At 36.4% G+C, this 47,595-nt stretch carries 46 protein-coding genes (1 of these 46 cut by a window edge); 23 read left to right on the top strand and 23 right to left on the bottom strand.

The genetic code is table 11. The annotated features are described in order from the left end of the window. Positions 1–1,152 carry the 5' portion of a c-type cytochrome gene (locus tag ATE49_RS17685; RefSeq protein ID WP_065083144.1) on the bottom strand. Its footprint begins 219 nt before the window's first position, so the window shows 1,152 of its 1,371 coding nt (coding positions 1–1,152); the start codon lies at positions 1,150–1,152; the stop codon falls past the left edge of the window. A 179-nt stretch (positions 1,153–1,331) separates the two neighbouring features. Between ATE49_RS17685 and ATE49_RS17690 the strand changes: the two genes are divergently transcribed. Further along, entirely contained in the window at positions 1,332–1,889 is a 558-nt protein-coding gene (locus tag ATE49_RS17690; RefSeq protein WP_059154463.1) for an SPOR domain-containing protein, read from the top strand. A gap of 51 nt (positions 1,890–1,940) precedes the next feature. Here ATE49_RS17690 and ATE49_RS17695 read toward each other — a convergent pair whose 3' ends face one another. Together ATE49_RS17695 and ATE49_RS17700 are read right to left on the bottom strand one after the other, a co-directional pair. Further along, positions 1,941–2,627, bottom strand: coding sequence for a response regulator transcription factor (locus ATE49_RS17695; RefSeq protein ID WP_034869927.1), 687 nt, complete (start codon positions 2,625–2,627; stop codon positions 1,941–1,943). Positions 2,628–2,645: 18 nt separating this feature from the next. Continuing rightward, on the bottom strand, positions 2,646–4,193 hold the full coding sequence (locus ATE49_RS17700; RefSeq protein ID WP_168189517.1) for a sensor histidine kinase: 1,548 nt from the start codon (positions 4,191–4,193) through the stop codon (positions 2,646–2,648). A gap of 218 nt (positions 4,194–4,411) precedes the next feature. On the opposite strand from ATE49_RS17700, the gene ATE49_RS17705 reads away from it, so the two are divergent. Continuing rightward, on the top strand, positions 4,412–4,693 hold the full coding sequence (locus ATE49_RS17705; RefSeq protein ID WP_065083145.1) for a DUF2752 domain-containing protein: 282 nt from the start codon (positions 4,412–4,414) through the stop codon (positions 4,691–4,693). Between the two features lie 33 nt (positions 4,694–4,726). Beyond that, positions 4,727–5,101: a CCC motif membrane protein gene (locus tag ATE49_RS17710; protein ID WP_065083146.1), complete on the top strand. Its 375-nt coding sequence runs from the start codon at positions 4,727–4,729 to the stop codon at positions 5,099–5,101. 48 nt (positions 5,102–5,149) lie between these two features. On the opposite strand, the gene ATE49_RS17715 is transcribed toward ATE49_RS17710, so the two are convergent. From ATE49_RS17715 to ATE49_RS17730, 4 genes are all read right to left on the bottom strand, one after another. Then, positions 5,150–5,494, bottom strand: coding sequence for a hypothetical protein (locus ATE49_RS17715; RefSeq protein ID WP_045182467.1), 345 nt, complete (start codon positions 5,492–5,494; stop codon positions 5,150–5,152). Positions 5,495–5,497: 3 nt separating this feature from the next. After that, positions 5,498–7,561, bottom strand: coding sequence for a S9 family peptidase (locus tag ATE49_RS17720; protein ID WP_065083147.1), 2,064 nt, complete (start codon positions 7,559–7,561; stop codon positions 5,498–5,500). An 85-nt stretch (positions 7,562–7,646) separates the two neighbouring features. Continuing rightward, a complete protein-coding gene (locus ATE49_RS17725; protein ID WP_009086556.1) occupies positions 7,647–8,390 on the bottom strand; it encodes a uroporphyrinogen-III synthase in 744 nt (247 codons plus the stop codon). A gap of 19 nt (positions 8,391–8,409) precedes the next feature. Beyond that, positions 8,410–9,054 carry a DUF4271 domain-containing protein gene (locus ATE49_RS17730; RefSeq protein WP_045185301.1) on the bottom strand — a complete coding sequence of 215 codons (645 nt, stop codon included), beginning with the start codon at positions 9,052–9,054 and terminating at the stop codon, positions 8,410–8,412. A gap of 81 nt (positions 9,055–9,135) precedes the next feature. Here ATE49_RS17730 and ATE49_RS17735 point away from each other — a divergent pair, with 81 nt between their 5' ends. The 4 genes from ATE49_RS17735 to ATE49_RS17750 are packed head-to-tail and all read left to right on the top strand — an operon-like array spanning position 9,136 to position 12,440. After that, entirely contained in the window at positions 9,136–9,852 is a 717-nt protein-coding gene (locus ATE49_RS17735; protein WP_065083148.1) for a polyprenol monophosphomannose synthase, read from the top strand. Further along, a complete protein-coding gene (locus ATE49_RS17740; protein ID WP_065083201.1) occupies positions 9,849–10,202 on the top strand; it encodes a DUF4296 domain-containing protein in 354 nt (117 codons plus the stop codon). Before ATE49_RS17735 ends, ATE49_RS17740 begins: the two co-directional genes overlap by 4 nt. Positions 10,203–10,205: 3 nt before the next feature. Continuing rightward, entirely contained in the window at positions 10,206–11,342 is a 1,137-nt protein-coding gene (gene tgt / locus ATE49_RS17745) for a tRNA guanosine(34) transglycosylase Tgt (protein WP_065083149.1), read from the top strand. Between the two features lie 3 nt (positions 11,343–11,345). Next, entirely contained in the window at positions 11,346–12,440 is a 1,095-nt protein-coding gene (locus ATE49_RS17750; RefSeq protein WP_065083150.1) for an LptF/LptG family permease, read from the top strand. Here ATE49_RS17750 and ATE49_RS17755 read toward each other — a convergent pair. Then, positions 12,434–13,153 (bottom strand): biotin--[acetyl-CoA-carboxylase] ligase, encoded by a 720-nt coding sequence (locus ATE49_RS17755; RefSeq protein WP_065083151.1) that lies wholly within the window; start codon positions 13,151–13,153, stop codon positions 12,434–12,436. The two genes, ATE49_RS17750 and ATE49_RS17755, sit on opposite strands and share 7 nt — an antisense overlap. Positions 13,154–13,221: 68 nt before the next feature. On the opposite strand from ATE49_RS17755, the gene rsfS reads away from it, so the two are divergent. The 6 genes from rsfS (at position 13,222) to ATE49_RS17785 (ending at position 18,225) form a co-directional block, all read left to right on the top strand. Beyond that, positions 13,222–13,584 (top strand): ribosome silencing factor, encoded by a 363-nt coding sequence (gene rsfS / locus ATE49_RS17760; protein WP_009086569.1) that lies wholly within the window; start codon positions 13,222–13,224, stop codon positions 13,582–13,584. 36 nt (positions 13,585–13,620) lie between these two features. Beyond that, positions 13,621–15,594 (top strand): ATP-dependent zinc metalloprotease FtsH, encoded by a 1,974-nt coding sequence (gene ftsH / locus ATE49_RS17765; RefSeq protein ID WP_065083152.1) that lies wholly within the window; start codon positions 13,621–13,623, stop codon positions 15,592–15,594. Positions 15,595–15,640: 46 nt separating this feature from the next. Further along, entirely contained in the window at positions 15,641–16,219 is a 579-nt protein-coding gene (locus ATE49_RS17770; protein WP_024568232.1) for an LUD domain-containing protein, read from the top strand. 11 nt (positions 16,220–16,230) lie between these two features. Then, positions 16,231–17,103, top strand: coding sequence for a phosphatidate cytidylyltransferase (locus ATE49_RS17775; RefSeq protein ID WP_059322747.1), 873 nt, complete (start codon positions 16,231–16,233; stop codon positions 17,101–17,103). Continuing rightward, positions 17,104–17,766, top strand: a complete 663-nt coding sequence (locus ATE49_RS17780) for a phosphatidylserine decarboxylase family protein (RefSeq protein ID WP_065083153.1) — start codon at positions 17,104–17,106, stop codon at positions 17,764–17,766. A 78-nt stretch (positions 17,767–17,844) separates the two neighbouring features. Next, positions 17,845–18,225, top strand: a complete 381-nt coding sequence (locus tag ATE49_RS17785; RefSeq protein ID WP_065083154.1) for an OsmC family protein — start codon at positions 17,845–17,847, stop codon at positions 18,223–18,225. A gap of 88 nt (positions 18,226–18,313) precedes the next feature. Here ATE49_RS17785 and ATE49_RS17790 read toward each other — a convergent pair whose 3' ends face one another. Together ATE49_RS17790 and ATE49_RS17795 are read right to left on the bottom strand one after the other, a co-directional pair. After that, entirely contained in the window at positions 18,314–20,125 is a 1,812-nt protein-coding gene (locus ATE49_RS17790; RefSeq protein WP_065083155.1) for an ABC transporter ATP-binding protein, read from the bottom strand. Between the two features lie 109 nt (positions 20,126–20,234). Then, positions 20,235–20,624 carry a DUF4293 family protein gene (locus ATE49_RS17795; protein ID WP_034869951.1) on the bottom strand — a complete coding sequence of 130 codons (390 nt, stop codon included), beginning with the start codon at positions 20,622–20,624 and terminating at the stop codon, positions 20,235–20,237. 168 nt (positions 20,625–20,792) lie between these two features. Between ATE49_RS17795 and rho the strand changes: the two genes are divergently transcribed. From rho to ATE49_RS17815, 5 genes are all read left to right on the top strand, one after another. Continuing rightward, positions 20,793–22,550, top strand: coding sequence for a transcription termination factor Rho (rho, locus tag ATE49_RS17800; protein WP_065083156.1), 1,758 nt, complete (start codon positions 20,793–20,795; stop codon positions 22,548–22,550). Between the two features lie 2 nt (positions 22,551–22,552). Continuing rightward, on the top strand, positions 22,553–23,035 hold the full coding sequence (locus ATE49_RS17805) for a hypothetical protein (protein ID WP_065083157.1): 483 nt from the start codon (positions 22,553–22,555) through the stop codon (positions 23,033–23,035). A gap of 168 nt (positions 23,036–23,203) precedes the next feature. After that, positions 23,204–23,794 (top strand): RNA polymerase sigma factor, encoded by a 591-nt coding sequence (locus ATE49_RS17810; RefSeq protein WP_065083158.1) that lies wholly within the window; start codon positions 23,204–23,206, stop codon positions 23,792–23,794. Positions 23,795–23,844: 50 nt separating this feature from the next. Then, the gene (locus tag ATE49_RS20630; protein ID WP_255365527.1) at positions 23,845–23,979 is read left to right on the top strand and encodes a hypothetical protein; all 135 of its coding nucleotides are present in this window, start codon (positions 23,845–23,847) and stop codon (positions 23,977–23,979) included. A gap of 39 nt (positions 23,980–24,018) precedes the next feature. Beyond that, the gene (locus tag ATE49_RS17815) at positions 24,019–24,714 is read left to right on the top strand and encodes a YjjG family noncanonical pyrimidine nucleotidase (RefSeq protein ID WP_065083159.1); all 696 of its coding nucleotides are present in this window, start codon (positions 24,019–24,021) and stop codon (positions 24,712–24,714) included. Between the two features lie 154 nt (positions 24,715–24,868). On the opposite strand, the gene ATE49_RS17820 is transcribed toward ATE49_RS17815, so the two are convergent. From ATE49_RS17820 to ATE49_RS17835, 4 genes are all read right to left on the bottom strand, one after another. Next, complete coding sequence (locus tag ATE49_RS17820; protein WP_065083160.1) at positions 24,869–25,792, bottom strand: carbohydrate kinase family protein; 924 nt, start codon at positions 25,790–25,792, stop codon at positions 24,869–24,871. Positions 25,793–25,870: 78 nt separating this feature from the next. Beyond that, positions 25,871–26,584, bottom strand: coding sequence for a hypothetical protein (locus ATE49_RS17825; RefSeq protein WP_260256196.1), 714 nt, complete (start codon positions 26,582–26,584; stop codon positions 25,871–25,873). Between the two features lie 38 nt (positions 26,585–26,622). Further along, positions 26,623–27,942: an MFS transporter gene (locus ATE49_RS17830; RefSeq protein ID WP_065083162.1), complete on the bottom strand. Its 1,320-nt coding sequence runs from the start codon at positions 27,940–27,942 to the stop codon at positions 26,623–26,625. Between the two features lie 4 nt (positions 27,943–27,946). Then, complete coding sequence (locus ATE49_RS17835; protein WP_065083163.1) at positions 27,947–29,401, bottom strand: mannitol dehydrogenase family protein; 1,455 nt, start codon at positions 29,399–29,401, stop codon at positions 27,947–27,949. A gap of 166 nt (positions 29,402–29,567) precedes the next feature. Between ATE49_RS17835 and ATE49_RS17840 the strand changes: the two genes are divergently transcribed. Beyond that, entirely contained in the window at positions 29,568–30,578 is a 1,011-nt protein-coding gene (locus ATE49_RS17840; protein WP_065083164.1) for a LacI family DNA-binding transcriptional regulator, read from the top strand. 52 nt (positions 30,579–30,630) lie between these two features. On the opposite strand, the gene trpS is transcribed toward ATE49_RS17840, so the two are convergent. The 9 genes from trpS to topA form a co-directional block, all read right to left on the bottom strand. Continuing rightward, a complete protein-coding gene (gene trpS, locus ATE49_RS17845) occupies positions 30,631–31,596 on the bottom strand; it encodes a tryptophan--tRNA ligase (protein WP_059154484.1) in 966 nt (321 codons plus the stop codon). 80 nt (positions 31,597–31,676) lie between these two features. Next, positions 31,677–32,354, bottom strand: a complete 678-nt coding sequence (locus ATE49_RS17850; protein WP_065083165.1) for a hypothetical protein — start codon at positions 32,352–32,354, stop codon at positions 31,677–31,679. 2 nt (positions 32,355–32,356) lie between these two features. Then, positions 32,357–33,214 carry a dTDP-4-dehydrorhamnose reductase gene (gene rfbD, locus ATE49_RS17855; protein WP_065083166.1) on the bottom strand — a complete coding sequence of 286 codons (858 nt, stop codon included), beginning with the start codon at positions 33,212–33,214 and terminating at the stop codon, positions 32,357–32,359. After that, positions 33,199–33,690: an acyl-CoA thioesterase gene (locus ATE49_RS17860; protein WP_034869967.1), complete on the bottom strand. Its 492-nt coding sequence runs from the start codon at positions 33,688–33,690 to the stop codon at positions 33,199–33,201. Before ATE49_RS17860 ends, rfbD begins: the two co-directional genes overlap by 16 nt. A gap of 70 nt (positions 33,691–33,760) precedes the next feature. Continuing rightward, positions 33,761–34,249: an OmpH/Skp family outer membrane protein gene (locus ATE49_RS17865; protein WP_065083167.1), complete on the bottom strand. Its 489-nt coding sequence runs from the start codon at positions 34,247–34,249 to the stop codon at positions 33,761–33,763. 72 nt (positions 34,250–34,321) lie between these two features. Next, positions 34,322–36,847 carry a BamA/OMP85 family outer membrane protein gene (locus ATE49_RS17870; RefSeq protein WP_065083168.1) on the bottom strand — a complete coding sequence of 842 codons (2,526 nt, stop codon included), beginning with the start codon at positions 36,845–36,847 and terminating at the stop codon, positions 34,322–34,324. Positions 36,848–36,875: 28 nt separating this feature from the next. After that, on the bottom strand, positions 36,876–37,631 hold the full coding sequence (locus ATE49_RS17875; RefSeq protein WP_065083169.1) for an isoprenyl transferase: 756 nt from the start codon (positions 37,629–37,631) through the stop codon (positions 36,876–36,878). A gap of 336 nt (positions 37,632–37,967) precedes the next feature. Next, entirely contained in the window at positions 37,968–39,047 is a 1,080-nt protein-coding gene (locus ATE49_RS17880) for a formimidoylglutamase (protein ID WP_065083170.1), read from the bottom strand. Between the two features lie 8 nt (positions 39,048–39,055). Further along, positions 39,056–41,596 (bottom strand): type I DNA topoisomerase, encoded by a 2,541-nt coding sequence (gene topA / locus ATE49_RS17885; RefSeq protein WP_065083171.1) that lies wholly within the window; start codon positions 41,594–41,596, stop codon positions 39,056–39,058. A gap of 237 nt (positions 41,597–41,833) precedes the next feature. Between topA and ileS the strand changes: the two genes are divergently transcribed. The 4 genes from ileS to ATE49_RS17905 all read left to right on the top strand — a co-directional run bounded on the left by ileS (position 41,834) and on the right by ATE49_RS17905 (position 47,086). After that, positions 41,834–45,220, top strand: coding sequence for an isoleucine--tRNA ligase (gene ileS, locus ATE49_RS17890; protein WP_065083172.1), 3,387 nt, complete (start codon positions 41,834–41,836; stop codon positions 45,218–45,220). A gap of 83 nt (positions 45,221–45,303) precedes the next feature. Continuing rightward, complete coding sequence (locus ATE49_RS17895; protein WP_034869975.1) at positions 45,304–45,684, top strand: TraR/DksA family transcriptional regulator; 381 nt, start codon at positions 45,304–45,306, stop codon at positions 45,682–45,684. Between the two features lie 97 nt (positions 45,685–45,781). Continuing rightward, positions 45,782–46,414 (top strand): lipoprotein signal peptidase, encoded by a 633-nt coding sequence (locus ATE49_RS17900; RefSeq protein ID WP_059345938.1) that lies wholly within the window; start codon positions 45,782–45,784, stop codon positions 46,412–46,414. A gap of 27 nt (positions 46,415–46,441) precedes the next feature. Next, the gene (locus ATE49_RS17905; protein ID WP_065083173.1) at positions 46,442–47,086 is read left to right on the top strand and encodes a SanA/YdcF family protein; all 645 of its coding nucleotides are present in this window, start codon (positions 46,442–46,444) and stop codon (positions 47,084–47,086) included. Positions 47,087–47,595 lie beyond the last annotated feature (509 nt).

Genomic DNA, 47,595 nt, shown 5'->3' on the forward strand with positions numbered 1-47,595 from the left:
GTGACAAGCTTTACATACTACATCGATTTGCTCGTTAGGATGCTTTTTGTTGAATGAATTGATAATCGCTTGTTCTCCGGCAATAACGTGCTGAGAGTGGTTGAAGTATACAAAATCCGGCATGTTGTGGATTCTTGTCCATTCAACTGGAGTCTCTTTTCCTGTATATGCCATTTTAGCTGGATCCCAACCTGTTGCTGCATAAAGTTTTTTGATCTCCCCGTTGTAGAAGTCTCTGTCGTGACCCGGCTCTAGGTATTCACCTTTGTATTCAGGGATAGCTTTGTGACAGTTCATACACACGTTAAGTGAAGGGATTTCAGATACTTTACCATACTTAGCACCAGAGTGACAAAGCTGACAGTCGATCTTGTTGATTCCTGCGTGAATTTTGTGAGAGAAGTAGATTGGTTGTTCAGGTTTGTAACCTTTGTAAACACCGATCCACATTAACCAGTTCCATACACCATATGCTGCAAAGATTGCTAAAAGAGCAACAACACCTTGTCCTACAATTTTGTATTTTGCATAAAGCTCACTGAAAGACTGAATTCTTGTAGCGTTAAGAGCGGTAATCTCTTCGGATTGGTTAAGTTTTACTAGTTGTCTTATTTTGAATAAGATCCAGATTAATAGACCTGCAATAGCGAAAAGTGAAATCATTACGATTTTAGCATTTCCTTCGCTAGCTTTAGCTGCATTTACAGCGTTTAGGTCTGGGGAATCAGTAGCTTTAGCATCTTTCTTTGCGTCAGCTGCTGGTTCAGCAGGAGGATTGGATGTATAGGCTAAGATATCATCGATATCTTTTTCAGAAAGATTCGGGAATTGCTGCATTTCAACTTTTCCGTTTTCTTCGAAGATTTTGTTTGCGTACTTGTCTCCGGAAGCTCTTAAAGCTTTGTTGTCTTTAATCCACTTTTGGAACCAGTCGCGTCCTAGACCTTCCTCTGCTTTTACCTTTTCTACGATGCCTTTTAATGGTGGCCCAATTAGTTTTGAGTCAAGTTTGTGGCAGGCTGTACAATTTGTTTTAAAGAGCTCTGCCCCTTTTGCAGGGTCGCCTTCCTGTGCGTTATAAAGAGCACTGGTTGATAGCAAAATACCAATTGCAATCAGCCCTTTCTTGTAATGCTTTCTCCAATTAATCATTTAATTAATCTTGATTAGTTAATCTTTGATACTATATCATTCAATTCGGCAAAAATACTATTTTAACACTACATTAACAGGGCTAAAATATGTCTAAATGTCATTTTTCTTTAATTTATATCAATTCTAAATTAGTTTCAGGAATTAGTCTTATTTTTGCATAAATTAACTATTAATAGATGAAAAAGATATTTCAGATAGGAGCTGTTATGATGTTGTTTTGTTTTCAAAATATTTATGCTCAGAAGATTATCAGCAAGAAAGATAGCGTGAGCGGTAATGTTTATACTACACAAATGGATAGCAGGATAGACGAACTGTTGACCAGATCTGAAGAGAGCTGCAATCGTCCTGCAGGCCCTAAAATCGTAAATAACACCACTGGTGGATCGGTAATAAGCGAAGACAGAGTTATTACAAATACGCCTCGTGTTATCAATACAAAAACACTATCTACTGCAGATATCTGCAGAAACAGACCTAAGCTTAGTGGTTATAAGATTCAGATTGCTGTGACAAACAATAGCAATGATGCGAATAAGATAAGATATGAAGTGAGACAGAGTTTTCCGGATCTTAGAACGGAGCTTGACAGCAGTCTTAGACCTAACTATAAAATTCTTGCCGGCAGCTTTTTTAGTAAACAAAGCGGTAGCGAGGATCTGAGAAGAGTGAAAAGAGTATATAGCGGAGCAATACTTATTCCTTACAGAATCTTCTGTGTGGAAGCAAAATAAAAATAAAAAAAGGAAGCCAATCAGCTTCCTTTTTTTTATTGTAATCAGGACTTAGTTTTTTACTAAAAGTCTGAATCCTTCACCGTGTACATTGATGATCTCTAAACCTTCATCTTCTTTCAGGAGTTTACGAAGTTTAGCAATGTAAACGTCCATACTTCTCGCTGTAAAATAGTTCTCTTTCTTCCAGATTTTTCTTAGTGCCAGATCACGAGGCATAAAATCATTTCTATGGATACAAAGAAGTTTTAATAGCTCATTCTCTTTTGGAGAAAGCTTATATTCCTGATCGTTTACACGCAGCTGACGCAACATGGAATCGAAGAAAATATTACTGATTTTAAACTGCTCTTGTTCTTCGTCCTCAATAGAAGAGCTTCTCTGAAGGATTGCCTTGATTTTGTAAAGCAATAATTCAGTATCGAAAGGTTTTGTGATATAATCATCGGCTCCGATTTGGTACCCTTTAAGGATGTCTTCACGCAGATTTTTAGCGGTAAGGAAGATAATCGGAATATTTTTATCAATTTTTTTAATTTCTTCAGCTAAAGAGAATCCATCCTTTTTTGGCATCATGACATCGGTAATGCAAATGTCAAATTCATTTTCGGTAAATTCTTTTAGTCCTTGTTCACCATCGGCAGCCAGAGTTACATCGAAGTTATTAATAGTTAAATAATCCTTCAGTACAGCTCCGAAGCTTTGGTCGTCTTCTACGAGTAAGATTCTGTTGTTCATTTTTTTAATATTTTGTTGTTAGACGATTAACGGAAGTTTTATGGTAAAGGTGCTTCCTTTTTCCTTTTGTGATTCTACAATTATTTGTCCTTTATGGAGTTCTATAATCTTTTTAACATAAGAAAGGCCTAGCCCTTGTCCCTTTACATTGTGAATGTTTCCGGTTTCTTCACGGAAGAATTTCTCAAAAATCCTGCTCTTGTTTTCTGTTTCCATTCCCATTCCTTTATCAGAAATTTCTATGACATACCAGTTGCCTTCATTTCTTGTTTTTATTCTTATATCAGGCTTTTCAGGAGAGTACTTGTTTGCGTTGTCCAGTAGATTTACCAAAGCGTTTGAAATGTGGAACTCATCAATTTTGAAGTTGTATTTCTCTGCCCTGAACTCCTCTGTAAGGGAACCTTCCCTTTGTTCAACGATCAGACGGAATGAACGGGTTATTTCTTTTATAAGCTCTCTTACATTTGTTGTTTTCAGGAAAAGCTTCATTTCATTACGTTCCAGCTTGGACATGTTCAGTACATTTTCTACCTGTTTTTTCATACGCAGGTTTTCCTGCTTGATAAGGCTAGAATAATATTTTACTTTTTCCGGATTGGTTGCTATTTTATCATTGTTCAGAGAGTCTGTAGCAACAGAGATAGTCGCTAGTGGAGTCTTGAATTCATGAGACATATTATTGATAAAATCAGTCTTTACTTCAGAAATTTTCTTCTGCTTGCTCATGTAATTGATGGAGATAATGTATATCCCTAGAATGGTTAGCAGAGACAACATTGTTCCAAGAAGCATCGGTAGATTATTTTCCACAAGTGAATAGTCTTTGCTCGGGAAAATTAATGCTAGAGTATAGAGTGTTTTATACTGATTGTCAGTGAAAAGTTCGAATGTGTAATTTTGTTTATCCGGTTGTGCCAAAAAATTATTATTAGCAACCTTTGTAGGATTGTTATTCTTATCTAAAATAGCAAATCCAATCGGAGTATTAATGCCCTTCATGCTTAGCTCTCGTTTGATAAGGCTGTCAAGCTCTTTTGTATTGATACGCTGCTGTATAGGCATATTGCTGGCATTAATTTTAACCAATTGCTTTAGGGTAAAATTATTGCTGGATAGATCCTGATTCATTTCAGAAGATAGTGGCTTTGGCGCAGCATTTTTTAGTTTTATCAGTCCTTCATCTCCATACAGGTTAGTTAATTCCACATTGTCTCCCGGGGTAGGTAACGGAATGTCCTTCTTTTCAATAATATTTTTAGAGAATGCAATAACTCTTTTGTTATTAGTAGAGTCTGTAGTAGACTGAATGTATTGTTGGGTAGCTTGCCCGCTGGAGTTTTTTATAGCTTCCGAAAAATTGGTTTTGTTGTTGGCGTAATATTTATCCACCTCCATTTCATTTACCTTTTCACGGATGTTTTCCATGGAAGCATATACTTTGTTAGAGAACTCCTGTTCCAGGGCTCTGTAATATTCCTTCAGCCAGTATAGCTGCATAGATACGAAGACGATAAGGGATATCGTCATAAAAACAGATATGATAGGAATGAACTTGTTATTCATTGTTTGCTCAAATATTTGTTAAAATTAAAAATAAATTGAAATAAAAAGAAAATAAATTGAAAAAAAATGTTTCAAATTTCTTAAAACGACCATTTTTAACATAAATTTCGATATCTAGTGTGCTCGGATGCTATATGCGGTTAAGAATTTTGTGAAAATTTTGAAAAAGAATTGAAAATAATTCTTTAAAAGAAATTAAATTTGGAAAAAGTAGTGAAATGCTGTACATTGAAATTCCTAAATTACAGTGTGTTATAAAAGAAAACACCGGAGTAGATTGTCCGGGGTGTGGTCTCCAGAGGAGTGTAGAGTATCTTTTGAATGGTGAAGTGATGAAGTCTCTCCAGATATACCCTGGTCTTATCCCGCTTGTCTGTGTATTTCTGTTTTTAGGTCTTCACTTATGGATAGATAAGGCATGGACGTTGAGGCTGATGAGCTTTACTTTCTGGGTGGCCTCAATTGTAATTCTTGGAAATTATATTTTAAAATTTATTTAAACACCAAATATTAATTTGAAAACTATTTAATTTATGAATGAAAACATCGAAATTTATCCTATGGGAGGCAGTAAGTTGCCAAATGATCAGACAGCTCTGATATTGTCTATCTCTGCAGCTGTTTTATTGCTTACAGGTTGCTGCTGTGGACTTTTTACAACAATACCGGCTTTAATCTGTGCTATCATAGGTTTTGTTCTTGCTAATAAGGCAACAACATTATACAAACTTAATCCAGGTATCTATACTCAGCAGAGTTTTAGTAATGTAAAAACAGCCAAGTTTATAGCGCTTGTAGCTCTTATTCTATCCGCTATATGGGCTGTTTTCAGTATATTGGCTATAGTTGGGGCAGTGACTTCACCGGAATTCCTGAAGGAATATCAAAGTCAGATCAGAAATATGTGATATTGTTATTTCAATAAAAAAACACTGCATTTTGCAGTGTTTTTTTATTTATTCTTCAAAAAGATCTTCGTCGATAAAATACTGAATAATAGATTTCCTCATCAAAACGCTCTGCTCATTGGGTCTTAATTCCGGGACCTCCTGAAGTTGTTCATACTGAGGCCAGCCATCGTCGTAACCATTGAATTTGTAATAGCCATAAGGTTCTAATAGTCTGCAAACAGCAATATGTATAAGATTTAGTTTATCGTCTTTAGAATATTTTTGTTGTCCGCTACCCAGCTCCTGAATGCCAATAAGAAACAAAATAGTTTCTATCGGAGGATTGGGTTCCATATCAAAGTTCTTCTGGAAAAAAGCATCTACTTTCTTCCATAGTTCCTGTTCTGTCATTTTTTAGTTTTTTTGAAGTTCAACTTCGGTTTTATTCTCCAGCTTAAGAAGAAACGCATATTCAAATGCATCATCTTTCAGGGATTCAAAGCGCCCTGAAGCGCCGCCATGACCAGAAGACATATCGGTTTTGAAAAGCAGAAGCTTATCATCAGTCTTCAGTTCACGAAGTCTTGCTGTCCACTTTGCAGGTTCCCAGTATTGTACCTGGGAGTCATGGAAACCAGTGGTGATCAGAATATTTGGATATTCTTTCTCTTCGATATTGTCATATGGAGAGTAAGATTTCATGTAATCGTAATATTCCTTTTCATTAGGATTTCCCCATTCGTCATATTCCCCTGTGGTTAAAGGAATGTCCTCGTCCAGCATTGTCGTCACAACGTCTACAAAAGGTACCTGCGCTACAATTCCGTTAAATAGTTTAGGTTCCATATTGATTATGGCACCCATTAGTAATCCACCGGCGCTTCCACCCATTGCGTACAGGTGTTCTGCGGAAGTATAGTTCTCTTTAATCAGAAATTTGCCAGCATCTATAAAGTCATAGAACGTATTCTTCTTGTGCAGCATTTTTCCGTCTTCATACCATTCTCTGCCCAGATATTCTCCACCGCGTATATGAGCAATTGCATAAATGAATCCTCGATCCAGTAAAGAAAGACGCACATTAGAGAATGCGGCATCTACTGTATAACCATAGCTGCCATATCCGTATAGTAAAAGTGGTGTATTCTCGCTTTTCGAAGTGTCTTTATGGTAAACAAGAGAGATAGGTACTTTCTGTCCGTCTCTTGCTGTTGCCCATATCCTTTCAGAGATATAGTTTTCGGCCTTAAATGTCCCGCCTAAAACCTCCTGTTCCTTAAGGATTTTATTGGTTTTAGTTTTCATATTGTACTCAAACGTAGTTGATGGACGGGTCATGGATGTGTATCCGTATCGCAGAACCTCTGAATTGAATTCAAGATTTATACTGATATAAGCTGTATAGGTAGGGTCATGGAATGGTAAATATTCTGTTTCTCCGGTTTTCCAGTTGCGGATATTAATCTTCAGAAGACCTTTTTCTCTTTCCTCAATTACAAGATAATCGTTAAAAATTTCAAAGCCTTCTAGTAAAATTCCTTCTCTGTGCGGAACGATATCTGTCCAGTGTTGCTTTGCTGTTTTATCAACAGGTGTTTTTACAAGCTTGAAATTGGTTGCGCCATCAACATTTGTTATGATATAAAAATCATTTTCAAAATGCTCTACAGAATACTCCAGGTCTGCTTCACGAGGCTGAATAATTTTCCATTCGGTAAAAATATCATTGGCTGGTACAAAACGCATTTCGTCGGAAATTGTACTTGAGCTGGAAATAACAATATATTCAGATGATTTTGTTTTGAATACATTGACATCGAAAGTATCATCCTTTTCATGATAGATCAGAACGTCTTCTTTGGAATCTGTTCCTATTTTGTGTCGGTGTATCTGATAAGCGCGTAAGCTTTTATCTTTACGGATATAGAAAACATATTGCCCGTCTGCAGACCATACAGCTTTTCCGGTTGTATTTTCTATTTTGTCTTCCAGTATTTCTCCGGTTTCAATATTCTTGAAGTATATGGTATAGATTCTTCTGCTCAGGTTATCATAAGAATAAGCAACTATATTGTTGTCTTCGCTTACACTAAGACTTCCAATTTCAAAGAATTCCAGACCTTCAGCGAGAATATTAGAGTCCAAAAGGATTTCTTCATTAGCCTCCAGGGTAAGATGCTTTCTGCAGAAAATAGGATATTCTCTACCTTCTTCATAGCGTACAATGTACCAGTATTCATTAAAGAAATAGGGGAGTGAAGAATCGTCTTTTTTATAACGGGATTTCATTTCTTCGTAAAGAAAATTCTGGAAATCTTCAGTATCTCTCATTGTTTCAGAGGTGTACTGGTTTTCTTCGTTTAGGTATGCAATAACTTCAGGATTTTCCCTTTCGTTTAGCCAATAGTAAGGATCAATTCGTTGATCGCCATGTTTACTAAGGATTTTATCTATCTTTTTTGCCTTTGGCGCTTTCATTTATAAGTGAATAAAAAATTAAAGTTAAATAAAAAAACCATCACAACCCGAAGGTAATGATGGCTTTTGTATTATTTATAGATTTTTACTTGTTGTTAGCTTTGATAAATTTTTCCAAAGCCATTGTCATAGAAGGAGATTCTTTTGTAGGAGCCATAAGGTCTACACGAAGTTTAAGCTCTTCTGCTGCCTGCTGGGTTGTTAGCCCGAATACTCCGATCTTAGTGTCTTCCTGTTTGAAGTCCGGGAAGTTCTCAAATAGAGAACGTACACCCTGTGGACTAAAGAATATCACAAGATCATACTCTTTTATGTTAACATCCTGCAGGTTACTGCAAACTGTTCTGTACATAATGGCTCTTTTCCATTCTACGCCTGCTTCATTTAGTACATTAGGAATGTCCTCTGTGAAAACGTCAGAAGATGGAAGAAGATATTTTTCAGTATTATGCTTCTTTAATAATGGTAAAAGATCTTTTGCTGTTTTTTCACCAAAGCTGATTTTTCTTTTTCTATAGACAATGTGCTTCTGAAGGTAGTTGGCTACAGCTTCAGACTGGCAAATGTATCGCATAGAATCTGGTACAGCAAAGCGCATCTCTTCTGCTAAGCGGAAGTAATGGTCAATAGCATTTTTACTGGTAAAAATAATACCAGTGTACTGACTAAGATCTATTTTTTGAGAACGAAGTTCTTTCGCATCTGCTCCTTCTACATGTATAAAAGGTCTAAAATCAATCTTCACCTTTTCTTTTTTAGCTATCTCACCATAAGGGGATGTAGCTAAGTTAGGAGCTGGTTGAGAGACTAGAACGGACTTTACTTTCATCAATTTATTTTTATAATGACTAAAAAAATAAAAATTTCCATACTACCAAATGAGGTAAAATTTGGAGTGTGCAAATATACAAAAATTTATAATACCATTCTTTAGGAAGAGTAGGATTCCTGTTAAAAAGTAGAAATGCTATTTTGCCTGCAAAGATAAAAACCAGCATTCCGATGTAATAATTGAACACCCGGAAGTGGTCTATAGGGTAGAAATAATGAACTAATGTAAGAGCACAAAATAGCAAAATAATAATACGGAAGAACTTGTTAATGTTGAAAGTGTATGACTTCCAGCGGTCTGCATTGCCGGAGCTGGCAAAAAAGAGATAAGATAAAACACATTTTATTCCGTATAATAATAAGTAGGTAATAAAGATAAAACCAAACTTATTGAGAGTATAGCCGCCAAGGTTTATATGATCATTAATAAATCTTGGTACTACAGGGATATACTGCGATAAAAAAACAGATAAGATGAAAACATAAATAAAACCGGAAATAAACCAGTTGATAAAGATATTGCTGCTGTCCTCAATAGAAAGCCGCAGATGTTCTACAAAAGAAATATCTTTATTCAGTACCCTGGACGATATAATATATATTATAGCAATACCTAAGATACTGTAGATTACCCAGTCATTGTTTTCTACAATTCTAATCAATGATTTTTTTTGCAAAAGTACACACATTCATCTCCTGTACAAAATTTAGATCAGAATAACTTATCTTTGTGCTCGATTTGTATGAAAAAATTAGTTGTTATCCCAACTTTCAACGAGAAAGAAAACATTGCCGATATTATAAAAGCTGTAATGGATTTGCAGCAGGATTTTCATATTCTGGTGGTAGATGATTCCTCTCCGGATGGGACTGCCGGTATTGTAGAGGATCTTATGCTTATGTATGCAGGGCAGGTTTTTCTTAGTGTAAGACAAGTAAAAGATGGATTAGGCAAGGCTTATATCCATGGGTTTAAATGGGCTTTGGAACATGGTTATGATTATATATTCGAGATGGATGCCGATTTCTCGCACAATCCAAATGATCTGCCTAAGCTATATGAAGCTTGTCAGGATGCTGATATGACTATTGGATCGCGTTATTCCAAAGGAGTGAATGTGGTAAACTGGCCTATGGGCAGAGTTTTGCTTTCTTACTTTGCTTCCAAATATGTACGTTTTATTTTGGGAGTGCCAATTCATGATACAACTGCCGGATTTGTATGTTTTTCCAGAAAAGTACTGGAAGAAATAGGTTTAGACAAAATTAAATTAAGAGGTTACGGGTTTCAAATCGAGATGAAATTCCGAACTTATAAAAAAGGCTTTAAAATTGTTGAAGTTCCTATTATTTTTACGGACAGAACTAAAGGTGAATCAAAAATGAGCGCAAATATTTTTCAGGAAGCTTTGTTTGGAGTGCTCAACCTGAAGTGGAAAAGTATAATAAACAGATTATGAGAAAACTGTTTTTTTTCATATTTATAGTGTTCCTGTCTGCATGCTCGCAGGTAGATAAACCAAAGAAGCTTATTTCTAAAGACGAAATGGCGGATATTTTCGTGGAGATGGCCATTTATGATGGGGCATTGAATATAAATCCGCAAGCTAATATGGAGGGGACAAGCAAATATATTTTGCAGCAGCATAAAATTACAGGAACTGTTTTTATGGATAGTTATAACTATTACTTATCCCAAAAACAAATGGAATCTATTTTTGAATCGGCAGAAAAGAAGCTGATGAAAAAGGATCCAAAACTGGAAACGTATATAAAAAAGAAAAATAAAGGAACTGAAGTTCCGAAATAACATATGGAGAAGTTTTTTGAAGTAGAACAATTTTCAGCAAAAGGTAAAGCCAGAGCTGGTGTTATTACAACAGATCATGGTAAAATACAGACACCTATATTTATGCCGGTGGGTACTGTTGCAACAGTAAAAACTGTTCATCAGAGAGAACTGAGAGATGATATTAAAGCTCAGATTATTCTGGGAAATACCTACCACCTGTACCTGAGACCAGGTATGGACGTTATGCAGAATGCAGGAGGATTACATAAATTTATGAACTGGGAGTTTCCTATTCTTACAGATAGTGGTGGTTTTCAGGTTTTTTCCTTGGCTTCCAGCCGCAAGATGACAGAAGAGGGTGTGAAATTCAAATCTCACATCGACGGAAGTTATCATTTTATCTCACCTGAAGTTTCTATGGAAATTCAGCGTAAAATTGGCGCAGATATCTTTATGGCTTTTGATGAATGTACTCCATATCCATGTGAATACAATCAGGCAAAGCTCTCTATGGAACTTACGCACAGATGGCTGAAGAGATGTATAGAATGGACGGAAAATAATCCTGAATATTATGGACACAAGCAAAGGTTGTTTCCGATTGTTCAGGGATCTGTATATTCGGATCTTAGAAAAGCTTCCGCTGAAGTTATTGCCGAGGCAGGAGCTGAAGGGAATGCTATCGGTGGTCTTTCTGTCGGTGAACCGGAAGAGGAAATGTACAGAATTACAGATGAAGTAACAGATATTCTTCCTAAAGATAAGCCTCGTTATCTGATGGGGGTAGGAACGCCATGGAATATTCTGGAATCTATAGGTAATGGTATCGATATGATGGATTGTGTAATGCCTACCCGTAATGCTAGAAATGGAATGTTGTTCACGTGGGGTGGTGTTATCAATATCAAGAACGAAAAATGGAAGAATGATTTTTCTCCGTTAGATGAATTTGGTACATCGTACGTAGATCAGGAATATACAAAAGCATATGTAAGACACTTATTCTCAGCAAGAGAATACTTAGGAAAACAGATAGCTTCTATTCATAATCTTGCTTTTTATTTAGATTTGGTAAAAGTCGCAAGAGAACATATCTTAGCGGGAGATTTCTATGAATGGAAAGATAGCATTATTCCACAACTAAAAAGCAGAATGTAGTCCTTGAAGATTATAGATAAATATATTATCCGGAAATTCCTGGGAACCCTGGGATTTATGTTGGCATTGCTGTCTATTATTGTATTGGTAATAGACGTTCAGGCAAAGATTCCGCGTATTGAAAGTAATGGTTTTACAACAAGTTACTTTCTGATTCATTTTTACCCGTACTGGTTAATATATCTCGTTATAACCTTTATGTCTATTCTGGTATTTATTTCGGTTATTTTCTTTACATCTAGAATGGCCAATAATACCGAAATTGTGGCTATTATTAGTAGTGGGGCCAGCTTCCACAGATTTGCCAAGCCTTATCTTATTGCTGCTTTATTACTGGCTTTTTCTGCACTGGCAATTAATCACTTTATACTGCCATGGGCGAATATTAAGAAAAACAAGCTAATCATTTATACCTATAGTGCGGCTAACAGAAGTAAATTTACGGATAGTCGTCAGATTTCTACGCAGTTGTCGCCTACAGAGTATGTTTTTATCAATAGTTATAATCCTAAAGAAAAAAGGGGCTTCTCCTATCTTTATCAGAAATTTGATAAAAACCGACGACTTATTTATCAGCTTACTTCAAGCGATATGGTTTGGGAAGAAAAGAAGAAAAGCTTCATGCTGACCAACTATTACGAAAAATGGGTGAATAAAGATGATACGGAGAAACTAGCTAAAGGAGATATAAAGTACCAGAAGCTGGGTGCGTCTCCCGAAGAAATTTTCCCGGATGAGCTTGTCGGTGAAAACAAAACTACGCCCGAGCTTATTAAGTTTATCAATAACGAAAGAAGGAAAGGTAATGCAAATGTCGCTGCCTATCAGAATGAGCTGCATTTGCGTACTGCTATGCCTTTTTCTATTATTATACTATCATTTCTGGCACTCTCACTTTCTTCCCAGAAGAAAAGAGGTGGACTTGGAGCAAACCTGGCAATTGGTATTGCTTTGGCCTTTGTCTTTGTTTTCTCGTTCGAGGTGCTGAAACTGGTTTCTTCTTCACAAACTTTATCGCCTTTGGTGGCTATGTGGCTTCCGAATATTGTATTTGCTCCGATTGCGTTCTATCTATACTGGAAGCGTGCTAATCAGTAAAGCAGAGTGATTTCTTTGTGGAAAAACTTTTTCATTTCATCTTCATTTTCCAGTTCTACATTTAGATAACAACCTTTGTCAACATATCTTATGATGCCATTTTGTCTGATATTGTTAATCTCAAACACGGATATCTGGTCTTTTCGGAACAATGCCTCGTTGTATCGTGCCAGCACTTCCTCATCTGAAGGAAACTGAACAAGATGTTCTGAAAAATGATTGTGCATGTCTTCTGCAAACTGGTGCAGGTCGAAGCTTAAACCGGTTTGTGTCTTTATAGAACCCGCTTTTGTAATCTCTTCAAAATTATCCTGAAGAACATTTACACCGAAACCGGCAATATAATAATCAACATGTTCCACAGTAATTTTCTCTATGAGAATTCCCACAATTTTTTTATTTTGCAGAATTATATCGTTGGGCCACTTTACTTTTGCCTCTTTATCGGTAATTTTGACAATAAAGTCACGAAGTAACAAAGCGGTATAGAAGTTGAATAGATTTGGAGACAATCTCACTAGCTTTGTTGGTAAGATAAAAGAATAAGCCACGTTCTTATCTTTTGGGATTTTCCAGGTGTTGCCATATTGTCCACGTCCTTTGGTCTGGTCGAATGTATATACTGAGGATATTCCTGTAGCGTTTGGATTTGCAAGTTCAGAAACGATATCGTTTGTGGATCCAACACTTGGAAGGTAAAGCAGGCTGTTCATTTTTTAAAGCTAATTAAAGAGGATTTGAGATAAAAAAAAGTAACTTTGCAAATATTACAATTTTTTGAATGAGTAAAAATACAGAAAAACAGCAACTAATAGACAAAATACTAGAAGCGATTCAGGATACTAAAGGTGAGGATATCCAAGTTCTTGATCTCTCGCATATTGAAAATACAGTTGCCGATACATTTATTATATGTAGTGCCAATTCTAATACACAGGTTTCAGCAATCGCAGGAAATGTAGAAAAGAAAGTAAGAAATGAACTACAGGATCGTCCATGGCATGTGGAAGGTGCTGAAAACTCATTGTGGGTATTAGTAGACTATGTATCGGTTGTTGTGCATATCTTCCAAAGACATATTCGTGAATATTACGATATTGAAAGCCTTTGGGGAGATGCCAAAGTCACAAAAATAGAATCTTAACAGAGAGAACGCTCTCCTAATTATTTAAAAGAAGTAATGAAAAGTAAAGGATTTAATTGGTTTTATTTAATCTTTGCAGCAGTATTGCTTATGCTTTTCCTTCCTGGTTTAATGTCTTCATCGGACACCAGAAAACTAGACGAGAAAAGTTTTTATGCATTATTGAGCCAAAATAAAATCAAAAATGTTGTCGTATTAAAGGATACAGACGTTGCTCAGGTTTTTTTAACACCTGAAGCTAAAAATGATCCTGCATTGGCTAAGAAGAAAACGACTCCGTCGCCAATGATGGGATTCATGAAAGAAAACCCGGATTTTACTGTAAATATTGGTGACCTGAAGTATTTTCAGGAACGCTATAACGCTATCACAGATAAAGATTCAAATATCAAATCCAAACTTACGTTCGATACGGAAAGTTCTCCATGGAGCAGTTTCCTTATGAATATTCTGGTGTGGGTAGGTATTATGATTCTGTTCTATTATATCTTCTTCAGAAAGATAGCTGGTGGCTCAGGTGGAGCTGGTGGCCAAATCTTTAACATTGGGAAATCGAGAGCGAAACTTTTTGATGAAAAAGAAAAAGTAAATGTTAGCTTCAAAGATGTTGCTGGCTTAGAAGGTGCCAAGGAAGAAGTGCAGGAAGTTGTAGACTTTCTGAAAAACTCTGATAAATACACTAAGTTAGGTGGTAAGATACCAAAAGGTGTTCTTTTAGTAGGCCCTCCGGGAACAGGTAAAACCTTATTGGCAAAAGCTGTAGCTGGTGAAGCAAAAGTTCCTTTCTTCTCACTTTCAGGTTCCGATTTTGTGGAAATGTTTGTAGGAGTAGGAGCATCCAGAGTACGTGACCTTTTTGCACAGGCAAAAGCGAAATCTCCGGCGATTATATTTATCGATGAGATCGACGCTATTGGTAGAGCCAGAGGTCGTGGAAATATTACAGGTGGTAACGACGAAAGAGAAAATACACTAAACCAGTTGTTGACAGAAATGGATGGTTTCGGAACAGATACCAACGTTATTGTAATGGCCGCAACTAACCGTGCAGATATCCTGGATAAAGCATTAATGCGTGCAGGACGTTTTGACAGATCTATTTATGTGGATCTTCCTGAATTGCACGAGCGTAAGCAAATCTTTAATGTTCACCTTAAGAAAATTAAACTGGATTCTTCTGTAGATGTTGACTTCCTTGCGAAGCAAACACCTGGATTCAGTGGAGCGGATATTGCCAATGTTTGTAACGAAGCAGCTCTTATCGCGGCTAGAAACGGACATGAATCTGTAAATAAACAAGACTTCCTGGATGCTGTTGACAGAATTATTGGTGGTCTTGAAAAGAAAAATAAAGCGATCAAACCATCTGAAAAACGTAGAGTTGCTTTCCACGAAGCAGGTCACGCTACTGTAAGTTGGTTGGTAGAGCATGCAGCACCTTTGCTAAAGGTTACAATTGTACCAAGAGGACGTTCTCTTGGAGCAGCATGGTATCTTCCGGAAGAAAGACAACTTACTACAACTGAACAAATGTTGGACGAAATGTGTGCAACATTAGGTGGTAGAGCTGCAGAGCAGGTTGTATTCGGAAATATCTCTACAGGGGCCCTTTCTGATTTGGAAAGAGTAACTAAGCAGGCACAGGCAATGGTAACAATCTATGGGCTAAGTGATGCTGTAGGTAACCTGTCTTATTATGACAGCTCAGGTCAGCAGGAATACTCTTTTGGAAAACCATATTCAGAAGAAACTGCGAAGCTTATTGATAAGGAAATTTCCAAAATTGTAGAGTCTCAGTATCAGAGAGCTGTAGAAATTCTTTCAACTCATCGCAATAAATTGGATGCTTTAGCGTCTAAGTTATTAGATAAGGAAGTTATTTTTAGAGAAGATCTGGAGGAAATCTTTGGAAAAAGAGCCTGGGATCCGGAGTTAACAGAGCAACCACTCTCTGCGACGACAGAGAATGATACTGTTAGCCCAATAAATGAGGAAGCAAAAGAGCTTTAATTAAAAATAATTTTTATTTTTGTTAGGCTAATTAAAAATATTCAGATTGAGCATTTTTAAAAAAATTGTTAATAAACTGTTTAATAAAGACGAGGAGGAGGAAATAACTTCTGTTCGTCTGGGGGATCAACTGAAAAATGCTGATCTCGACTATAAATTTGCTCAACTTTTTACACATTCAGGAGGTTATTTTAACTATTGTGCGGACGAGGCAGAGGCTCTTCAAGCTTTGAATAGTATACTCAAACTTGAACAGGTAAAATCTGTTTTCTGCTGCGACGAAGATTTACAAAACTTCCTGGATGTTGTAAAAGTTCCTTACACCGAAAGTCTGGAACTTATAAACGATACTGCCTTTATTTCATGCGAATATCTTATCGCTTTCGATGGCAGAATCATGTTGTCTTATAACAATATCAGACATTTTCCTTCATCTTCATTACCCGAGAAGATCATTATTATAGCAAACGTCTCTCAGATTGTTGCTAACCTCAACGACGCTATGATGAAAGTTAAGCGCAGAGGAACCCTGAAAAATCTTACATCAATTAGTGGAAATATTTCCAAATTAGATTCTCCTAACCCGGATAATACTAAACTTTTCTTACTTTTGCTGGAAGATTAAAAGGCATCATTTTGGATAAAAATCTCATACAGCGTCTTATTTCAGGACTGATATACGGATTGGTTATTTTTCTGTGTACAACCCATTACGGCTCCACACTTATTTTAAAAACATTTTCAGTATCTGTTAATCAGTCTTATCTGTATTACGGATTGATGACTTTTTTTGTAGTCGTTGGCGTTTATGAATGTGTGAAGATTACAAAATTAAAATCCTGGTTATGGATTCTTATAACCGTTATTCTTGGCGGATACATCTATTACAGATTTTCTTATAAATTTTTCTATCAGTATTTCTATTTAGGAATTAACATGATGGATATTTTTGGTATTATACTTATGGCATTGGCCATGATTACTATTTTCAAGTTTCCGCAGGAAATTAAAAACGATAATGGTAAAATGATCTTTACCATCCTGTATGTAACAATTCCTTTTGGCTTTGCACTTGGGTTACCAGATTTTTTACCTTATGATACCCACTTCAGCTGGGAGGCTTTTATGCTGTTTGTCCTGATCTGGAGTAGCGATTCTTTTGCATATTTTGCCGGTAGATTGTTTGGTAAGCATAAAATGGCGCCAACGATCAGCCCTAAAAAAACATGGGAAGGTTTTGCCGGTGGTGTTGTATGTACAGTGATTTTAGGCTATTTTATTGAATATAAATTCCCTGAAATGAAAGGAAACTGGATGGTGGTTGGACTTTTAGTTGCTATCTTTGCACCGTTGGGAGATTTGGTAGAGTCACAGCTCAAAAGAACTTTCAATGTAAAAGATTCGGGGAATATAATCCCGGGGCACGGAGGTGTATTGGACAGGCTGGACAGCTTTATACTTTGCGCTCCTGTCGTTTATGTTTATTTTATGATTTTAACAAGGTTTTAGATGAAATTTCACAAAGAAGGTAAAGGTACTTTACTTACGGTTTTATTAGCCATTATTATTATTTCAGGAGTTAGTATCTACTTTCTGGAGATGTGGTCATTGCTTATTATTATACCATTACTGGTATTGTATGGTTTTGTAATGTGGTTCTTCAGAAATCCTGAAAGAAATATTCTGGATCAGGTGGATAACGTTATTGCTCCGGTAGATGGTAAAGTAGTAATGATAAAGAAGGTTTTCGAAGGAGAAGTTCTTCAGCAGGAATGTCTGCAGATTTCTATCTTTATGTCACCGCTTAATGTACACGTTTGCCGTTATCCGGTTACAGGGGAAGTAACATATAAAAAATACCATAAAGGTAAATATCTTGTGGCATGGCATGAGAAATCCTCTGAGCTTAATGAAAGAACAACTATGGCAGTTAAAACTTTAACAGGTGCCAATGTTGTGTTCAGACAAATTGCAGGATATGTGGCTAGACGTATCGTATTCTATCCGGAAATCGGAGATTCTGCAAAAGCCGGGCATGAATATGGTTTTATTAAATTCGGTTCCAGAATGGACGTTTTCCTGCCTTTGGACACAGAAGTGATCTGTAAGATAGGAGATATTACAAAAGGAGGTATAGACGTTATTGCAAAGCTTCCTACAGAAAATAAATAAATCTTCGTTAGCAAGATTAGAATAATAAAAAAACAGGTCCCGTTTTCAGGACCTGTTTTTTTGTTGTATTTTTAACTCATGGCAAAAGCATTAATTTCACAACAGAACTATTATACAGATGTTGAATTGGATTCTTACAGAGTTCATGTAGATGAACCTAAGAATGTCGGAGGGCAGAATCTTGGCCCAAAACCAACAGAACTTTTAGATGCAGCACTGGCTTCATGTACGGCAATTACATTAAAGATGTATGCAGACCGTAAACAATGGGAACTTGGTGATCTGTATGTAGAAGCTAAGAGGATAGTAAACACAAAAGGAGAAAGCACTTTCAGAATAAGCTTGTCAACAAATGTTGAGCTTAGTGAAGAACAGAAAGATAAGCTTCTGGAAATAGCAGACAAATGTCCTGTACATAAAATGCTGGACCAGAATGAAATGAAAACATCCTGGATTTAAGAGATAACAACTTATGTTAAATATAAAGGCACAAAAGAAATTTCTTTTGTGCCTTATAAAATATTTTTAGTTTTTTGTCAGACTTTGATTAATCAAAGTTCTGAAGATCTACTAACTTGCGATATACGCTATTATTATCTATCAGATCATGATGGGTACCCTGTTCAACAATAACACCCCGTTCCATTACAACGATCCAGTCTGCTTTCTGGATTGTCGATAGCCTGTGAGCAATCACAAGAGAGGTTCTGTTTTCCATCATTTTTTCCAAAGCGTCCTGTACAAAACGTTCAGACTCTGTATCCAGAGCTGATGTAGCTTCATCCAGAATCATAATTGGTGGATTCTTCAATACAGCACGGGCTATTGATACTCTTTGTTTCTGACCGCCGGATAGTTTATTACCGTCGTCTCCGATATTGGTTTCGTAGCCGTCGGGAAGACTTTCTATAAACTGATGTGCATTAGCAATTTTTGCCGCTTCAATAATTTCCTCACGAGTAGCATTTTCTTTACCCATGGCAATATTATTATAAATGGTATCATTGAATAATACTGATTCCTGTGTTACCATACCCAGAATAGCGCGGTATTCCTTTAATTTTAAGTCTTTAATATTGTTGCCGTCTACTGTTATAGCGCCTTCAGTTACATCATAGAAACGAGCCAGAAGGTTGGCTATTGTTGTCTTTCCACTACCACTTTGTCCTACCAGGGCAACAGTACTACCTTTTGGGATACTAAGATTAAAGTTTTTCAGAATCAGGTTTTCCTTGTTATAATAGAAACCTACGTTTTTGAACTCAATACGATCTTTCAGCTCAGAAACCGGAATAGGATTCTCGATTTCGTCGACTTTAACGTCGGCATCTAAGATATCCATTACTCTTACAAGCGAAGCTTCACCTTTTTGAATATTGGATATAGATGTTGCTAAACTTTTTGCAGGAGGTAAGATCTGAAAGAACATACCCAGGAAAACTAAAAAGTCCTGTGGCTGCATATTCTTATTTACCAGAATCTGATAACCTCCGTACCATGTAATAATAAGGAAAGTAATAGCTCCTAAGAATTCACTCATAGGAGAGGCCAACTCTCTTTTTCTTCCAAGGCTGATAGAGTGGTTAATCCATTTGGTCATAGAACCAGTGAAACGATTATCCAGTAACTTATCGGCATTGAAAATTTTGATAATCTTTGCTGACTTCAATGTTTCGTCTACGATGGAGAAAACATTCCCCAATTCATTTTGTGCTTTATGAGAATCCTTTTTCAGGCTTTTCCCTATAAGAGAAATTAATGTTCCCATTACTGGCAATACCAATAAACTGAAAAGTGTTAATTGTGGATTCAAAAAGAATAAAGAAGCCAATGTACCAATAAGCATAAACGGTGAGTTTACAAGGTCTACAAGGCTTCCCAGAATATTATTTTCTACTTCGCCAACATCATTAGACATTCTGGACATAAGATCTCCTTTTCTCTGCTCCGAGAAGAAAGATACAGGAAGCGTAAGAATCTTTCTGTACATAGATCCTCTAAGATCTTTTGTTACTCCAACGCGATAGAAGATCAGAAGATAAGCTCCAAGATAGCGGACAATGTTTCTCAGGAAGAAAGCAATACCGGTAATAATACAAAGCCAAAGCAATACATTTAAACTGCCATGCTTTTCTATTTCACTATTAATAAAAGTGTAAAGCGTTCTTTTAAGGTTGTCAGAAAAACCATCTCCTTTTATTTCCTGCTTCTCTGTGCCGAAGAGTATTCCCAGTACAGGTAAGAGTGTTCCGATGGATGCTATTTGAAGCAGAGAGTATAAAATATTGAAAAATAAACTCCCGTAAATATATTTTTGGTGTGGTTTAGCAAATTTTAGAATCCTAAAGTATAAGTTCATCAATTTTTAGATTAAGCTACAAATGTAGTGCATTTACATTTACTATACAGCATACATGAAAAAACCGTCCCTCTCAGGACGGTTCTCACTCAAAAAAATCGTTGTAAGTCTACCGGAATCTGTCTACAGATTTTACAAGTTTCTCATCTTTTTTAATGTAGATGTTTGCTATAATCAAACCTACAATTGCGATGAGCGGAAATGTTAACTCAATACCCTTCTCAGGAAAACTAATTCCTCCGGGTAAGTTTAGTAGCCAGTAAGCCAATAAGCCGATCAACAAGGCGTTTATAAAAATGCTGATATTATTCAGCAATATTTGTCTTTTTCTGTTTTTATAACTGAAAATGCTTAGCAAAGAGATTAATATCAATATGACTGTTGCAATAGTTATAACAGGAGTTGTTCCTAATACGTCTACATCCTGCCCTGTATAAAATAAAAAAACAGCGGCTAATACAGCAAGAAACATCCAGATAGTTTGTATTCTTTGAAGCATCTATGCAATTAATTTATGCAAAAGTAATAATATTTTTTTGGTTTTTATAAAAAATGTGTAGATTTGCATTACACAGAATCGCAAAATGGACATTATCAATCTGATAGGTTCACTCTCATAAAGATTTTAAATTACAATTTTATACCTTACATACATTATTAATTTCATATGTTTGACATTGAAAGTCTAAAGTCAAAATCGGATACCGAATTGACGAAAATCTCAAAAGATTTAGGTATTGGTGTGAAGAAAACTTCCGATATTAACGAAAAAATTTACGCTATATTGGATTTTCAGGCATCTAACCCTCAAACGATTAAGGATTACCTCGGACCACAGGATAAAGGAAATGATGCCGGAAATGAAGAAGCTGCACAACCTAAGAAAAGAGGAAGGAAGCCTGCTGCCAAAGCTGAAGTTGTAAAAACTCCAGAACCGGCTAAGCCTGAAACGCCTGTAAAGGAAGTCAGAAAGAAGGCTGAGACTACTACTACTAAAGCTGAAGTTCCTGTAGAGGAAGCTGCCAAAGTTACCGAGGAAACTAGTCAGCCAGAAAAAAAGCAAAGAAGAAGAGTTACAAAAACTCCACCGCCTGTAGAGGCAAAAACAACACCGGAAGAAACTGCTCCGGAAGCTTCAGAACCTGTTGAAGTTGTGGCACCGGCCAAAAAAGAAACACAAGCTGTTCCTCAGCAAAAAAATAACAACCAGAACAATAACAACAATAATCAGAACAGACAACATCACCATAATCAAAACAGAAATAATGGCGATGCAAAACATTCTGAACCTCAGAAGAAGGAATATAGCTTCGATGGTATTGTAACTGTAGAAGGTGTTCTGGAAATTTTACCAGATAATTATGGATTCCTTAGATCTTCAGACTTTAGTTATATTTCGTCTCCGGATGATGTATATGTATCTACAAGTCAGATTAAGAACTATGGATTAAAAACTGGTGATACCGTAAAAGGTATTGTTCGTTTGCCTAAAGAAGGAGAGAAGTATTTCTCTTTACAACGCCCTACAGAAGTTAACGGAAGAGACCTTGCTTATATTAAGGACAGAGTCGCTTTCGAATTTTTAACGCCACTTTTCCCACAGGAGAAATTTAACCTGGCAGGAAAAAATGCAACACTATCAACAAGAATTGTAGACCTTTTTGCACCAATTGGTAAAGGTCAGCGTGCGATGATCGTAGCACAGCCCAAGACTGGTAAAACAATGTTGTTGAAGGATATTGCCAATAGTATTTCAGCAAATCACCCGGAAGCTTATATGATGGTCTTATTGATCGACGAAAGACCGGAGGAGGTTACCGATATGCAGAGAAGTGTAAATGCGGAAGTTATTGCATCTACATTCGATGAAGCTGCTGACAAGCACGTAAAAGTTGCCAATCTGGTATTGTCTAAAGCTCAGAGACTTGTAGAATGTGGGCACGATGTAGTAATCCTTCTGGATTCAATTACACGTTTAGCCAGAGCTTACAACACCGTAACTCCTGCATCCGGAAAAATACTTTCTGGTGGTGTGGATGCTAATGCGTTGCACAAGCCAAAGAGATTCTTTGGTGCAGCGAGAAAAATTGAAGGTGGTGGTTCTTTAACTATTATTGCAACTGCACTAATTGATACAGGTTCTAAAATGGACGAGGTGATCTTTGAAGAATTCAAAGGAACAGGTAACATGGAACTTCAACTAGACAGAAAAATTGCTAACAAGCGTATTTATCCTGCTGTAGACCTTATTTCTTCCAGTACACGTAGAGATGATCTGTTACTCGACGAAGTAACTCAGCAAAGAATGTGGATTATGCGTAAGTACCTTGCCGATATGAATCCTGTAGAAGCAATGGAGTTTGTAAAAAAACACATGCAGTCTACCGTAAATAATGAAGAGTTCTTAATGTCCATGAACAAATAGTCATGAAGATTTTTTTTAAAATATTACCTGCGTTTTTGCTGCTACTTTCAGTAGCAGCAAAAGCTCAGCTAACAGTACACCCAATGGTACATGCCGGATATGTTTATCAGAATCAAAGTTTTGGAGAAGTAGGCGGGCGTCTATTATTTTTAACCAACGACGATACTCTTTTCAGAGTTGGTGCAGCCGCAATGATGGGGGAGACTAATGGTAAGTTTGCTGTTATGCCAAAAGTACAGGCAGATATTTTACTAAACTTCGAAAAGAACGTAGATATTTTTCACTCGTGGTATTTTCTTCTTGGTGCGGAGAGTACGAACAAATACATTGCACCAAAAGCAGGATTTAGCCTTTTCGGGATTATAGATCTTACCGGAGGTTATGCCTTTAATTATGGAGATGCTACTTTAAACGGGAAACAGTTGAAAGGCTTTAATTTTAATCTGACTTTTAATATTCCTTTAGTAGCTTTATCTAAAAAATAGCACGATTTCTTTTATTAAAAGTTGGTGTTATTAAATAATTTTATAATTTAGCAGTTCAAACAGACAAATAATATTACTATAAGCAGAACATTTACTTTAAAACAATGAGTCGAAGAGATGGCAAATTAATTTTGCTACTGCTTCTCGGCATTTTAAAGTAAATGAATAATGAAGACACTGCCAGATAGTAAACTTATTGCTGATTTTCAAAAAGGAAATGAAGCTGCTTTGGAAATCCTCTTAAAGCGCCATCAGCGCGAAATTTTCACTTTTATTTTTTACAAATTAGGGGACGAAGACCTTGCCAATGATATTTTTCAGGATACGTTCATGAAAATTATTATTACCCTGAAAGAAGGGCGCTATAAAGATGAAGGTAAATTCTCATTATGGGCTAAGCGTATTGCTCATAATCTGGTTATAGATCATTACCGGGTAAAAGCAAAGAACTTCAAAATATCCGAATCTACTTATGATAATGATGAGTTTTCTATTTTCGATATTATAAAAGAACCTGATGCAAATATAGAAGATAAACTTATCCAGATCCAGATTAATGATGATTTGTATAAAATGATAGAATGTCTGCCGGAAAATCAAAGAGAGGTATTGGAACTCCGCTTCTTTAAAGAATTAAGTTTTAAAGAAATTGCCGAGCATACCAATTCCAGTATTAATACGACCTTGGGAAGAGTTCGTTATGCTCTTATTAATCTGCGGAAAATGGCAGATGAACATCAAATTATTCTTACGAAATAATAAATTGGAAATCGTTGCGTTATATAGATATAACAACGAAACGATTTTCTATGAAACAACTCGACTCTTTAGGAATGGCTAAATTAAAGCCAAGAAAGTCTACAATAGATTTTCTGTTAAGCTATTCCAAAAATATTAAAGTAGTAAATACACGTACTATAAAGGTTGTATTTTCTAAAAACTAACTAGCAATTTTCTTTAAATTTGTGTCTGAATTTTACAATATGAAATTTAGACACATTTTTTTTGACCTTGATAATACTTTGTGGGACCACCGCAAGAATGCATACTTAACACTTAAGGACCTTTTCAACCGTAAAGAAATAAATAGTCTTTATAGAATAGACTTTGAAGAATTTCATCATAAATACGATGAAATTAATGAGAGATTATGGGAACAGATAAGAGATGGTGAGATTGATAAAGAATACCTAAGACAACATCGTTTCTACGATACTTTCCTGTTCTTTGGTGTAGACAATACGGAATTGGCTGAGCATTTTGAAGTAAATTTCCTGGATGAAATTGTTGGTTACAACGAACTTGTAGACGGAACAAAAGAAGTATTAGATTATCTTAAAGATAAAAATTACAATATCCATATTATTTCGAATGGCTTCTACGATGTTACTCACCGTAAAATAAAAGGATCGGGGCTTACTCCTTATTTTGAAACCATAACAAGTGCAGATGATGTGGGGGTAAGAAAGCCAAATCCAAAAATATTTGAGTATGCATTGGGAAAAGCGAACGCTCAAAAAGAAGAAAGTATTCTGATAGGAGATGATTGGATTGCTGACGTAAAAGGCTCACAGGGATTTGGTATGGATGTCATTTTCTTCGATGCTTTGAAAGAAGATAAGCAAGAAGAAAAACTGAAATCTGTAAAACATCTTTTGGATATAAAAAGTTTTCTGTAATCGGAGTGTATACTTCAATTTTTGAAAAATAAGGTTATTATCCTTTCTCTAGAAATTAAATATTGCTTTAATATAGAAACGTCATAGGCTTCCAAAGCCTATGACGTTTTTCTTTAATTTCTTTTATAAAGTATGAACGATCCTCGTCAGAAATTTACAGAGGAAGCGCAGAAACCTGATGTTGGTCTCTGAATTCTGTAAACTCACCTAATGAATATTCCGGGCAGGCGCCTTCCTGTGCCGTAATAAAAGCTCCCAATGCAACTGCCTGATGCATAATCTGATGAGCAGAAGTACCTATTTCTAAACGTTTGGACAAAAAGCCTGCAAGAAAAGAGTCTCCACTGCCTACGGTATCTTTTACTTCAACAGACACTGTTGGATACAAATAGAAATTATCTTCATTGGCATATAATGCTCCTTTGCTGCCTTTAGAAATAATTATTTCCTTCATACCAAATACATCCTGAAGGTATTGTATACTGTCTTTTTCGGTAATGTAATCTTTACCCATAAAATCCAGCATCATACGAAGCTCTGCTTTGTTGAATTTTGCCAGCTGAGTTCTGTGCAACAAGTCTTTAATCAAATGTATATCGTAATAAGGAGGACGCAGGTTAATATCAAACACATTATAATCACTGGCTTCTGTTAACTCGAATAATGTATTCTTTGATTTTTCACTTCTGGCGGCCAATGTTCCGAATACCAATGCATCAGTTTCTGTTAGAAGGCTTAGATCTGCAGGTCTGGTTTCAATATAATCCCAGGCTACATGCTGAATGATATCATAATGGGCATCATTATTCTCATCTATAGTAGCTACGACTGTACTGGTAGGGTATTGGTTATTAATCTGAATCCCATTAATAGGAATGTTCCAGTTTTGGATTTTTTCCAGTAATTCACTTCCTAAGTCATCACTACCAACGCTGCTAATCATATGAGCATCTACACCCATTCCGGAAAGGTGGTAAGCGACATTAAACGGAGCTCCTCCGGCTCTTCGCTGCCCTCCCGGAAATATATCCCATAATACTTCGCCATAGCAGGCAATTTTTATTTTGTTTTCTTTCATTGTAATTATTTAATAGCCTATTCGGTTGTGAATGATATTTTTATTAAAAATAACATATTCTTTTTTATAAGAGTGTTGTTAGAATGAATATACCTGAGCTGAAAATTGTAGAAGCGCGCGATTATCTACTGGATTCCACATTCCCCATAATCCCAGCGGGATCTTGTAATTGCCTATTGACAGTGGTTTCGATATCATAAGGCTGATTTCGTTGAAGTCTGCCCTCTTCGAAAAGAAGTTGTTCTGTTCTCCGGGATTGTTTAGTGCAAAGCTGTAACCAAGTCTCCCACGTACTTCCAAATCATCCTTTTTGTATACCGGATATTCTGCAAAGACAAAAGTAGAATACTTATTGTGTGTGTTCTCTTTATTTCTGTCTCTGCCAGAGATTACAGTATTCCAGCTTAAGATCAGTGGTATACGGTCACTGATGGTATAATAAGATCTGAAATCCATGAAGCGCCCGGTCTCCCTGGCATTGTAATTAAAAAACTCTTTGTTATTGTAGGTCGCGTTAGGAGAGAAATTATAAATATCCCATAGCTCCAGTGTCAGATGTTTATTTTTGAATCCGATATAGTTGTTGAATTCTTTGTAATCGCCATTCGCTGTTCCGCCTGCCCAGAATCCCCCATAAAAATTCTTATAATCCAAATGGATGTCTCCAGTATATACGAGACCAGAGGCTACTTCTATACCTCTCCACAAGTGGTTATTACGAAGTTGTAATGCGGAGTGTATTTCCTGTCCATAAAATAATATGCTTCCTGTGATCATTGAAAAAATGATCATTAATTTAAATTTATACATAAGTGTGTCTGGCTTTAGTTTTACTGAATAATATCTTTGGGTCTTATACGAGAACCGAAAAGCGCATAGGAAAGCATAAGTAGCTCACATATAACAGTCAGGCTCCATGTCCATCTCCATGAGCCAAATATATCAGCCAGATCTCCTTGTATTAAGGTAAATACAGCACCCCCGAAAACAGCAGATATGAATACGCCAGAAGCTTTTGATGTGTATTTTCCTAAACCTTTTATTGCAAGAGAGAAGATACAGCTCCACATTGTGGAATGTAACAGACCAATAGCTACCAGATACCACAGATTCTGAGTAAGCATAGAGATGATAGCCAGTATAGTAGCCAATACGGTTGTTATGGTAAGTTGTGTTTTTGCAGAAATTTTACTGAAGAAGCTGGAAATAGCCCTGCCAACTAAAAAGCCACCCCAGTACAGTGTAGATAGTAAAGCATGTATCCCCAAGTCCATTCCGCCGATAATAATATCACTTTTACCAAAAAATGTCATTGGATGTCCGGATTCAGCAAGTTCGAATGCATGCAGATTGATATTTGCTCCAATGGCTACTTCTGTTCCTACATAAAAGAATATAGCCAATACACCTAATACAAAATGTCTGAAAGACCATATACTCCTTTCCAGCTTTTCACCAGTTAAGGCACGTGTATTGGCAATATCCGGAAGATGAAGCTTCTTAGTAATTAAAGTTACAATAAAGACCGATGTTATTAATATTACTAAAGGTAGTATTAGCTGCCGGATCTCGATATTTGCAATGGACACACCGCTGAACATAACAACTGTTACAAAAAATGGCGCTGAAGTAGTACCAATGGAATTGATAGCAGTTAAAATATTTAAACGCTGTACAGGTTGCGTTCCCGGAAGCTCATAAGCTGCAGCATAAGGATTGACAACAACCTGTATAATGGCAGCTGAAGTTCCCATAAGATAGGAGCCAATAACAAAAATTATAAAACCATAAGGCAATGCAGCATTACCAAAATGTATTGCAAGGTGTGGATACTGATAACCAAACCATGAAGAACAGAGATACATACATAAACCAGACATCATAAATAGTAAACCTCTAAGAATGGTATTTTTATAACCATAAGCATTAACCCATTTACTCCCCAGAGTACCGTTGAGCAGATAACCCAGAAAGAAAAAGAAAGAAATGAGAGTTGTAAAAGTATTTTTCAGGCTTCCGGCTTCTGCAAGGAATGTGAATTTTAATGGGGCCTGTAATTGTTCGTTTACTGTGGTAAGAAAACCTACAATAAAATAAATGAAGGTAATAATTGCAAAGGGCAATAGACTATTACGATGTTTAGTTTCCATAATTTTATGAGCTTATCTTAGGTTGAACAATAATGGATTGTAGCACAGGTTTGATCCCTTCATTTTTGATTCTTTCTGCAAAGGATATATAGGGTGTAGTGAAAGTACTTACAGTATCAAGGTTGATACTTTTGAATGCAGAAATATTCAAAAAGTCAAGAATGTTATCGCTGGAAATGAGTTTCTCATCTTCCGGGGTGATCCAGGGTTCTGAAATCTCATAAGATAAACCATTGTCGTCTACTTTGTACTTCAGGTAATGTCGATAGGCAGCAATAAGGAATGCCACTCTGGAAAGATTTTGTTCATGATTAATCATCTTAATCAGGTTAGGCATTATATAAACCGGAAATTTTGAAATGCCATCAGAGCATAATCTGCTGATCTGGTCACTTACAGAACTATTGGCAAATCTTTCAATTAAAGTTTGTTTATATTCGTCCAGATCTACACCTTCCGGAGCCGGAACATGAGGAGTAATATCAATATCCATAAAACTGCGGATAAAGCTTACAATATCTTTGTCATGCATGGCTTCATCTACTTTGCGGTATCCGGCTAAAAATGAAGGATAGGATAGCAGGGTATGAGACGCATTTAGCAGACTCAGCTTCATATTTTCGTAAGCCGTTACATCTTTTGTGAAAGTAACCCCAACTCTTTCCCATGCAGGTCTTCCGGCAATAAAATCGTCTTCTATTACCCATTGGGTAAAATCTTCACAATATACCGGAGCCTTATCTGCGATACCACTTTTTTCGTTTAGCCTTTTTACATCTTCTATTGTCGTTACAGGTGTTATTCTGTCTACCATACTGTTTGGGAATGTTACATTTTGCTGAACCCATTCTGCCAAATCTCTATCCTGAACTTCAATAAATGAGGAAAATGCATTTTGGGCAGTATTGCCGTTATGTTGAAGGTTGTCACAGGAGAGAATGGTAATGCTTCCATTACCTTTGGATTTTCGCAGACGAAGACCTTCGGCAATGAAACCGAAAACAGTAGTCGGAAATTCAGGGTTCTTCAGGTCATGTTGTATACTTTCATTATTCAGTATAAATTCGTTTGTCGCTTTATCCAGATTATAGCCACCTTCAGTAATTGTTAGTGTAATAATTCTGGTGCTGCTGTCAGCTATTTTATTCAATAGATCCTGCGGCGCTTTTACAGTCCAGATGAGGTCATTTATAGCTCCGATTTTATAAACGTCATCGTTACCATCTCTTCCACATACTGTTAAAGTATATTCCAGATCCTGTGATTTTAAATTAGTGACAATTTTCTCATCCGAGGGTAATAAGCACGCACCACATATCCCCCAGGAATATTGATCTTCATCTTTTAGCAGCTGATTTGTATAGAATGCCTGATGGGCACGGTGAAAGTTTCCAACGCCGATATGTAAAATACCCGTTTGGATAGTTTTTCGGTTGTAATAATAATCTGATACTCTCATAATTACATTGATTTTTTTAACTTAAACATCTCAAGTTTAGGACAATAAGTTTGTTGCTAAATCATTTGTACTTAAAAAAAGTATATGGGAACGTTCCCAAAATTCAGGGAACGTTCCCGGGAATAATTGTTTTTATTATTTTTGATTAAAATGTAATCACTAGTTTATGAAACGTATCACCATTAAAGATTTGTCTAAACACCTTTCGATATCTAAATCCACGATATCCAGAGCTTTAATGAATGATAAGAACGTTCATCCGGAAACGAGGGAAAAGATATTGGCAGCAGCCCAGGAATTAGGATATAAGCCCAATCCTGCAGCACTTAATCTTAGATATGGACAATCTAAAAGTATTGGTTTTGTTGTTCCGGAGATGACAACCCCTTTTTCTTCAAAAGTGCTTCGTGGTATTCAGAATATTTTATATCCGTTGGGCTATAGAGTAATTATTACGCAGTCGGATGAAAATCCTTTAATTGAAAGAAAAAATCTTCTTTTACTGGAAGAGTTTAATGTGGATGGGATTATTATTAATCCGTGTCATGAAAATTATAATAAAGATATATACCAACAAATCATAGAGCGGGGAACTCCTGTGGTCTTTTTTGACAGGATTCCTGATAATTCTCTGGATGCTTCTAAAGTAATGGTAAACGACCAGCTTAAAGCTTCTTTGATGACAGAACACTTGGTAAATACCGGGAGAAAAAGAATTGTTCATATTACTGGGCCAGACACTATACGAAATGCTGCTGAAAGAATTTCCGGCTATAAACGGATCCTGACAAAGTACAATATTTTTGATCTGGAACTACTTATAAAACCCGAGGGAATGATGTTTGAGCACGGACGGAATGCTGCCAAACAGTTGTTGGATAGAGAAATTGAATTTGACAGTATTTTTGCTTTTACCGATACATTGGCTATTGGAGCGATGAACTATCTGCTGGAACAGGGGATGAAGATTCCGGATGATGTTGCTGTTGCCAGTTTTTCGGGAACAGAACTGGCGACAATTGTATATCCACAGCTAACCAGTGTAGAGCAGCCTCTGACAGAAATGGGGGAGGTGGCAGCGGGATTAATTCTGGAACGCATAAAAGATAATTCAGCATTAAGCAGAACTGTTATGATGGATGCCGAATTAGTTTACAGAGCTTCAACAGGTAAATAAAAAAAACTCACAAGCCAAACTTGTGAGTTTTTTTATTCTTTTCATAGGTATGTTAATAACCTAAAGCTTTTCTTGTTTTGTCTAGTGTTGTACGGGCAATAACTCTTGCTTTTGCAGCACCTTGTTGCAGCTTTTCTTCCAGTTCATCCAGGTGGGACATATAGTAACTGAAAAGTTCTCTTTCTTTTGCAAAACGTTCCAGAATTAGATTAAGAAGTTCTGTTTTTGCATGTCCGTATCCAAAGTTTCCGGCAAGATATTTCTCGCGTAAAGCTTCGGTTTGTTCCGGAGTAGCGATAAGAGCATAGATTGTAAATGTCTTATCCGTTTCAGGATCCTTTGGTTCTTCAAGACTTTTGCTATCCGATTCAATAGACATAATCTGCTTTTTTAGTTCTTTTTCTGGCAGGAAGATATTAATGATATTTCCTCTGGACTTACTCATTTTGTGACCATCGGTTCCGGGAACATACTTAGTGCTTTCCTGAATTTCTGCGCCAGGCAGTACAAATACTTCTCCCATTTGTCTGTTGAACTTCTCTGCAACGTCTCTTGTAATTTCAAGATGTTGTAACTGATCTTTACCTACCGGCACAACTTCAGCATCATATAATAATATGTCTGCAGCCATCAGAATAGGGTAGTTGAACAACCCCGCATTTACATCCTGAAGTCTGTCTGCTTTATCTTTAAAAGAGTGAGCTAATGTTAATCTCTGGAAAGGGAAAAAGCAATCCAGGTACCATGTCAATTCACATGTTTCAGGAATATCACTTTGTCTGTAAAAGATTGTTTTCTCAGTATCTAAACCACAAGCAAGCCACGCAGCTGCAATCTCGTAAGTGTTTTGTCTTAGCTGTGCTGCATCTTTTATCTGCGTTAATGTGTGCAAATTGGCGATGAAAAATAACGAATCATTTTCAGGTTTTTTTGCCAATTCGATAGCAGGAATAATGGCTCCTAAAAGGTTTCCCAAATGGGGCGTTCCTGTTGCTTGTATTCCGGTTAGAATTCTCATATATTTATATTATAAATTAAGATTTATATCTCTTGATGTGCAAATTTACAGGGTTTTAGTGCGATAAGAAAATTTATTTCCTACTTTATTTCCTGATAGATAGTGGTAAGAAACATCCCGTAAGATTTTTCCAGTCGTATAATATCTCCGGATTTCAGGTTAATTCCTGCTTGTCCGTATGGATTAGACTTCACTTTGAAACCTGAGACCTGAAAGTAATTAGTGTTTTCATTATCCGAAGCAGTAAGCTTTATAGACGACCCCAGGAACTTTAATGTGGAAATGGTATAGATCTCCCCGGGATTTAATTTGATCTTTTTGAAAGAACGTTCCGGAAGCGTGATTTTTTCTTTGTTTACTCCGATTTTTTGAGAAGCCGTCGGGCTTCCAATAAGGAAAGCAATGTTGTTTTCTTCTTTTTCTGCCGATTCAGAAGGCACGTAATAAACGTTTAGGAAATAGTGATTCGGATCAAAAGGTTCCAGTTTTCCGTCTATAGTTTCAATAGGTCTTAGCTTGAATGCATTAGCCCCCATTTTCTTTGCTCTGGAATAGATATTACTAAACATCAGTGCATCATCATTGCTAAAACCACCTATTTCAATTTCTCCCAGGTATTCTGCCTTGCTGACATCCTCAATTTTATAAAGATGTTTGTCTTTATTTTCATGAATGTTAGCCATTTTAGAGATGGTAACTGATTGTGCTCCTATAACTGTAAAAGAAAGGAGAGAAAATATAAAAAGAAATTGTTTCATAATTATTTCTGTAAAATATTAATACACTCTTCCAGGCTATTTTCCCAGTACTCCGGAATTATTTTATAATCCTGTTCGATTTTGTCTAAACACATTGTACTTCGTTCCGGTCTTTTTGCAGGCGTCGGATATTCAGCAGTAGTCAAAGGTTTTAATAGGATAGAAGAGCCTGACAATTCTGCAATTTTAGAAGCAAAATCATACCATGTAGTTTCACCATAATTGGAGAAGTGATAAATTCCAAAAATCTTTTTTGGAGAACTAATGATGGTCATAATAGCTTCCGCAAGATCCGCAGCATTAGTTGGCTGCCCATATTGGTCTGCGACAATTCCTAATTCATCTTTAGTATTAAAAAGATGAAGCATTGTCTTTACAAAGTTTTTATTAAACTCTGAATATAGCCAGGAAGTACGAAGGATGATGGTATTGGGATTAGCTTCCAATGCCAGAATTTCACCTTCTCTTTTGGAGTTTCCATACACCCCGATAGGATCAGTAAAGTCGTCTTCTGTATAAGCAAGATTTGTTACACCATCGAATACGTAATCCGTTGATACATGTATAAAGATAGCATTGTTCTCTGCTGATGCTTTTGCCAGGTTTTCTACACCATAAGCATTAACCGCATATGCTTTTTCTTTTTCGGTTTCAGCAAGGTCAACAGCTGTATATGCAGAAGCGTTGATACAATATTGTGGCTGAAAATCTTCGAAGATTTTTTTTACAGAATCCTCATTTGTTATATCTAATTCAGAAGATGAGGTGAATAAAAATTCATAATCAGAATATTGTTCCTCTAATTTTTTCAGACAGTTTCCAAGCTGGCCGTTCCCGCCTGTTACTAAGATTTTCTCCATTGTTTATTTTCTTTTCTTAAAGATTCTGTTCTTTGTTCGAAGTGCTGTTCAGGAATTTCTACCCAAAAGTCTTTGAAAAACTCCATTAGTTCCGGAGAGTGGGGTACAGATCTCCTTTCCTTCATGCTAAAATAAATAGCAGTTGTCCATAGTACAGCATGTATAGCTTCATTTTTTTCATCTCTCATTAAAATTTCTACTACAGAAGTTCTTTCTCCCAGTTTTATAATTTTGCTGCTGATATTTACAAGTGTATTAGGACGTACTTCTTTTAAATAAGCAATCTGATTCTGGATGGCTACCCATGTACAGCCTGTAAGGCGGATATGCTCTTCATAAGTGAAACCATAAGTTTCTACCACGTGATCTTCACGGGCGTTAAGCATATAATCCAGATATTTTACATTATTAAGATGGCCTATAGGGTCGCAATCGTTAAAGCGTATTTTGGTTTGTGTAGTTGTTTCTCCTTTCATAAATTTTTATCAGGTACAAAAATAAAAAAACCACCGCAAAGGGTGGTTTTATTTATGATACTTTAAGAGCTTATTGAATTCCTAATTGCTTTTTAATATCAGCAGTTACATCTAAACCTCCTTTGTATACTAAACCTTGACCGTTAGCATCGAATACATATTCTAAACCTTTAGCTTTAGCTACAGCGCCAATAGCGTCGTTAAGTTTTTTATCGATTGGTGCATAAAGAGTTTCTTGCTTATCAGCAACATCTTTTTGTGCAGCCTGACCCATTTTCTGAATGTTGTCTCCTTCTTTTTGTAATTCAGCTTCTTTAGCTGCATCTTGCTTACCTCCTTTTTGGTATGCTTGTACTTTATCTTGGAAAGCTTGTTGTAATTTACCAAGCTCAGCTTGCTTCATTTTTCCAAGAGCTTCAAGTTGTTCGTTAGCCTTTTTCATTTCCGGCATTGCTGTAAGAATTCCAGCAATATCAGCGTGAGCTAATTTCTGAGCTTTGATAACAGTGAAAGACACCATCATTAATACCGCTGCGAATAATACGCTTAATCTTTTCATAGTATAATCTAAAATTTAATTTGTTTTTAATTTAATTCCTTGTTTTTTATCAAAAACTATACCTAAATAGTTTTACAGTTGTTGGTTCATTAAGAAGTGAGTCTTCCATCCGTTTGGCTGAGTTCCTCCGATTGTTTTATCGAATCCGTAAGCAAAGTCAAATCCAATAAGACCAAATGCTCCCATATAAACTCTGATACCTATACCGGCAGATCTCTTCAACTGGAATGGGTTATAACTTCCCCATCCTTGCCATGTATTACCTCCTTCCAGGAAGGTTAATGCATAAATCTTCGCTGTTTGTGACATAGAGATTGGGTATCTTAACTCGAAGTTAATACGGTTATAGATTGTACCCCCTCCGTATGGTGTAATATCCTGGTTAGTACCTCCGGTAGAAGATGCATCTTCATAACCACGAAGTGGAATAAGCTCACGTCCGTCGAAACGTCCGTTAAATAATCCTACACCACCCATATAGAATCTTTCGAATGGTGGAGCTCCAAGTTGCTTGTTATAACCATCCAGGAATCCCATTTCGATAGAACTTCTAAGTACTAATTTACCAATAATCTGGTTATAAGAGTCAGCTTTTAATTTAATTTTATAGAATTCCAACCATCTGTACTTGCTAATAGCAGACATATTGCTATAATCTTTTTTAGCGAATAAAGAATATGGAGGCGTAAGCTTCGCTGAAATCTCAAAGTCAGAACCAGAAGTTTTGAAGAATGGATCCGGACCTGCCGCATTTCTGGAGATACCTATGTTAACAGCAAAGTTGTTAGCTTCCCCGTTGTATAGCGTTTCAGTACCAAACTGGAACGGATAATTGTTAAACTCATATCGCTGGTATGATAAACCAGTGTATAGAGAGAAGTAGTCATCCGGCCAACGAAGTAGTCTGTTTAGACCTGCATTAGCAGAGAATATATTCAGCTTCTGAGCAGCACCATACTGGTCTGTATATTTAACTCTGGAATAGTTGAAACCAACTGATAATGCTGTAGGCTTTGTACCAAATAACCAAGGTTCAGTAAAGGAGATACTATAGTTCTGGAAGTACTGACCTGCCTGTGCCTGTAATGAAAGGATTTGTCCGTCACCCTGAGGGACTGGTCTGAAGTCTTTCAATCTCAGGAAATTTTTCAAAGAGAAGTTGTTGAAAGTAAGACCTAAGGTTCCGATGAAAGAGTTACCACCATAACCTGCCTGAACCTGAACCTGAGAAGATCCTTTCTCTACTACAGTCCAATGAATATCTGCTGTATTGTCTACTGCATTAGGCTTAATATCCTGTCCGATTTGCTGAGGGTCGAAGTAAGACATCCCTGCAAGATCGAAATAAGTTCTTTTAATATTTGCCTTAGAGAATAGATCTCCAGGACGTGTTCTTAATGATCTTAAGATAACATGGTCATGTGTAGTAACGTTTCCGCCCCATGTTACACGATTCCACGTTGCTTTTGTACCTTCGTGAATACGAACTTCCATACTGATGGTATCGTTCTTAATAGATTTCTCTACTGCATTTACATTAGAGAAAAGGTAACCACTATCCATATAAGATGAAGCGATATCAGAGTTATCTTCTTTACCACCTTCTTCACCTACTTTTTTCTTGAAACCTACGGAATCGTAAATATCGCCTTTTTTGTAACCAAGAAGTTTTGTCAAAGCTTCAGTAGAGAATACTGTATTTCCTACGAATGTAATATCTCCGATATAGTATTTTTTACCCTCATCTACTTTTACTTTGATGTTGTATCCTTTAGTATTACGCGAAACAGAGTCTGACACTACTCTCATATCTCTAAATCCTAAAGAGTTGTAGTAGTCTACAAGAGTCTTCTTATCTTCTTCATATTTATCTTTGATAAATTTCGAAGGCTTAAGCAAACCAAGAAGGAATCTCTTTTGTTTCGTATTTTTAAAACCGTTTTTACGAAGTTTAGATGAAGAAACGCTGTTGTTTCCTTCAAAATCTATACGGTCTATCTTAACACGTTTTCCTTTATCTACATTAATGGTCCAGTCGATAAGCCCAGGATCCTTTGCATTGATTTTATCTTCAATGGTGATCTTAGCATCCGGAAATCCTTTTGTAATGTATTGCTGAGGTACATTATGTTTTAGGTTAGTAACGAGATTCTCGGTAATTTTCATACCAGGCTTCAGGTTATTATCCTTAATAAGTTTTTCGTTTTTAGATTTCTTGATCCCTTTTCCGGTAAATTTTACTTCACCAAGTTCCTTTAAATCCTGAAGAGAGAATTTTAAGACAATATTTTGTCCTTCAATGCTCTGCACATATACTTCAACCTCAGAAAAATATTGGCTATCCCAAAGCTTTTTGATAGCTGTACTCAGTCTTTGTCCGGGAATTTCAACAGATTCACCTTTCACAAGACCTGTAAAGCGTAAAATTTGCTCAGGTGTGTATTTTTTAACACCATCTACTACAATATCTTTCAGAACATAAGTGCCCTCATTTTGAGCGACAGCTTCACTGCTCTGCGTTGTTTGCGGAGGCGTCACCTGCCCATAAAAATGAGCAGAAGCAATGAAAAGGAATATCGGTAACGATCTAAACTTCATTTTTAATGTATCTTTTCTTATATATACTCTAAGCTTTATCAGCTTCTATTTGTTCACTAGTTTTTCCATATCTGCGCTCCTTATCCTGATAGTTAAGAATACAGTTGAAGAAATCATCCTTGGTAAAGTCTGGCCAGAAAATATCCAGGAATTGTAATTCTGCATAAGCAATCTGCCATAACAGGAAATTACTAATACGAATTTCTCCGCTTGTTCTTATCATAAGATCTACAGGAGGCATATCCTTTGTATAAAGATGGCTTTCGAATAATTGATTATTGATGTCTTCGGGATTTATCTTTCCGTCTTTCGCATCTTTGGCAATAGATTTTACAGCATGAAGGATTTCATCCTGAGATCCATAGTTTAATGCCAATACCAAAGTCCCGCCTTTGTTGTTTTCGGTTAGATCCATTACATTTTGTAATTGTTCTCTTACCATTTCCGGCATTTTGGAAACGTCACCAATTACCTTCAGGCGTAATCCTTTTGTGTATATCTCATCCGCTTCATTTAATAATGTTTCAGAAAGAAGAGACATCAGGGTAGATACTTCATCTTCCGGACGGTTCCAGTTTTCTGTGGAAAAGGTATATAGCGTTAAATAAGGGATGTGAATTTCGTTACAGGCATTAATGGCATTGCGTACAGATTGTATTGCACTGCGGTGTCCATAAGTCCTTTCCTCACCACGAGATTTAGCCCAACGACCATTACCATCCATAATAATGGCAACGTGTTTCGGCAGTTTTGTCATATCAATTTTCGACTTCAATTCTTCCATAACATTAATTGCGGTAGTCCTGTGGCTTTTGTATTGAGCGAATAACAGAATACTTTAGACTATTATAACCGGAAAATTGCGGCAGCAAAATTCTACCCGTTCCGGTAAGAGAACTGATAAAGGATAAAATAGAATATTGTAGTTGCTTCATTCTGTTATTTACTATTCCGTAGAATAATTATTTATAATATCAATGGTGCAAATATAAAACAAATTTATATTAGGAATATTCATAATGTTTAGTTAAATAATCCATTAATTTTCAGCAATTATTAACGTATTTTTAGAAAAAAAGCTTTTTCCAAGTAGAACATATTTTCCTTATATAACTTTGGTCTATTCTTCAAATCTTAGTAGCCTGTTATTAAGATGTCCGGCCTTCGCATTTTCAAAGTCAGATTTTGCACAAGGCAGGCATTCTGCAATATTTGGGCTCTTTCCAAAATACCATAAATTACTAAACGTGTCGCGTTTAAAAGCAACCTCATGATCGCCGATCATAATCCAGAATGTTTCGTATTCTCTTTCTTTAGGATGGCTTCTCTGAATATTGATTCCCTCCAAAAGGTACCATATCATTTGAGCTAATAGTTGTTGGTTCAGATAGTTTTTAGTAGATGTCTGATAATTGAAGATACCTATAGATTTAAGATTTTCAGACAAACCAGCTTCTTTCATATAGGCACAAATCTCTCTTCTGTTTAATCCGTTAACCTGTGGCTGGACTGAAAAAGGCTCAGCAATACTTTCTACAGCATTACAACTAATCGTAACCAGATCCGCTTTTCGGAAGTATGGTTCAATAGGTTCTGTAGAATTCATCATCTCTGCAAGTCTGATGATATCAAAGTTTACTTCATTCATCAGCTTCACAGCATCATATTCATTAGAATGCTTCTGGAAGCCAAGGTGATGATATTTTCCTACAGGATTAGTTTCGGAGCTAAGAATCTTAGCCAGGAAATTCTTTTCTGTTAAGGTTTCATCAGAGTGATCCAGGCTGAGCATATTATTAATCTGTACATAAGTCAGATTTTTATAAATATGGTTAATGGCTGAGAATACTGAGTAAGATATATCATTAGAACCTCCTATAACAATTGGAAGAACATGCTTGCGTAAACAATATGTGAGAAGTTCCTGTAATGCAAAATGAGTGTTTTCAGGCGTTTTACCGGAAATAAAATCTCCAAGATCTGCAATAGGAACTTCCCAGTCATGTCGGGACAGCTGGTATAATTGTTTTCTTACCTCTGTGAAGTTTTTCGGAGTTGCTGTTCCTCCAGCGCCTCTTTCATCAGAACAGAAAATAAGAGCAATACCTCCTTCTTTGATTTCTGGTTTTATCATTGCCCCTAATTGCCACTTTTCAGCAGGAATATTAGGAGCAGGAATAAGAAGATCTTCAATATTCATTATTAACCTTATTTTTTAGAAGGTTTTTTAGCAGCAGCTTTCTTGGCAGGCGCTTTTTTGGCTTTCGGTTTCTCTTTAAAAGCAGTTTCGTCCTGAGCAATAATCCATTTTTTTACTTCATCGAAGGAAATATCCTGCAAATCTTCAGCAGTATATTTTTCTCCTTTTCCTTTCAATGGGATTTTCAACATTTTCTTTCCAAAACGAATGAAAGGTCCCCATCTTCCGTTTTCAAGAGAAACCTTCTGGTCCTCCCATTGCTGAATATATCTGTTAGCTTCTTTTTCCAGTTTGGCATCAATTAGTTCGTTGATGTCACTTTGAGAAAGATTATTAAAATCATATTTCTTCGGAACATTTACAAAGATGTCCTTATATTTTATGAAAGGTCCGAATCTTCCGGTTCCTTTAGTTACAGGCTCTCCTTTATAAGTTGCGATAGGAGCATCGGCTCTCTTCTTTTCTTCTATAATCTCGATTGCTCTGTCATTATCCACAGACAGCGGATCTTCAGTTTTAGGAATGCTGATATAAGCTTCTCCCCACTTGATATAAGGCCCAAAACGTCCAACACCCACTACAACTTCTTTACCTTCGTAATCATTAAGATTAAAAGGTATTTTGAAAAGCTCCATTGCTTCTTCAAACGTAATTGTAGTAATATTCTGATTCGGCATCAGAGAAGCAAAGATTGGTTTCTCTTCATCATCTGTTTCTCCGATTTGTATCATAGCACCAAATCTTCCGATTCTTGCATGTACATTTTTGCCCGTTTTAGGATCTACTCCCAGTACACGGTCACCATTTGCTCTGTCGGCGTTTTCTTCTACATCAGCAATTCTTGGGTGGAATTTTCCATAGAATTCAGTCATAACATCTTTCCATGCTCTGTTTCCTTCCGCAATAATATCGAAAGCTTCCTCAACACGAGCTGTAAATCCGTAATCAAGAACTTCGTTGAAGTTATTAACAAGAAAATCATTAACAACAACACCTATATCAGTTGGTAGAAATTTGTTCTTATCAGCACCATACTTTTCTGTAAGTGTTTCTTTTTTCAGTGAAGAAGTTAAAGTAAGCTGAACAATTTCACGTTCCTTAGCCATAATTTCTCTCTTGTCCACGTACTCACGATTCTGGATCGTCTGGATTGTCGGAGCATAAGTAGAAGGTCTTCCGATTCCCAGTTCTTCCAGTTTTCTTACCAGCGATGCTTCTGTAAATCTTGCAGGAGCTTTTGTGTATTTCTCGGTAGCAATGATTTTTTTGTATTTAAGAGCCTCACCAACATTTACCTTTGGCAGAAGTTTATCGTCGTTCTCATCATCTTCCTCTTCATTTTTAGTAATACCATATACTTTTAAGAAACCATCAAAAATAATCACTTCACCAGTTGCCTCAAAATGTTGAGGAAGTTTCTGGTTTCCTATCTCAATTACTGTTTTCTCAATTTTAGCATTGGCCATCTGACTTGCCATTGCTCTTTTATATATTAGCTGGTATAATTTGTTAAGCTGTGCATCTCCTACTGTTTTTACACCAAAATCGGTAGGACGAATTGCCTCGTGAGCTTCCTGAGCAGATGCATTCTTAGTAGTATAGTTTCTCGGTGCAGAATATTCTTCTCCGAATTCTTTTGTAATAGTTGCTTTTGCCGAATTAATAGCTTCCTGAGAAAGATTAACGCTATCCGTCCTCATATAGGTAATATAACCTTCTTCATATAGACGCTGTGCTACACGCATTGTAGAAGTTACGGAATATCCTAATCTGTTTGAAGCTTCCTGCTGTAGAGTAGAAGTAGTAAACGGAGCTGAAGCGGAACGCTGCCCCGGCTTTTTTTCTACATTTAAAACTTTGAAGTCTGCAGTACTGCATTGGTTAAGGAAAGATTCAGCTTCTTGTTCTGTAGAGAAGTCCTTTTTTAGTTTTGCTAAAATTTCTTTCTTCTCATCGTTCAGGAAAGTTCCTTCTACTTTATAAGACGCCTGAGACTGGAATCCGTGGATTTCTTTTTCTCTTTCAACAACAAGACGTACTGCTACTGACTGTACACGACCTGCAGAAAGACCTGGTTTTACTTTCTTCCATAGAACAGGAGACATTTCAAAACCTACAATTCTATCCAGTACTCTTCTCGCCTGTTGGGCATTGACAAGATTATTGTCTATTTTTCTCGGATTCTCTATAGCTTTAAGAATTGCATTCTTAGTAATCTCATGAAATACAATTCTTTTAGTTTTATCTTCTTTTAATTTTAATTCCTCCGCCAGATGCCATGCAATAGCTTCCCCCTCGCGGTCTTCATCGGAAGCCAGCCATACCATATCGGCTTTTTTGGCTAAAGACTTAAGCTCTGTAACGAGCTTCTTCTTATCTGGAGAAACTTCGTAATCAGGAGTAAATGTTTCAAGGTTAATACCCATGCCCTTTTTAGGAAGATCACGGATGTGTCCCATACTAGAGGTTACTTCAAAATCATTACCAAGATACTTCTGTATCGTCTTAGCCTTCGCAGGGGACTCCACAATTACGAGATTTTTCGACATAGAAAATTTTTTGCAAAATTAGGATTTATTTTGAAAATCAAATTTTTCTTTATCATTCAAATTTTCTATTTAGGCAACAAGCTGTGTTATTGCTTATTCCTAAAAAGAAGAATGCTTAATATTTAAAAGCTTAAATTTCAATAGATTTAAGCTTTCTTAATATAGGAGAAATTCGACAATTTTTTTTATATTCGCAATCTTAATTTATAAAGGACTAGAAATATTTTTTAACGTCACATGAAGAAGTTTACCGAGTATAAAAACTTAGATCTTATCGGTTCTGCCGAAAATGTATTGAAATTCTGGGAAGAGAACGATACTTTCGAAAAAAGTGTAGAAAATCGCCAGGGCAGCCCTGAGTATGTTTTCTATGAAGGTCCGCCATCTGCGAATGGGATGCCGGGTATTCACCACGTTATGGCCAGAAGTATTAAGGATATTTTCTGCCGTTTCCAGACTCAGAATGGTAAGCAGGTTTTTCGTAAAGCCGGCTGGGATACCCATGGACTTCCGATTGAACTTGGTGTTGAAAAAGAATTAGGAATCACTAAAGAAGATATTGGTAAGAAAATTAGTGTTGAAGACTATAACAAAGCTTGTCGCGAAGCGGTAATGCGTTATACTGATGCATGGAATAAACTTACTGAAAAAATTGGCTATTGGGTAGATTTGGAGAACCCTTATATTACCTACGAGCCAAAATATATGGAAACTGTATGGTGGCTATTGAAGCAGCTTTACAACAAAGAATTATTGTATAAAGGATATACAATACAGCCATATTCACCGGCAGCAGGAACAGGGCTTTCTTCACACGAATTAAATCAGCCAGGGACTTACCGTGATGTTTCCGATACAACGATTGTAGCACAATTCAGAGTTAAAAAAGAAAGTTCAGATCTATTTAACGATATAGATGGAAATGTAGATATCCTTGCATGGACAACTACACCGTGGACATTACCTTCGAATACTGCTTTAACAATTGGAAGAGATATCGAATATGTAGTTGTTAAGACTTTCAATCAGTATACATTTGAACCAATCAATGTAGTATTGGCAAGAGTTCTTTTAGAAAAGAACTTTGGTAAAAAATATGCAGAAGGAACGGATGAAGATTTTGCTAATTACACACCGGAAAGCAAAGTTATTCCTTACAGAATATTAAAAGAATTTACCGGAGAACAACTGGCAGGTACACATTATGAGCAGCTTGTACAATGGTTTGCTCCAGAGGAAAATGCTGAAAAAGCATTCCGTGTAATTATCGGAGACTTTGTAACTACCGAAGACGGAACTGGGGTAGTGCACACAGCACCTACATTTGGTGCGGATGATGCCCGTGTATCCAAGGAAAATGATATCCCGCCAATGTTGGTAAAGGATGAAAACGGAAACCTTATCCCGTTGGTAGATCTACAAGGACGTTTTATCCATGGAGAAAATGTTCCTGAACTATTTGCAGGTAAATACATTAAGAACGAATACTATGAAAATGGCCAGGCTCCTGAAAAGTCTTGGGATGTTGAATTAGCAATTTTATTGAAGACTGAAAACAAAGCCTTCAAAGTAGAAAAATATGTACACAGTTATCCACACTGCTGGAGAACAGATAAACCAGTTCTTTATTATCCGCTGGATTCATGGTTTGTAAAAATGACGGCTGTAAAAGACCGTTTGGTAAACCTGAATAAAGAAATTAACTGGAAACCAAAAGCGACAGGAGAAGGACGTTTTGCAAACTGGTTAGAAAATGTAAACGACTGGAACCTGTCCCGTTCACGTTACTGGGGTATTCCGTTGCCAATATGGAGAACAGAAGATCTAAGAGAAGAACTGGCAATAGGTTCGGTTGAAGAACTAATGCAGGAGATTCAGAAATCTATCGATGCCGGGTTTATGACTTCCAATCCTTACGAAGGCTTTGAAGCTGGTAACATGGATGAAGCTAACTATGCTAAAGTAGATTTACATAAGAATATTGTAGATCAGATTATTCTGGTTTCTGCTTCAGGAAAACCAATGAAGAGAGAATCCGACCTTATCGATGTATGGTTCGATTCAGGATCAATGCCATATGCGCAATTACATTATCCTTTCGAGAATAAAGAGCTGATAGATGAAAGAAAAGCTTTCCCTGCTGACTTTATTGCGGAAGGTGTAGATCAGACAAGAGGATGGTTCTATACGTTGCATGCAATCGGAACAGCTGTTTTCGATTCTGTAGCCTATAAAAATGTAATGTCTAACGGACTGGTATTAGATAAAAACGGACAAAAAATGTCTAAGCGTTTAGGAAACGCGATTGATCCTTTCAAAACCTTAGAAACATACGGACCGGATGCTACCCGTTGGTATATGATTTCCAATGCGATGCCTTGGGAGAATCTTAAGTTTGACCTGGAAGGAATAGATGAGGTAAGAAGAAAATTCTTCGGGACACTATACAATACCTATTCTTTCTTTGCGTTGTATGCTAATGTAGATGGATTTAGATATGAAGAGGCAGATGTAGAAAACCGTCCGGAAATCGACAGATGGATTTTGTCCGAGCTTAATCTTTTGGTAAAAGAAGTTAAATCTTTCTATGAAGATTATGAACCAACAAAAGTAGCAAGAGCAATCAATACTTTTGTTAATGACAATCTTTCCAACTGGTATGTACGTTTGTGCAGAAGACGTTTCTGGAAAGGAGACTATACTGAAGACAAAATTTCAGCATATCAGACTTTATATACCTGCCTGGAAACAATTGCTAAAATATCTGCTCCGATTGCTCCATTCTTTATGGATCAATTATATCAGGATCTGAACAATGCAACTCAAAAAGAATCAGCAGGATCTGTACATTTAACAGATTTCCCTGTTGTAGACGAAAATAAGATTGACTACTCTTTAGTAGAAAAAACTCATCTTGCACAGCAGATAACCTCTATGGTATTCTCTTTGAGAAAAAAGGAAAATATCAAAGTACGCCAGCCTTTACAGAAAGTAATGATTCCTGTTTTAGATGCTGCTACCGGAGAACAAATCAATGCGGTTTCCGAGCTTATCAAACAGGAGGTAAATGTGAAAGAGCTTCAGTTGATTAATGCAGAAGAGGCTTCTCATCTTATTGTTAAGCAAATTAAACCAAACTTCAAGGCACTAGGACCTAAGCTTGGTAAAGATATGAAGACTGTAGCTGCAGAAATCTCTGCATTCTCGGATGATCAAATTGCTGCATTAGAGAAAGAAGGTAGTCTAACAATTCAGGGATATGAAATAACTACAGACGATGTAGAGATCCTGACAAAGGATATTCCGGGATGGACAGTGGCTTCTGAAGGAAAATTAACAGTAGCATTAGATCTTACATTAACAGATGATCTGAAAGCGGAAGGTATTGCACGTGAATTCATTAACAGAGTACAAAACCTTAGAAAAGAGAAGAATTTTGAAATAAGTGACAGAATTCTTATCGAATTAGAAGAAAATAATCCATTTTTACAAGATATCTTGAAGAATAAAGATTATATTAGCGCAGAAGTTCTTGCAAATGATATAGTGGTTAAGGCTAATATATCAGGGGAAGAAGTAGAAATTGATGAACTTAGATTCAATATTAATATTATTAAAAATTAAAAGAGATTGAAAAGTACTTTCTGCATAACCGCAGACAAGTACTTTTCAAAATATAAAGTACCAATTATCAAATTAGAAATATTATGGCAGAGGAAAGAGTAAGATACAGCGATGCTGATTTGGAGGAATTCAGAAAAATTATTGAAGAAAAAATAGAAAAAGCCGAGAAAGATTTATCTCTTATACGTGAAAGTTTCATCAATGATAGAAATAACGGAACAGATGATACTTCGCCAACATTTAAAGCTTTTGAGGAAGGAGCTGAAACTTTGAGTAAAGAGCAGAACGCTCTTCTGGCTTCACGTCAGGAAAAGTTTATCAGAGACCTGAAGAACGCTTTAATCCGTATTAAGAACAAAACTTATGGTGTATGCCGTGTTACAGGAAATCTTATTTCTAAAGACAGATTGAAAGCGGTTCCGCATGCTACTTTAAGTATTGAGGCTAAAAATATGCAACGATAAAATTACACCAATTGGTGTGACTGATTAATGTACAAAGCAAAATGTGTTCAGTAAATACATGATGCTTTGTACATTTTAATTATATGATACAGAAATTATGAAGAAAATTGTGCTTATTACCCTGCTGGTTCTTTTCATTGACCAGGCTTCCAAAATTTATATCAAAACACATTTCCATTTAGGAGAAAGTGTAGATGTATTTAAATGGTTCAAGCTTGCATTTGTTGAAAACCCCGGAATGGCTTATGGCCTTCACTTTGGTGGAGCAATTGGTAAATATGCATTATCCCTGGTTCGTATTGCATTGGTAATAGGGATTATAGTGATGTTCAAAAAATGGTTAAAAGAAGGAGCTTCCAATTATTTAATCATTCCGATGTCCATGATATTCGCTGGAGCAATTGGTAATCTTATAGATGGAATGTTCTATGGATTGATTTTCGATACAGGGACAATCTTTGAGTCTTCAATAGGGCGTTGGGTAGGTTATGACGGTATTTCAAAAATCGGCGGCGGTGGATATGCCTCCTTTATGAATGGTTGTGTTGTGGATATGCTTTATTTTCCATTATTCAAGTTCAACTGGCCAACCTGGGTTCCGGGAATTGGTGGTACAGAATTTGAATTCTTCAGACCAGTCTTCAATATCGCAGATAGTGCTATTACTGTTGGAGCTGCAATTATATTAATATTTAAGAAAAAAGCTTTCCCGAATGGTTTGAATTTCTAAAAACTATATGGGTATCATTTATATGATATGAATAATCTAATCAAAAGAGTATTTTTACTTTTAATTATTATAGGGTTGCTTGGGGCAACCTTTATAATTTATGCCAATTGGAAAATAGAATCCGAAACCAAAAATTATATTACATCGGATCCTAATAAATTACCAATTGAACATGTTGGTCTCGTACTGGGTACTTCCAAGCTTTTGGCTAACGGAAATATGAATCCGTATTTTAAATACAGGATTGATGCTGCGGAAGAATTATATAAAGCCGGGAAAATAAAAAACATTATTGTTAGTGGAGATAATAGCCGCAAAACTTATAATGAACCAGAAGACATGAAGAATGAATTGGTAAAAAGAGGTGTTCCGGAAATAGATATCTATATGGATTTCGCAGGTCTTCGTACATTAGATTCTGTAATACGGGCAAGAGAGATATTTGGACAGCACGAGTATATTATTATTTCTCAGGAATTCCATAATGAGAGAGCTGTGTTTATTGCACGGGAAAACGGGATCAATGCATTTGGTTTTAATGCACAGGATGTGAATAAGGCTGTAGGTATTAAGACAATGATTCGTGAAAAGTTTGCAAGGGCAAAAGTTTTCTGGGATTTTCTTTTCAGTGTTCAGCCTAAATATGGTGGTGAGAAAATTTTTGTTGAATAAACATCATACATATATATAGTATATAAAATCCGGCTTTACGCCGGATTTTTCTTTTTCTTCTATATATAAAGGATGTTCTAGAGCAAAAAAATGGCATCTGAGCATTTAAAAACAGCATTTCCTTGTGACTGTTTACAACCAAAATCTGGTTTTTAAAGCGAGTGCAATGATATGTAGCGTATATATAAAGAAGGGGAGTCTTTCCAATGTGAACATAATATTAAATTTTTCTCGCGTGTATTCAGGGAGTTAGGTGTATTATGTTAAAAAATGAGTAATAAAGTTTGGTGTGTTATAGAAGTTTTTCTACTTTTGCAGTCCTAAACAATGAGAGTTGTGAGGGGAGCAGGAGGTAATTGAGACGAAAAAATCGATTAAAATTTTTTAGAAAAAAGATTTGGTCATGTTAATAAAATTTATTAGTTTTGCCCACGCAAAAATGGTTAATAAAAGGACTGTTAGAGCGGAGTAGAGGTAATGAAGATGACTAAAAAAAACTTCAAAAAAAG

Source organism: Elizabethkingia miricola, from assembly GCF_001675285.1.
Taxonomy (GTDB): Bacteria; Bacteroidota; Bacteroidia; order Flavobacteriales; family Weeksellaceae; genus Elizabethkingia; species Elizabethkingia miricola.

What these genes read in the sequence shown, in the direction of transcription:
- ATE49_RS17865 (WP_065083167.1), bottom strand. Translation starts at nt 34,249, where the DNA reads ATGAAAAGATTAAGCGTATTATTCGCAGCGGTATTAATGATGGTGTCT.
- ATE49_RS17840 (WP_065083164.1), top strand. Translation starts at nt 29,568, where the DNA reads ATGAAACGTATCACCATTAAAGATTTGTCTAAACACCTTTCGATATCT.
- ATE49_RS17715 (WP_045182467.1), bottom strand. Translation starts at nt 5,494, where the DNA reads ATGACAGAACAGGAACTATGGAAGAAAGTAGATGCTTTTTTCCAGAAG.
- ATE49_RS17725 (WP_009086556.1), bottom strand. Translation starts at nt 8,390, where the DNA reads ATGAAAGTAAAGTCCGTTCTAGTCTCTCAACCAGCTCCTAACTTAGCT.
- ATE49_RS17825 (WP_260256196.1), bottom strand. Translation starts at nt 26,584, where the DNA reads ATGATCATTTTTTCAATGATCACAGGAAGCATATTATTTTATGGACAG.
- ATE49_RS17720 (WP_065083147.1), bottom strand. Translation starts at nt 7,561, where the DNA reads ATGAAAGCGCCAAAGGCAAAAAAGATAGATAAAATCCTTAGTAAACAT.
- topA (WP_065083171.1), bottom strand. Translation starts at nt 41,596, where the DNA reads ATGTCGAAAAATCTCGTAATTGTGGAGTCCCCTGCGAAGGCTAAGACG.
- ATE49_RS17870 (WP_065083168.1), bottom strand. Translation starts at nt 36,847, where the DNA reads ATGAAGTTTAGATCGTTACCGATATTCCTTTTCATTGCTTCTGCTCAT.
- ATE49_RS20630 (WP_255365527.1), top strand. Translation starts at nt 23,845, where the DNA reads ATGAAACAACTCGACTCTTTAGGAATGGCTAAATTAAAGCCAAGAAAG.
- ATE49_RS17850 (WP_065083165.1), bottom strand. Translation starts at nt 32,354, where the DNA reads ATGAAACAATTTCTTTTTATATTTTCTCTCCTTTCTTTTACAGTTATA.
- ATE49_RS17690 (WP_059154463.1), top strand. Translation starts at nt 1,332, where the DNA reads ATGAAAAAGATATTTCAGATAGGAGCTGTTATGATGTTGTTTTGTTTT.
- ATE49_RS17875 (WP_065083169.1), bottom strand. Translation starts at nt 37,631, where the DNA reads ATGGAAGAATTGAAGTCGAAAATTGATATGACAAAACTGCCGAAACAC.
- ileS (WP_065083172.1), top strand. Translation starts at nt 41,834, where the DNA reads ATGAAGAAGTTTACCGAGTATAAAAACTTAGATCTTATCGGTTCTGCC.
- rfbD (WP_065083166.1), bottom strand. Translation starts at nt 33,214, where the DNA reads ATGGAGAAAATCTTAGTAACAGGCGGGAACGGCCAGCTTGGAAACTGT.
- rho (WP_065083156.1), top strand. Translation starts at nt 20,793, where the DNA reads ATGTTTGACATTGAAAGTCTAAAGTCAAAATCGGATACCGAATTGACG.
- ATE49_RS17880 (WP_065083170.1), bottom strand. Translation starts at nt 39,047, where the DNA reads ATGAATATTGAAGATCTTCTTATTCCTGCTCCTAATATTCCTGCTGAA.
- ATE49_RS17895 (WP_034869975.1), top strand. Translation starts at nt 45,304, where the DNA reads ATGGCAGAGGAAAGAGTAAGATACAGCGATGCTGATTTGGAGGAATTC.
- ATE49_RS17755 (WP_065083151.1), bottom strand. Translation starts at nt 13,153, where the DNA reads ATGAACAGCCTGCTTTACCTTCCAAGTGTTGGATCCACAAACGATATC.
- ATE49_RS17700 (WP_168189517.1), bottom strand. Translation starts at nt 4,193, where the DNA reads ATGAATAACAAGTTCATTCCTATCATATCTGTTTTTATGACGATATCC.
- ATE49_RS17780 (WP_065083153.1), top strand. Translation starts at nt 17,104, where the DNA reads ATGAAATTTCACAAAGAAGGTAAAGGTACTTTACTTACGGTTTTATTA.
- ATE49_RS17860 (WP_034869967.1), bottom strand. Translation starts at nt 33,690, where the DNA reads ATGAAAGGAGAAACAACTACACAAACCAAAATACGCTTTAACGATTGC.
- ATE49_RS17810 (WP_065083158.1), top strand. Translation starts at nt 23,204, where the DNA reads ATGAAGACACTGCCAGATAGTAAACTTATTGCTGATTTTCAAAAAGGA.
- ATE49_RS17695 (WP_034869927.1), bottom strand. Translation starts at nt 2,627, where the DNA reads ATGAACAACAGAATCTTACTCGTAGAAGACGACCAAAGCTTCGGAGCT.
- ATE49_RS17900 (WP_059345938.1), top strand. Translation starts at nt 45,782, where the DNA reads ATGAAGAAAATTGTGCTTATTACCCTGCTGGTTCTTTTCATTGACCAG.
- ATE49_RS17835 (WP_065083163.1), bottom strand. Translation starts at nt 29,401, where the DNA reads ATGAGAGTATCAGATTATTATTACAACCGAAAAACTATCCAAACGGGT.
- ftsH (WP_065083152.1), top strand. Translation starts at nt 13,621, where the DNA reads ATGAAAAGTAAAGGATTTAATTGGTTTTATTTAATCTTTGCAGCAGTA.
- ATE49_RS17790 (WP_065083155.1), bottom strand. Translation starts at nt 20,125, where the DNA reads ATGAACTTATACTTTAGGATTCTAAAATTTGCTAAACCACACCAAAAA.
- tgt (WP_065083149.1), top strand. Translation starts at nt 10,206, where the DNA reads ATGGAGAAGTTTTTTGAAGTAGAACAATTTTCAGCAAAAGGTAAAGCC.
- ATE49_RS17740 (WP_065083201.1), top strand. Translation starts at nt 9,849, where the DNA reads ATGAGAAAACTGTTTTTTTTCATATTTATAGTGTTCCTGTCTGCATGC.
- ATE49_RS17820 (WP_065083160.1), bottom strand. Translation starts at nt 25,792, where the DNA reads ATGAAAGAAAACAAAATAAAAATTGCCTGCTATGGCGAAGTATTATGG.
- ATE49_RS17785 (WP_065083154.1), top strand. Translation starts at nt 17,845, where the DNA reads ATGGCAAAAGCATTAATTTCACAACAGAACTATTATACAGATGTTGAA.
- ATE49_RS17815 (WP_065083159.1), top strand. Translation starts at nt 24,019, where the DNA reads ATGAAATTTAGACACATTTTTTTTGACCTTGATAATACTTTGTGGGAC.
- ATE49_RS17705 (WP_065083145.1), top strand. Translation starts at nt 4,412, where the DNA reads ATGCTGTACATTGAAATTCCTAAATTACAGTGTGTTATAAAAGAAAAC.
- rsfS (WP_009086569.1), top strand. Translation starts at nt 13,222, where the DNA reads ATGAGTAAAAATACAGAAAAACAGCAACTAATAGACAAAATACTAGAA.
- ATE49_RS17805 (WP_065083157.1), top strand. Translation starts at nt 22,553, where the DNA reads ATGAAGATTTTTTTTAAAATATTACCTGCGTTTTTGCTGCTACTTTCA.
- ATE49_RS17905 (WP_065083173.1), top strand. Translation starts at nt 46,442, where the DNA reads ATGAATAATCTAATCAAAAGAGTATTTTTACTTTTAATTATTATAGGG.
- ATE49_RS17735 (WP_065083148.1), top strand. Translation starts at nt 9,136, where the DNA reads ATGAAAAAATTAGTTGTTATCCCAACTTTCAACGAGAAAGAAAACATT.
- ATE49_RS17830 (WP_065083162.1), bottom strand. Translation starts at nt 27,942, where the DNA reads ATGGAAACTAAACATCGTAATAGTCTATTGCCCTTTGCAATTATTACC.
- trpS (WP_059154484.1), bottom strand. Translation starts at nt 31,596, where the DNA reads ATGAGAATTCTAACCGGAATACAAGCAACAGGAACGCCCCATTTGGGA.
- ATE49_RS17710 (WP_065083146.1), top strand. Translation starts at nt 4,727, where the DNA reads ATGAATGAAAACATCGAAATTTATCCTATGGGAGGCAGTAAGTTGCCA.
- ATE49_RS17795 (WP_034869951.1), bottom strand. Translation starts at nt 20,624, where the DNA reads ATGCTTCAAAGAATACAAACTATCTGGATGTTTCTTGCTGTATTAGCC.